The organism is Streptomyces coffeae (genome assembly GCF_016741875.1).
GTDB classification, from domain to species: Bacteria; Actinomycetota; Actinomycetes; order Streptomycetales; family Streptomycetaceae; genus Streptomyces; species Streptomyces coffeae.
The window spans coordinates 286,609-344,279 of sequence record NZ_JAERRF010000008.1 but is presented as its reverse complement, the minus strand read 5'-3'; the positions used below and the strand labels follow the sequence as shown (position 1 = coordinate 344,279).

At 71.9% G+C, this 57,671-nt stretch carries 46 protein-coding genes and 1 pseudogene (2 of these 47 only partly in view); 11 read left to right on the top strand and 36 right to left on the bottom strand.

What is annotated here, in order from left to right:
* The 4 genes from JK363_RS16435 to JK363_RS16420 all read right to left on the bottom strand — a co-directional run.
* A protein-coding gene (locus JK363_RS16435; RefSeq protein ID WP_201875638.1) for an NACHT domain-containing protein crosses the window boundary here: on the bottom strand, positions 1-2,908 show its 5' portion. Its footprint begins 38 nt before the window's first position; 2,908 of the gene's 2,946 nt are visible here — the first part of the coding sequence; it begins with the start codon at positions 2,906-2,908; the stop codon falls past the left edge of the window.
* Positions 2,909-3,004: 96 nt separating this feature from the next.
* On the bottom strand, positions 3,005-3,529 hold the full coding sequence (locus JK363_RS16430; RefSeq protein ID WP_201875637.1) for a GNAT family N-acetyltransferase: 525 nt from the start codon (positions 3,527-3,529) through the stop codon (positions 3,005-3,007).
* A gap of 137 nt (positions 3,530-3,666) precedes the next feature.
* The gene (locus JK363_RS16425) at positions 3,667-4,245 is read right to left on the bottom strand and encodes a Clp protease N-terminal domain-containing protein (protein ID WP_201875636.1); all 579 of its coding nucleotides are present in this window, start codon (positions 4,243-4,245) and stop codon (positions 3,667-3,669) included.
* Positions 4,245-4,454: a helix-turn-helix domain-containing protein gene (locus JK363_RS16420; protein ID WP_201875635.1), complete on the bottom strand. Its 210-nt coding sequence runs from the start codon at positions 4,452-4,454 to the stop codon at positions 4,245-4,247. Before JK363_RS16420 ends, JK363_RS16425 begins: the two co-directional genes overlap by 1 nt.
* 114 nt (positions 4,455-4,568) lie before the next feature.
* Between JK363_RS16420 and JK363_RS16415 the strand changes: the two genes are divergently transcribed.
* Both JK363_RS16415 and JK363_RS16410 read left to right on the top strand, forming a co-directional pair.
* Positions 4,569-5,225, top strand: a complete 657-nt coding sequence (locus JK363_RS16415; protein WP_201875634.1) for a GNAT family N-acetyltransferase — start codon at positions 4,569-4,571, stop codon at positions 5,223-5,225.
* Between the two features lie 251 nt (positions 5,226-5,476).
* Entirely contained in the window at positions 5,477-6,514 is a 1,038-nt protein-coding gene (locus JK363_RS16410; protein ID WP_443726302.1) for a glycoside hydrolase family 18 protein, read from the top strand.
* 51 nt (positions 6,515-6,565) lie between these two features.
* Here the strand turns inward: JK363_RS16410 and JK363_RS16405 are convergent, their stop codons facing one another.
* The 5 genes from JK363_RS16405 to leuA all read right to left on the bottom strand — a co-directional run bounded on the left by JK363_RS16405 (position 6,566) and on the right by leuA (position 13,813).
* Entirely contained in the window at positions 6,566-7,309 is a 744-nt protein-coding gene (locus JK363_RS16405) for a response regulator (protein WP_201875632.1), read from the bottom strand.
* Entirely contained in the window at positions 7,306-8,658 is a 1,353-nt protein-coding gene (locus JK363_RS16400) for a sensor histidine kinase (protein ID WP_307821742.1), read from the bottom strand. The genes JK363_RS16405 and JK363_RS16400 overlap by 4 nt, the downstream gene beginning before the upstream one ends.
* A 123-nt stretch (positions 8,659-8,781) precedes the next feature.
* Positions 8,782-10,923, bottom strand: coding sequence for an MMPL family transporter (locus JK363_RS16395; RefSeq protein ID WP_236075850.1), 2,142 nt, complete (start codon positions 10,921-10,923; stop codon positions 8,782-8,784).
* 139 nt (positions 10,924-11,062) lie between these two features.
* Positions 11,063-11,779 (bottom strand): TerB family tellurite resistance protein, encoded by a 717-nt coding sequence (locus JK363_RS16390; RefSeq protein ID WP_201875630.1) that lies wholly within the window; start codon positions 11,777-11,779, stop codon positions 11,063-11,065.
* 258 nt (positions 11,780-12,037) lie between these two features.
* Positions 12,038-13,813 carry a 2-isopropylmalate synthase gene (gene leuA / locus JK363_RS16385; RefSeq protein WP_201875629.1) on the bottom strand — a complete coding sequence of 592 codons (1,776 nt, stop codon included), beginning with the start codon at positions 13,811-13,813 and terminating at the stop codon, positions 12,038-12,040.
* A 324-nt stretch (positions 13,814-14,137) separates the two neighbouring features.
* On the opposite strand from leuA, the gene JK363_RS16380 reads away from it, so the two are divergent.
* The gene (locus JK363_RS16380) at positions 14,138-15,223 is read left to right on the top strand and encodes a M4 family metallopeptidase (RefSeq protein WP_201875628.1); all 1,086 of its coding nucleotides are present in this window, start codon (positions 14,138-14,140) and stop codon (positions 15,221-15,223) included.
* 27 nt (positions 15,224-15,250) lie between these two features.
* The gene (locus JK363_RS16375) at positions 15,251-15,517 is read left to right on the top strand and encodes a protealysin inhibitor emfourin (protein WP_201875627.1); all 267 of its coding nucleotides are present in this window, start codon (positions 15,251-15,253) and stop codon (positions 15,515-15,517) included.
* 29 nt (positions 15,518-15,546) lie between these two features.
* Here JK363_RS16375 and era read toward each other — a convergent pair whose 3' ends face one another.
* From era to JK363_RS16360, 3 genes are all read right to left on the bottom strand, one after another.
* Positions 15,547-16,542 carry a GTPase Era gene (gene era / locus JK363_RS16370; protein ID WP_201875626.1) on the bottom strand — a complete coding sequence of 332 codons (996 nt, stop codon included), beginning with the start codon at positions 16,540-16,542 and terminating at the stop codon, positions 15,547-15,549.
* 62 nt (positions 16,543-16,604) lie between these two features.
* Entirely contained in the window at positions 16,605-16,955 is a 351-nt protein-coding gene (locus JK363_RS16365; RefSeq protein WP_201875625.1) for a cytidine deaminase-like protein, read from the bottom strand.
* Between the two features lie 59 nt (positions 16,956-17,014).
* Positions 17,015-17,869 carry a helix-turn-helix transcriptional regulator gene (locus JK363_RS16360; protein ID WP_201875727.1) on the bottom strand — a complete coding sequence of 285 codons (855 nt, stop codon included), beginning with the start codon at positions 17,867-17,869 and terminating at the stop codon, positions 17,015-17,017.
* Between the two features lie 197 nt (positions 17,870-18,066).
* Between JK363_RS16360 and JK363_RS16355 the strand changes: the two genes are divergently transcribed.
* Entirely contained in the window at positions 18,067-19,557 is a 1,491-nt protein-coding gene (locus tag JK363_RS16355) for an MFS transporter (RefSeq protein WP_201875624.1), read from the top strand.
* Positions 19,558-19,646: 89 nt separating this feature from the next.
* On the opposite strand, the gene JK363_RS16350 is transcribed toward JK363_RS16355, so the two are convergent.
* The 12 genes from JK363_RS16350 to hrcA all read right to left on the bottom strand — a co-directional run bounded on the left by JK363_RS16350 (position 19,647) and on the right by hrcA (position 35,316).
* Positions 19,647-24,359, bottom strand: coding sequence for an Ig-like domain-containing protein (locus JK363_RS16350; RefSeq protein ID WP_201875623.1), 4,713 nt, complete (start codon positions 24,357-24,359; stop codon positions 19,647-19,649).
* Between the two features lie 409 nt (positions 24,360-24,768).
* On the bottom strand, positions 24,769-26,082 hold the full coding sequence (locus tag JK363_RS16345; RefSeq protein ID WP_201875622.1) for a hemolysin family protein: 1,314 nt from the start codon (positions 26,080-26,082) through the stop codon (positions 24,769-24,771).
* Positions 26,079-26,576 (bottom strand): rRNA maturation RNase YbeY, encoded by a 498-nt coding sequence (gene ybeY, locus JK363_RS16340; RefSeq protein WP_201875621.1) that lies wholly within the window; start codon positions 26,574-26,576, stop codon positions 26,079-26,081. The genes JK363_RS16345 and ybeY overlap by 4 nt, the downstream gene beginning before the upstream one ends.
* 12 nt (positions 26,577-26,588) lie before the next feature.
* The gene (locus JK363_RS16335) at positions 26,589-27,593 is read right to left on the bottom strand and encodes a PhoH family protein (protein ID WP_201875620.1); all 1,005 of its coding nucleotides are present in this window, start codon (positions 27,591-27,593) and stop codon (positions 26,589-26,591) included.
* A 170-nt stretch (positions 27,594-27,763) separates the two neighbouring features.
* Positions 27,764-28,867 carry a PfkB family carbohydrate kinase gene (locus tag JK363_RS16330; protein ID WP_201875619.1) on the bottom strand — a complete coding sequence of 368 codons (1,104 nt, stop codon included), beginning with the start codon at positions 28,865-28,867 and terminating at the stop codon, positions 27,764-27,766.
* A gap of 165 nt (positions 28,868-29,032) precedes the next feature.
* Positions 29,033-29,953 (bottom strand): ribonuclease Z, encoded by a 921-nt coding sequence (locus JK363_RS16325; protein ID WP_201875618.1) that lies wholly within the window; start codon positions 29,951-29,953, stop codon positions 29,033-29,035.
* A gap of 4 nt (positions 29,954-29,957) precedes the next feature.
* Positions 29,958-30,317 carry a histidine triad nucleotide-binding protein gene (locus JK363_RS16320; RefSeq protein ID WP_201875617.1) on the bottom strand — a complete coding sequence of 120 codons (360 nt, stop codon included), beginning with the start codon at positions 30,315-30,317 and terminating at the stop codon, positions 29,958-29,960.
* A gap of 132 nt (positions 30,318-30,449) precedes the next feature.
* Positions 30,450-31,052, bottom strand: coding sequence for a hypothetical protein (locus JK363_RS16315; protein ID WP_201875616.1), 603 nt, complete (start codon positions 31,050-31,052; stop codon positions 30,450-30,452).
* Between the two features lie 100 nt (positions 31,053-31,152).
* Positions 31,153-31,896, bottom strand: coding sequence for a 16S rRNA (uracil(1498)-N(3))-methyltransferase (locus JK363_RS16310; RefSeq protein WP_201875615.1), 744 nt, complete (start codon positions 31,894-31,896; stop codon positions 31,153-31,155).
* Positions 31,893-32,984 carry a nitronate monooxygenase gene (locus tag JK363_RS16305; RefSeq protein WP_201875614.1) on the bottom strand — a complete coding sequence of 364 codons (1,092 nt, stop codon included), beginning with the start codon at positions 32,982-32,984 and terminating at the stop codon, positions 31,893-31,895. Before JK363_RS16305 ends, JK363_RS16310 begins: the two co-directional genes overlap by 4 nt.
* Positions 32,985-33,162: 178 nt before the next feature.
* The gene (gene dnaJ, locus JK363_RS16300; protein WP_201875613.1) at positions 33,163-34,299 is read right to left on the bottom strand and encodes a molecular chaperone DnaJ; all 1,137 of its coding nucleotides are present in this window, start codon (positions 34,297-34,299) and stop codon (positions 33,163-33,165) included.
* Complete coding sequence (gene hrcA, locus JK363_RS16295) at positions 34,300-35,316, bottom strand: heat-inducible transcriptional repressor HrcA (protein WP_201875612.1); 1,017 nt, start codon at positions 35,314-35,316, stop codon at positions 34,300-34,302.
* Positions 35,317-35,492: 176 nt separating this feature from the next.
* Here hrcA and JK363_RS16290 point away from each other — a divergent pair, with 176 nt between their 5' ends.
* Complete coding sequence (locus JK363_RS16290) at positions 35,493-36,230, top strand: MBL fold metallo-hydrolase (RefSeq protein ID WP_201875611.1); 738 nt, start codon at positions 35,493-35,495, stop codon at positions 36,228-36,230.
* Between the two features lie 22 nt (positions 36,231-36,252).
* On the top strand, positions 36,253-37,080 hold the full coding sequence (locus tag JK363_RS16285; protein WP_201875610.1) for a DUF3097 domain-containing protein: 828 nt from the start codon (positions 36,253-36,255) through the stop codon (positions 37,078-37,080).
* Here the strand turns inward: JK363_RS16285 and JK363_RS16280 are convergent.
* From JK363_RS16280 to lepA, 5 genes are all read right to left on the bottom strand, one after another.
* Positions 37,073-37,657, bottom strand: coding sequence for a Uma2 family endonuclease (locus JK363_RS16280; RefSeq protein WP_201875609.1), 585 nt, complete (start codon positions 37,655-37,657; stop codon positions 37,073-37,075). The genes JK363_RS16285 and JK363_RS16280 overlap by 8 nt on opposite strands.
* Before the next feature lie 82 nt (positions 37,658-37,739).
* Positions 37,740-38,972: a radical SAM family heme chaperone HemW gene (gene hemW, locus JK363_RS16275; RefSeq protein WP_201875608.1), complete on the bottom strand. Its 1,233-nt coding sequence runs from the start codon at positions 38,970-38,972 to the stop codon at positions 37,740-37,742.
* A 656-nt stretch (positions 38,973-39,628) separates the two neighbouring features.
* Positions 39,629-41,596: a SpoIIE family protein phosphatase gene (locus JK363_RS16270; protein WP_236075826.1), complete on the bottom strand. Its 1,968-nt coding sequence runs from the start codon at positions 41,594-41,596 to the stop codon at positions 39,629-39,631.
* Positions 41,597-41,825: 229 nt separating this feature from the next.
* Complete coding sequence (locus tag JK363_RS16265; RefSeq protein WP_201875606.1) at positions 41,826-43,715, bottom strand: AMP-dependent synthetase/ligase; 1,890 nt, start codon at positions 43,713-43,715, stop codon at positions 41,826-41,828.
* A gap of 228 nt (positions 43,716-43,943) precedes the next feature.
* The gene (gene lepA, locus JK363_RS16260; RefSeq protein WP_201875605.1) at positions 43,944-45,824 is read right to left on the bottom strand and encodes a translation elongation factor 4; all 1,881 of its coding nucleotides are present in this window, start codon (positions 45,822-45,824) and stop codon (positions 43,944-43,946) included.
* 205 nt (positions 45,825-46,029) lie between these two features.
* Between lepA and rpsT the strand changes: the two genes are divergently transcribed.
* A complete protein-coding gene (gene rpsT, locus JK363_RS16255) occupies positions 46,030-46,296 on the top strand; it encodes a 30S ribosomal protein S20 (RefSeq protein WP_201875604.1) in 267 nt (88 codons plus the stop codon).
* 252 nt (positions 46,297-46,548) lie between these two features.
* Complete coding sequence (locus JK363_RS16250) at positions 46,549-47,439, top strand: hypothetical protein (RefSeq protein ID WP_236075825.1); 891 nt, start codon at positions 46,549-46,551, stop codon at positions 47,437-47,439.
* A gap of 122 nt (positions 47,440-47,561) precedes the next feature.
* Here JK363_RS16250 and holA read toward each other — a convergent pair whose 3' ends face one another.
* The 3 genes from holA to JK363_RS16235 form a co-directional block, all read right to left on the bottom strand.
* Entirely contained in the window at positions 47,562-48,551 is a 990-nt protein-coding gene (gene holA / locus JK363_RS16245) for a DNA polymerase III subunit delta (protein ID WP_201875603.1), read from the bottom strand.
* A gap of 83 nt (positions 48,552-48,634) precedes the next feature.
* Entirely contained in the window at positions 48,635-48,913 is a 279-nt protein-coding gene (locus tag JK363_RS16240) for a hypothetical protein (RefSeq protein WP_201875602.1), read from the bottom strand.
* 32 nt (positions 48,914-48,945) lie between these two features.
* Positions 48,946-49,614 (bottom strand): O-methyltransferase, encoded by a 669-nt coding sequence (locus tag JK363_RS16235; RefSeq protein ID WP_201875601.1) that lies wholly within the window; start codon positions 49,612-49,614, stop codon positions 48,946-48,948.
* A gap of 58 nt (positions 49,615-49,672) precedes the next feature.
* Here JK363_RS16235 and JK363_RS16230 point away from each other — a divergent pair, with 58 nt between their 5' ends.
* Positions 49,673-50,566: a winged helix-turn-helix transcriptional regulator gene (locus JK363_RS16230; RefSeq protein WP_201875600.1), complete on the top strand. Its 894-nt coding sequence runs from the start codon at positions 49,673-49,675 to the stop codon at positions 50,564-50,566.
* A 9-nt stretch (positions 50,567-50,575) separates the two neighbouring features.
* On the opposite strand, the gene JK363_RS16225 is transcribed toward JK363_RS16230, so the two are convergent.
* Positions 50,576-51,304, bottom strand: coding sequence for a TetR/AcrR family transcriptional regulator C-terminal domain-containing protein (locus JK363_RS16225; RefSeq protein ID WP_201875599.1), 729 nt, complete (start codon positions 51,302-51,304; stop codon positions 50,576-50,578).
* A gap of 145 nt (positions 51,305-51,449) precedes the next feature.
* Here JK363_RS16225 and JK363_RS16220 point away from each other — a divergent pair, with 145 nt between their 5' ends.
* Positions 51,450-52,913, top strand: coding sequence for an MFS transporter (locus JK363_RS16220; RefSeq protein ID WP_236075824.1), 1,464 nt, complete (start codon positions 51,450-51,452; stop codon positions 52,911-52,913).
* Between the two features lie 632 nt (positions 52,914-53,545).
* On the opposite strand, the pseudogene JK363_RS16215 reads toward JK363_RS16220, so the two are convergent.
* The 3 genes and pseudogenes from JK363_RS16215 to JK363_RS16205 form a co-directional block, all read right to left on the bottom strand.
* Positions 53,546-56,302 (bottom strand): annotated as a pseudogene (locus JK363_RS16215) (ComEC/Rec2 family competence protein); the annotation flags it as partial.
* Positions 56,299-57,438: a ComEA family DNA-binding protein gene (locus tag JK363_RS16210; RefSeq protein WP_372444789.1), complete on the bottom strand. Its 1,140-nt coding sequence runs from the start codon at positions 57,436-57,438 to the stop codon at positions 56,299-56,301. The pseudogene JK363_RS16215 and the gene JK363_RS16210, both read right to left, overlap by 4 nt.
* 120 nt (positions 57,439-57,558) lie before the next feature.
* Positions 57,559-57,671 carry the 3' portion of a DegV family protein gene (locus JK363_RS16205; RefSeq protein WP_201875596.1) on the bottom strand. The gene runs 733 nt beyond the window's last position, so only the last 113 of its 846 coding nucleotides appear in the window; the start codon falls outside the window, past its right edge; its stop codon occupies positions 57,559-57,561.

Below are 57,671 nucleotides of genomic sequence, written 5' to 3'. Positions count from 1 at the left end.
CAAGACCCTCGGCGCGGCGTTGCAGCATCAGGAAGCGGGCGGCGATGCCCCGGTACGCGTAGGCCGCCTCGGCGCCGCCCATCAGCCGCTCGGCGAAGGCCGCCACGGTGAGTGCCGCGAGCCGGAGGCCGGAGCCCTCCACGGGGTGCAGCACACGCGGTGATGTCGTCAGCCTCCGGGAGTGGTCGGCGAGGTAATCGACGAGCGTGTGCAGGACCGGCGGGACCCACTTCGGCACGTCGGGTGAGAACTGGCCGCACAGGTGCCCGATGTACCCGGTGGCCAGGGTGGCGAGATCGTCCCCGTACCCCACGAAGTAGTCGTGATGCCGGAGACCGCGCAGGACCGGACCGATGCGCTCCGCGAAGGAGGGAGACCGCAGGCTGAGGAGGGAACCTCCCCCGGGTTCGGCGAAAAGGTGCAGCAGCGCCACCATGCGCGCGGCCGTACCGGCCGGTTCGGGAAGTCCGATATCGGCCAGTCCGTCGGTGCGCAGGCGCATACGGACCTCAGGGCTGCTGAGGTCGGTACGGCCTCCGGACCGGATGAAGGCCAGGGCCCTGTCGTACTCGACATCGCGTGCCCGGTGGCGTGTGCTGTCCCGCCCCTGGCCGATGATGGGCACAAGGCCCACATCGGCCATCCGGCCGGAGCCACGGTCAAAGTCGACAGGGAGATCGAGGGCGCGGGCGAGTGCGAGGTTTCCCACGCTCAGGGCCTCCTCATCCGCCGCGCAGTGGCCGAGCCATGGCCCGGCCGTCGCTTCCGCCGGAACCGCCCATGGGTGCTCCATGCCCTCCGGCACCCACAGCGACAGCAACGGGGACAACCTCCTCGCACACCACACCGTGCGCCGGTCCGGCCCGGTCACCGGACCGAACGCCCCGTCCACCGCCTCCTCCACCAGGGGCAGGCGATACGCGTCTCCTTCCGGCGCAACGGAGTTGACCCACTCCACGAACTCCTTCGCCTCCGTCTGGGTCATCCCCACGGCGATGTCGTCCGCCCCGCCGTCCGTGAGGCCGGGCGCACCCGGCCTGCCGCGTTCCTCCGTGAAGAGCTGGTAGATCCCCTGGGTCACCGCACAGGCCACGGCGGTCTCCCCGAGGCGTACGGTCTGGCGCAGTGCGCGCACCACCGTGATCGACGTCATCAGACGGCGCCGGGGGGAGCCGACCGGCTCCTCGAGCGACTCCTCGCGCAGCGCCTCCAGCCGCCGCGCCACCTGGGGGGCGAACTCCGTCGCATCCGCCTCGCAGTCGAAGGCCAGCGCGAGCGCCCGGACGGTTCCGGAGGCGAGGCAGGCCTCGACCACCGGGGCCGGGTCCTCCAGGGCCGCGTACAGCAGGGTGGTCTCCCGCCACCAGTCCTCGTCCACCTGGCCGACCAGGACGTCGACGCGACGGCGGTGCTGGATGTGGAGGGCGGCCAGATGTTCCTGGAGGGTGAGATGGGCGAAGGCGTACAGCCCGCGTTCGCGCTCGATCAGCAGTCCGCTGACCACGATGGTGTCCAGGAACTCCTGGGAGGACATGGTCGAGGCGCCGACCCGAAAGAGGATCGGCCGCAGGACGTCGGACGCGTACTCGCCCCGGATGTCCCGCATCCGGTCGTTCATCATCACAAAGGCCAGCTCACGGAGGAGGACCTCCTTCTTCGCCCCGTTCAGCTCCTCCGGTGGCGCCGCCGTCCCGCCCTTGGCTTCCTGCCGCCGCCACAGCAGCACCTCGCAGATTTCGCGGTAGAGCTCCGCGCGGCTGCCGGGCAGGGCGCCCCGGTAGCGGTGGACGTTGGCGATCATCGTCAGCAGCAGCGGGTTGGCGGCGAGGTCGTACAGGACCGTATGGGCGCGCAGCCGGTTCAGCAGATCCTCGGCGCCCTCGCGGGCGTGGTCGGCGACCGCCGCGTCGTCCGCGCCGGTGCTCAGCCGCTCGATCGCGTGGTACCAGCCGTGGACGAAGCGCCCGATCTGCTCGCCGGTGAAGCGGCGGATCTGGAGCACCCGGGCGCGGTTCACCGGTGCGCCCTGGTAGCCCTGCGGCCGGGAGGTCAGCACGAAGTCATTGGCCTCGTACTGCTCGATCTGCCGCTCGACCCAGCGGGACACCTTCCGCCGCTGCTCCTCGCGCGCCACCTCGTCCAGCCCGTCCAGCAGCACCGTGCAACGCCCCTGCTGGAGGCGGGCGTTGAACCACTCGGGCGGTTCATCGCCGCTCAACCGCCCCAGCGAGGCTCCGATGACCTCGGGGAGCGTGATCGCGGGTTTCGCGGTGATCGCCTCGGCGTGGTCGCGAAGGAACAGCAGCACCGGCAGATCGCGCACACCGCGCCCGCGGCACTCCTTGGCCAGCCCCAGCGCCAGATGTTTGAGCATGGTGGTCTTGCCGGTGCCGGGAAAGCCGATGACGGCGAGGGCCGCGCCCTCCGGCCCGCCGAGGAAGTCCCGCACCGACTGCCGTACGGGGACGGCGCCGCCGTCGGTGCCCGCCAGCGATTCGCGCGACACCTGGTGTGCCGAGCGCGGCATCAGGCTGACGTCGACGAAGACCTCCTCGAGCCCGGGGGTGTAGTCCCCGCGCGTCGCGAGCCCTTTGAGGTCGATGAAGCGATGGTGGCTCAGCACATAGGCGCGGTAGTCGCGTTCGAAGCGGGAGACACGCCACTGGAGCCGCCGGTCGACCGCGTCGGCGACCCGCTCCACCCACCGGTCGGCCACTTTCCCGTACACCTTGACCAGGAACGCGACACCTGCCAGCAGGGCCGCGTACGCCAGGAACACCAGCAGTGAAACGCCCGGATGGCGGCTCACGGAGGGCCAGAATCTGGCCCCCAGAACCGCGGGCGGCACCAGGCTCGCCGCCGCCAGCGCACCGCGTGTCAGGAATTCCGCACCCTTGCCGTCCGCCACCGTTCTCCCCCCGAGAAGCCCGTGACGTTCCGTTATAGCGCAAACACGGCCCGTTGGGACCGTGATCGCGCCAGACGGCTGCGGTCCCCGCGCACCTCAGACGCGGGAGAACGGCTCGGCGTAGGTGAACGCGCCCTTGAGGGTGGGCTGATACGTGGTCAGGGTGCGGACCTGGAAGTACTCACCCCAGGCGGGGTCGGGCGCGGTGATGCCGAATTCGGTGGAGGGGCGGAAGCCGAAACGGCCGTAGTAGTCGGGGCTGCCGAGCAGGGCGACCAGCGGCTCGCCGAACGCGTCGGCGGCGCCGAGCACGGCATGGACGAGCGCCTTGCCCACACCGCGGCGCTGTTGGCCGGGGAGGACGCTGAGCGGGCCGAGACCGAGTGCGAGCGCCTGGTCGGGGCCGATATGGGCGCGGGTGCACACCACATGGCCGATCACCTCGCCGTCGTCGCCGATGGCGACGAAGGAGAGCGCGGGCAACCAGGCGTCATCGGTACGGAGTTGCTCGAGGAGGGTGACCTCGACCGGGACCGGAGTCTCGGCCCTGCTGGCGAACGCCGCCGCGGTGACGTCGGCCACGGCAGCGATATCTGCGCGGGTTTCTCGTCGGATCAGCACCGGCACAGTGTGGGCGGCGTAACCGGAGACCGGCAACCGATTTGTGCTGCGGGGAGTACGGGGTCACCGGGTCGCAGCGCGCACCCTGGTGCACCGGACGGCGCCGCCCAGCAGATTCCGCACCCGGATCACCTTCGTCAGCCCGCCCCCGGCCGTACGTCCAGGGCGCGTTCGACCCGGACGTAGGTCACCTCGTGGTCGGCGAGGACGCTCGCGGCGACTCCCGGCCGGGCGAGGAGGGCGAGCAGCAGATGCTCGTCGCCGATGTGCCGGTCGCCGCGGCCGAGGGCGATCCGCAGCGACCGCTCCAGCACCGACTTGGCCTCCGGCGCGAAGGGACGCCGCACCCTGCGTCCGCCGCGCCGCGGGCCGGTCCGGCCGCCGGGGCCCCGGGGAGCGGCGAGGGCGCCCGCGCCGTGGGCCTCCTCGACCCGGGCGACGATCTCCTCGACGTCGATACCGAGTCCGGCCAGCGCCTCCGCGTCCGCGTCCGAGATACCGCCGCGGCGGCGCGCCTCGGCCAGGGAACGCTCGATGGACGCCCGCCGTCCGTGCGCGCCGAGGCCGGACAGCACGGTGGCGGCGGGGCTGCCGGTGCGGTCCAGGAGCGCGAGCAGCAGCTCCGGTTCGCCGACCTTGGCGCTACCCGTCTCCTCCGCGTGGCGTAGGGCACCGTGGACGACCTCGCGGGCACTGCTGGTGAACCTCTCGAACATCAACGCCTCCCGTGCTTCTTGTGGACCGCCTGCCTGCTGACGCCCAGTTCGGCGGCGATCTCCTGCCACGACCAGCCCTTCGCGCGGGCGCTGCGCACCTGTACGGCCTCCAGTTGCTCCAGTAGCCGACGCAGCGCGGCGACGGCGCGCAGTCCGACCCGGGGGTCGCGGTCACCCGCGCGGTCGGCGAGATCCGTTGCTTCGGTCATGGTGTCAATGTAGGTTGACGCGCGCTCTGGCGTCAACCCTGATTGACAACCGGGCGGCTCGCCGGGGAGTAAATGAGGTCGACGTGGCCACGGGCCGTCCGGCAACCTCCCGCCATGGACCCTCATTTCTGGCCCCTGTACGGGCTCCGCGTCCGCACCCCACGTCTTGAACTGCTCCTTCCCGACCTCCCCCGGCTCGATGAGCTGGCCGCGGTCGCGGCGGAGGGGGTGCACGACCCGGACGAGATGCCGTTCAGCGTTCCGTGGACCGACGCGTCCCCGGAGGAGCGCGGGCGCGCCACGTTCCAGCATGTGCTGCGGACCGTCGCGGAGTGGCGCCCGGAGGACTGGACGCTGAGCCTGGCGGTGCTGTACGAGGGGGTGGTGATCGGGCGGCAGGACCTGATGGCACGCGATTTCGCGGTGACCCGGGAGGCAGCGACCGGCTCCTGGCTGGGCCTGGTCCATCAGGGGCGGGGCTTCGGCACGGAGATGCGGGCCGCGGCGGCGCACCTGGCCTTCGAGGGCCTGGGGGCGCGCCGGCTGACCTCGGGCGCGATGGTGGAGAACGGGCGCTCGCTCGGGGTGTCGCGGCGGCTCGGCTACCGCCCCGACGGGTTGGAGACCATCGCCGTACGGGGCACGGCCCGGACCGTCCAGCGGCTGCGGCTGGACCGCGCCGCCTGGGAGGAACACCGCGCCACCCGGGTCGAGGTGCGGGGACTGGAGCCGTGCCGCGCGCTCTTCGGCACCCCGCCCCCGGCCCCCTGACCACCGGAGTGCGAGGGTCACCCGCCCGCTCTACGGTGGGTCGAGGGGCCGAGGTCAAGGAAATCCCGAGCGACACGATGTGACACCGGTGCCGACGGGGCGGGCGTAGGCGCGGTGCGGCACACCACCGGACACCACCGGACACACAACCGGATGCGACTCCTCGCATACCGCTCGCTAGCCTCCCCTTCGTGAAGAAGCCACGCATAGTCCAGGCCGCGGCCGACCGGTTCCGACGGGCGCTGCGCGGCGTGCGACGCGTCTGGAAGCATCCACGGCTGAAGTGGCCCAAGCGCGTCACGGCGGCTCTGGCGGGCAGTCTGGCCCTCGCCGTTCTCGCCGCCGCGGTCTCACTGCGGCTGCTGTACGCGGGGGACCTCGAACCCGGCACCCAGACCCGGGGCCGGGACGCGGTCTGGCTCGGCCACGCCTGGGTGGACGGGCGCAACGGCGAACGGGAACTGGCGGCGCTGGCCCGGCGGGTACGCGACAGCGGCATCCGCGATCTGTATGTCCACGCGGGCCCGCTCGAGCACAACGGCTCCCTGCCCGCGGCCCGTTACCCCAAGGCCACCTGGCTGCTGAAGGCCGTCCACCGCGAACTGCCCAGCGTCCGGGTGCAGGCGTGGCTGGGCGATGTGCTGGCCACCGAGGGCCCGACCGGGCTCCGGCTGGAGGACCGCGGCAACCGGGCCCGTGTGGTGCGGTCCGCGCGGCAGGTGCTGGACGCGGGCTTCGACGGAGTGCACTTCGACCTGGAGCCGCTGCACTCCGGTGACCGCGCCTACCTCGCGCTCCTCGACGCACTGCACACCCTCACCCGCGCCCGCCGCGTTCCGCTGTCGGTGGCGGCCCATCAGATCGACCCGCTGCCGGGGCTGCACTCGGCGGCGGACTTCCTCACGGGCCACCCCAAGTGGTGGTCGCAGAAGTACTTCGGCCAGGTGGCGCGGCGGGTCGACCAGATCGCGGTGATGTCCTACGACACCACGATGCCGCTGGAGAGCCTGTACGGCGGCTATGTGGCCCAGCAGACCGAGCTCGCGCTCGAGATCACCCCGCCCACGACGGATCTGCTGATGGGCCTGCCCGGCTACCACACCAACAACATCGGCCGTCACGCCTGGGCCGAGACGGTCACGGCGGCGGTACGCGGCACCCGGCTCGGCCTCGGCCGACAGGACCGCCACCGGGAGCGGTTCGGGGTGGCGCTGTACGTGGACTTCGCCGCCACGGAGGAGGACTGGCGGGCCTACCGGAAGGACTGGGGCGCGCCGGGCAAGGGTTGAGCGGGTCACAGCGCACCGCGGGCGCCCTGAGCCCCGGCGCCCTGGACGCCCTCAGGCTCCCGAGGAGGGCTGAGGGCTGGAGCCGGACGGAGTGACCAGGCCCGACTCATAGGCGGTGATGACCAGTTGGGCCCGGTCCCGGGCGCCCAGCTTGCCCATGATCCGGCTGACATGCGTCTTGGTGGTGAGCGGTGAGAGTCCGAGCGCCCCCGCCGCCTCGGCGTTGTTCAGCCCGCGCGCGACGAGGGTGAGCACCTGGCGCTCCCGCTCCGACAGCGCCGCCAGCGCCCCGGGCCCCGGAACGCCGGGCGCCGGGGCGGACGGGGCGCGCAGCACCCGCGCGATCAGCCGAGCGGTCGGACCGGGCGACAGCAGGGACTCCCCCGCCGCCACGGTCCGTATGGCGTCCAGGAGTTCCGCGGGCCGGGTGTCCTTCACCAGAAACCCGGACGCGCCCGCGCGCAGCGCCTCCACGATGTGCTCATCGGTGTCGTACGTGGTCAGGACGAGGATCCTGACCCCGGCGAGGTCCTCGTCCGCGGCGATGCGCCGGGTGGCCTCGATACCGTCGAGGTCGGGCATCCGGACGTCCATCACCACGAGGTCGGCGCGGGCGGTACGGGCGAGTTCGACGGCCTGGCGGCCGGTGCCCGCCTGGCCGACCACCTCCATGTCCCGCGCGGAGTCGACGAGCATCGCGAAGGCGGAGCGGACGAGCGTCTGGTCGTCGGCGAGCAGCACCCGGATCGGCGGGGCGGCCGGTCCGGCCGGGGCACTGGCGTCGCTCGGGCTCATGGGGTGGTCTCCAGGGAGGTCACGGGGACGGAACCGGCCTTGCCGCAGGGCAATGCCGCGCGAACGGCGAAGCCGGGGGCGTCCTCGCGCGGCCCGGCGGTCAGGGTTCCGGCCACACTGCGGGCGCGTTCGCGCATACCGACGATGCCATGGCCCGGCTCGGACCCGTCATCCGGTGTCCCCCCGTCCGCCGGGCCGTCGTCCACGGCGGAGACGCTGAGCGCCGTCTCCTCCCGGACCAGGGTGATCCGCACTCGGGTGCGTGGGGCGTGCCGTACCGCGTTCGTCAGCGCCTCCTGCACGATCCGGTACGCCGCCGCGCCCACCGCGGGCGACAGATCCCCCGCGGCCACCCCGACAGCGAGTTCGACACGTACGCCCGCCGCCTCCGCCGCCGCGGCCAGATCGGCCAGGCCCGCGAGTCCCGGCGGCGGCGCGATGGCGTCGGTGTCCTCGCCGCTCCGGTCTCCCGTGCTGTCGCCCTCGTCCCCCCGCAACACCTGGAGGGTGGCGCGCAGTTCGGCGCGAGCGTCCCGGCAGGTGTCGGAGATCCCGTCGAGCGCGGTGGACAGCGCCTCGCGGTCGAGCCGCTCCGGGTCGGCGATCAGCACATGCGCGGCGACCGAGGTCTGGACACCGATGACGGTGATGCTGTGCGCGAGCAGATCGTGCAGATCGCGGGCGATCCGCAGCCGCTCCTCGGCGACCCGGCGGGCCGCCTCCTCCTCGCGGGTCCGCTCGGCGCGTTCGGCCCGCTCCAGGATCGCCGCGATGTACTTGCGGTGGATCCGCACCGCCTCGCCGATCACCACGACCGACAGCACCCAGCCGGAGCTGCGCAGCATCTCGATTCCGGCGTGCGCTTCGGCGCGCAGCGCCATGACCGTCACCATGATCGCGATGACCAGGGAGACGGTGAGGAAGGACCGCAGCGGCGGCCCGATCACGGCGAGGGTGTAGACGGCGAGCAGCCCGGCCGGGACAACGGCGATGTGCACGTTGTCCAGGGCGTGGTACGGGCCGACCATGAACACCACGGCCGCGGTCACCAGCATGGGGCTGTGCCGCCGCCCGACCAGCACCGCGGCGCTGCCGATGAGCAGCAACCAGCCCAGCGCGTCCGGACGGTGGCCGTTGTGGCCGAGGTTGACCAGGGCCAGGGCGCACTGCACGGCGAGTACGGCACCGGCGATCGCGGCGTCGACGCGCCGCCGCGACCGGGCCTCGGCACGGGTCTCGGCCGACCGCCTGCCGTGGTGCAGGGCGTGCAACGCCGTCCACATCGGGGGCCACCCGGGCAGCCGGCGCACCGGACGGTGCGGGTGGGAGGGCGTGGGGTGAGCGGACACGGCTCCATCCTCGGGGATCGGTCCGGGGCCGGACCAGGGCCGGTCCGGCCCGCGTTCACGGAGCGGGCCCGGGGCCCGGACCGGCCGCCCCCAGTGCGGTCGGTCCGAGCCCCGGGGCGGGCGCTAGCCCCGTACGGCCGGTTCGGCCGGTTCGGGCCGGGGCCCGGCAGCGGCGACCGGACCCGCGGGGGCCGACGCCCGGCGGAAGAGCGCCCCCGGCCACCACACCCACCGCTTCAGCAGCACGCCGGCCGAGGTCACCAGATAGGTCCGGACGAGGAAGGTGTCGAGCAGCACGCCGACCGCCACGATGAAGCCCATCTCGACGAGCATCACCAGCGGCAGGGTGGCCAGCACCGCGAAGGTCGCGGCCAGCACCACCCCCGCCGAGGCGATCACCCCGCCGGTGGTCCGCAGCGCGGTGACGGCGGCCTCCTCGACCCCGGCCCCGCGCAGTGCCTCCTCCCGCATCCGGTGCATCAGGAAGATGCCGTAGTCGACGCCGAGGGCGACCAGGAAGACGAACGACAGCAGCGGCAGCCCGGGATCGGTCCCCGCGAAGCCGAAGACCGGTTCGAAGACCAGCCCGCCGAGCCCCATGGCCGCGCCCCACACCGCCACCACGGCCACCACCAGCACCAGCGGTGCGACCAGGCTGCGCAGCAGGGCCGCCAGGATCAGCAGCACGGCGATGAGCACCAGCGGGATGACGAGCATCCGGTCGCGGGTGTTGGTGTCCTCCAGATCGAGCTGCTGGGCGCTGGGTCCGCCGACCAGCGCGCCCGCGCCCTCGACGCGGTCGAGACCGGAGCGCAGGGCGTGGAGGGTGGCGGTCTCCTCCGCCGACTGCGGGGCGCCCTTGGCGAAGACGTCGATCTCGGTCCAGCCTCCGCCGCTGCGGCCCCGGGTCGCGTTCGCGACGCCTTCGGTGCCGCGCGCCCGTTCCAGCACCTGATCCGCCCGCGCGGTGTGTGCCAGCACGCTGATGGGCTGGCTGCCGGCGCCCGGGTAGGCGCGGGCGAGCGTCTCCGTCGCGACCACGGACTCGGGCTTGTCGGTGAAGGTGTCGGTCTGCTTGAGGTTGCCGGGCAGCGCGAGGACGCCGAGCGCGAGCGCGCCCAGCAGCGCGGTGCCGCCGAGCAGCACCACACCGGGCCTGCGCCGCGCCGATGTGCCCATCGCCTCGAACAGACCGCGCCGGGCGCGCGGCTCGCTGCCGTACACCGGGATCAGCGGCCAGAACACCCGGCGGCCCAGCAGCACCAGCACCGCGGGCAGCAGCGTCATCATCGCGGCCAGCGCGCACACCACACCGACCGCACCGACCGGCCCGAGTCCGCTGCTGCTGTTGAGGTCGGCGGCGAGCAGACACAGCAGCCCGGCGGCGACGGTCCCGCTGGAGGCGAGCACCGCCGGGCCGCAGCCGCGCAGGGCCTGGCGCATCGCGTCGTACGGGGCCCGGTGGCGGCGCAGTTCCTCGCGGTAGCGGGACACGATCAGCAGGGCGTAGTCGGTGCCCGCGCCGAAGACCAGGACGGTCATGATCGAGGAACTCATACCGGTGACGACGAGGTCGAAGCCCTCGACGAGCCCGTAGACGACACCCATCGCGGCCATCGCGGCGACGCCGACCACCCCCAGCGGGATCAGCCACAGGAATGGGCTGCGGTAGGTGAGGATCAGCAGCACGGCGACCACGGCGGCGGTGGCGATCATCAGGGTGCCGTCGGTGGAGGCGAACACCTCCTGCGAGTCGGCCGCCAGCGCCCCGGGGCCGCCGACCCGCACGCTCAGTCCCTCCGGACGCTCCGCGATTCCGTCGCGGATCTCCCGGACGGCGTCCGCCCGCACCTTCGCGTCCTTCAGCCCGGTGAGCGCCACCGGATACATCACGGTCGTACCGTCCTTGGACGGAATCCCGCGCGGGGCCTTCCGGCCCACCAGCTCGTGCTCCCGCGCCACCTCGGCCACCTGCGCGCCCGCCGCCCCGCGGTCGGCCCGGGTCAGCCCGCCGTCGCGGTGGTAGACGAGCACGAGGTCGGTGGTGTCCCCGCCGGGCAGCTCCTCCTGGAGCTGTGCCACCTGGGTGGAGTCGGCCCCCGCCGGCAGATAGTCGACGACGGTGTTCCGTTTGACGTCCTCCAGCTTCCCGGCGAACGGCACGGCGACGAGAAGCAGCAGCACCCAGGCGCCGATCGCGGCCCAGGGCAGGGCCCGGCGGCTGCCGGAGGCGGGCCCCGGCGGTTCGTTCGGCGCGCTCTGCATGCGCGGCGATGTGGTCTTCATGCCCCCAGACTTCCGCCGCCACGGGCCCGAATCGTCGCGCGCGCGAGGGAGATACCGGCTACTGCGGCGGTGGCGGAGGAGCCCCGGTTACTCCCCGGGGAGTAACCGCCCTCGGCGGTCAGAAGGGCGCGCGGGTGGCGGCCAGCAGGCGGGCGGTGTCGTCGGGGCCGATCATCAGGGCGCGGCCCACGGTTTCCAGGACGGCGCGCTCGGCCGGGCGGTAGGGGCCGTCGGCGACCGCGATCCGGGCGCCCTGGAGGAGGATGGCCTCGCGGCCGGTGGGGGCCAGATGCGGGGCCAGGGGCTCCAGGGCCTCGTGCAGCTCGATGGCCAGAGCCGTGCCGCACGGGTCCAGACCGTCACGCTCCCCGGTCCCGCAGGCGCCGGGGAGGCGGCCGGTGTCGGCGGCGAGGGCCTCGATGAGCGAGAGGAGCTGGTCCTCGCTGCACTCGGCGAACCCGGCCGCGCGGACCGCGCCGACCGCGACCTGGCGGACCGCGGCCGCGTCGGTGCCGCCCGCGGCGAGGACCGCGAGGGCGACGGTGTGCACGGCGTCCCGCAGCATCGCGGAGAAGCGGGTGGTGGTGGGGTGGTCGAGCACCTCGGTGCCGAACCGGCCGCCGCAGGCGGCGCACTCGACGACGGGGGCGACCGGGCCGCGGGGCAGCAGCGGCAGACCGAGCAGCACGATGCGGCGGCGGCCGGTGCGGCGGCGGTAGTTGCGGTCGCCTCCGCAGTCGGGACAGAAGAACTCGCCGTCGCCGACGGTCCGCCACAGAGTGCGTACGCCTACCACACACAGGTCCCGGTCTCGTCGGGCACGCGCGTGCACCACGTCACACCTCCATAACGCTTCGGCCGCGTTGCCGCGTTGACGTGATGCTAGCCACATCAATGATGTGACGTCAGTACCCCGAACGGAGACAACAGGCCAAACCCGAGGCCCCGCCCACCTCAGGCGGCGGACGGGGCCCATGCGGGTGACGGGTCAACCGGCCCTTGCCGATGGGCCGATCGGCCCTGGCGGCGAGCCCTCAGCCACGACGCAGCCGCGGACGAACGACCGCACCTCGCGGCATTTCCCGCGGAGCGCTCAGCGGCGGGCCCGGTTGACCGCCGAGACAACCGCCTTGAGGGAGGCGCGCACGATGTTGGCGTCGATCCCCACGCCCCACAGCACCTTGCCGTCGATCGCGCATTCGATGTACGCGGCGGCCTGCGCCGCGGCACCCTCGCTCAGCGTGTGCTCGGTGTAGTCCAGCAGCCTGACGTCCACGTCGATCGAGGCCAGGGCGTCGAAGAAGGCGGCCAGCGGACCATTGCCGGAGCCGGTCAGCACCACCTCGGCGCCGTCCACGACGGCCTCGACGGTGAGCGCGTCGGTGCCCTCGGTGGTGGTGGAGGTCTGCGCCGAGCGCAGTGAGATCCCGCCCCACTGGTTGTCGTCCGTCGGCAGGTACTCGTCCTGGAAGACCGACCAGATCTGGGCCGGGGTGACCTCGCCGCCCTCGGCATCCGTCTTGGCCTGAATCGTCCTGGAGAACTCGATCTGCATCCGCCGCGGCAGATCCAGGTTGTGGCCGTTCTTCAGGACATAGGCGATGCCGCCCTTGCCGGACTGGGAGTTCACCCGGATGACGGCCTCGTAGGAGCGGCCGACGTCCTTGGGGTCGATGGGCAGGTAGGGGACCTCCCACTCGATGTCGTCCACGCTCTTGCCCTGCTCGGCCGCGCGGGCGTCCATCGCCTCGAACCCCTTCTTGATGGCGTCCTGGTGGGAGCCGGAGAAGGAGGTGTAGACCAGATCGCCCGCGTAGGGGTGGCGCGGGTGGATCTCCATCTGGTTGCAGTACTCGGCGGTGCGACGGATCTCGTCGATCTGCGAGAAGTCGATCTGCGGGTCGACGCCCTGGGAGAACAGGTTCATGCCCAGCGTCACCAGGTCGACATTGCCGGTGCGCTCGCCCTGCCCGAACAGACAGCCCTCGATCCGGTCGGCCCCCGCCATGATCGCCAGCTCGGCGGCGGCGACGGCGGTGCCGCGGTCGTTGTGCGGGTGCACCGACAGACAGATGTGCTCGCGCCGGGACAGATGGCGCGACATCCACTCGAAGCGGTCGGCGTGGGTGGAGGGGGTGGAGCGCTCGACGGTGGCGGGCAGATTCAGGATGATCTCGCGCCCCTCCTCGGGCTGCCAGACGTCCATCACGCCCTCGCAGACCTCCAGCGCGAAGTCCAGCTCGGTGTCGGTGAAGATCTCCGGGCTGTACTGGTAGCCGAAGGCCGTCCGGTCGTCCAGGATCTTCTCGGCGTACTCCATCACCAGCCGGGTGCCGTCCACCGCGATCTGCTTGACCTGGTCACGGCTGCCGCGGAAGACCACCCGGCGGAAGACCGGGGCGGTCGCGTTGTACAGGTGCACGGTGGCCCGGTGGGCGCCGCGCAGCGACTCCACGGTGCGCTCGATCAGCTCCTCGCGCGCCTGGGTCAGGACGGAGATCGTCACGTCCTCGGGGATCGCGCCCTCTTCGATGATCGACCGTACGAAGTCGAAGTCGGTCTGCCCGGAGGAGGGGAAGCCGACCTCGATCTCCTTGTAGCCCATGCGGACCAGCAGGTCGAACATCTCGCGCTTGCGGGCCGGGGACATCGGGTCGATCAGCGCCTGGTTGCCGTCCCGCAGATCGGTGGACAGCCAGCGCGGCGCGACGGTGATGCGGTTGTCCGGCCAGGTGCGGTCGGGGATGTCCACGGCCTCGTAGCGGCCGTAGCGGTGGACCGGCATCCCGGAGGGGCGCTGGGTGACGGTCGCGGCGATGATCGGCGTGCGGCGGCCGACGGAACGGCCGGGCGTATCGGAGTGGGTCATGACGCGTAGGGCTCCTCGTGAGTCCGCTGGACGAAGGTCCACTGGGCGGCCGACGGGGCGTAATCACCGCAACACCGAACTCCGCGGGGAGGGGGTCGGCCTACGACTACAGGCCCTCGCCGCGGCAGCTAAGAAGAAGCAGCCCGAAACGCATGATGGAGAGCAGCCTAACCGAGACGCCCGGTTCCGGCGGGCCCGTATCACTATGCGGGACGGGGCATCCCTCGCGCGCCTCCCGCCGGGATATGCCCATCAACCACTCGATTTCATCAATCATGACCGCAAGGAGTGACAACTCGACAGCGCAGTGCCACATTGCCAGGCATGGACGCGAACCCGAACTCCCGCAGTGTCTTCTGCACGATCGTGCCGCCGCACGTCCTCGACAAGCTCTCGCACGCCGACGACCCCGCGGTGGCCGAGCCCGCCCGCCGCACCCTGGAGCGGGACGCCCTGGAGCGCACCCGCCGCCGGATCACCACCGTCCGCGGGGTCACCACCACCGTGGAGCGGGCCCCCTCCAACAAGCCCGAGCGCACCATCTACGACGCCAAGCACGAGACACGGCTGCCGGGGAAGAAGGTGCGCGACGAGGGCGGCCAGGCCGGCCGGGACCAGTCGGTCAACCGCGCCTACGACGGTCTGGGCGCCACCTTCGAGCTGTTCCTCAAGGCGTACGGCAGGCGTTCCATCGATGACTCCGGCCTCCCGCTGAACGCCAGCGTCCACTACAGCGAGGACTACAACAACGCCTTCTGGGACGGCGAGCAGATGGTCTTCGGCGACGGGGACGGCGAGGTCTTCCTCGACTTCACCATCCCGGTCGATGTGATGGCCCACGAGCTCACCCACGGCGTCACGCAGTACACCGCCAATCTGGAGTACTTCGGCCAGTCCGGCGCGCTCAACGAGTCCATGTCCGATGTCTTCGGCTCGCTGGTCAAGCAGCACGTCCTCGGCCAGACCGCCGCGGAGGCCGACTGGCTGATCGGCAAGGGGCTGCTCGCGGAGCGGGTCACCGGGGTGGCGCTGCGCTCGATGAAGGCCCCCGGCACGGCCTACGACGACGACGTCCTCGGCAAGGACCCGCAGCCCGGCACGATGGACGACTATGTCCACACCTCACGGGACAACGGCGGCGTCCACATCAACTCCGGCATCCCCAACCACGCCTTCTATCTCGTCGCCAAGGCCCTCGGCGGCAACGCCTGGGAGCGCGCCGGACAGATCTGGTACGACGTGCTCACCGGCGGCGATCTGGCCTCCGACGCCGAGTTCAGCGACTTCGCCCAGCTCACGGTGGCCGCGGCGCACTCCCGCTACGGCGAGGGCGAGGAGCAGTCGGCGGTGCTGGAGGGATGGGCCGCGGTCGGCATCACGGATCTGCGGACGCAGGTGGGCGCGCGCTAGAGCCCGCCCTCGGGTAGTGATGGACCCATGCGTATTTCCGTCACCCGCACCGGCGGATTCGCCGGAATCGAGCGCCGGGCCGAGCTGGACACCTCCGGCCGGCCCGACGCCACCCATCTGGCCGCCCTGGCCCACCAGGCCGTCGAGAAGGGCGCCGCCGCTGCCACGCGCGGCGTCCCGGACGGCTTCCACTACGAGATCACCATCGACGGCCGTACGGTCCATGTCGCCGACCCGCATCTGAGCGAGGCCCAGCGGGAGCTGATCCGCACGGTGCTCAAGGAGGGGGCGTAGACCGTACCGCCCGCTGAGCAGCCGCGCGCTCAGAAACCCAGCCTCCGCAGCTGTTTCGGATCACGCTGCCAATCCTTGGCGACCTTCACATGAAGGTCGAGGAAAACCGGCGTACCGAGCAGCGCCTCGATGTGCTTGCGGGACTTCGTTCCGACGTCCTTCAGCCGCCGGCCCTTGGGGCCGATGACGATCCCCTTCTGGCTGGGGCGCTCGATGTAGAGGTTGGCGTGGATGTCGAGGAGGGGCTTGTCCGCGGGACGGTCCTCGCGCGGCAGCATCTCCTCGACCACCACCGCGATGGAGTGCGGCAGCTCGTCCCGTACGCCCTCCAGCGCCGCCTCGCGGATCAGCTCGGCGACCATGACCTGCTCGGGCTCGTCGGTGAGGTCACCCTCGGGGTAGAGCGCCGGGCCCTCGGGCAGCAGCGGGACCAGCAGATCGGCCAGCAGACTCACCTGACCGGCCCCCCGCCCGCGGTCGGCCTCCTTCTCCGCGTCCACCGCCGAGACCGGGATGATCTCCGCCCACTCGATGCCCAGCTCCGTGCCCAGCCGGTCGACGGCCAGCAGCTGCTGGGCCAGCTGCTCGGGCTCGGCCAGGTCGGTCTTGGTGACGATCGCGACCTTGGGGGTCTTCTTGATCCCGGCCAGCTCGGTGGCGATGTAGCGGTCGCCGGGGCCCAGCTTCTGGTCGGCGGGCAGACAGAAGCCGATCACATCGACCTCGGCCCAGGTGGTCCGTACGACGTCGTTGAGGCGCTCGCCGAGCAGAGTGCGCGGCTTGTGCAGACCGGGAGTGTCGACGAGCACCAGCTGTGCGTCGGGGCGGTGCACGATGCCGCGCACGGTGTGCCGGGTGGTCTGCGGACGGTTGGAGGTGATCGCGACCTTCGTCCCCACCAGCGCGTTGGTGAGGGTCGACTTGCCCGCGTTGGGGCGGCCGACGAAGCAGGCGAAGCCCGAGCGGTGCGGGGTCTCCCCCGGCTCGGACGGGGACGGAGAGGTACGGACACTCATGGCGCCCATTCTCCCCGATGCCCCGACCCGCTCGGACCAGTCCTGCGGACCGGCTGCCGGCGGGGATGCCGTCAGGCCGGGAGGGTGGCGCGCACGGTGCCGTCCGGGTCCGCCACCAGCACCGGCGTACCGGCGCCGCCCAGGTCCCGTACGGCCGCGCGGTCCTCGTCGGGGGCGGTCCCGGCCTCGGTCACGACGGCCGCGGCCTCCAGGGACTTCGCACCGCTGGCGACGGCCATGGCGACGGCGGTCCGCAGCGCGCTCAGCCGGAGCGAGTCCAGGGCGACGGTACCGGCCACATAGGTGCGGCCCGTCTCGTCGCGCACGGCGGCGCCCTCGGCCACGCCGTTGCGGGCCCGCGCCGAGCGGGCCAGCGTGACGATCTTGCGGTCTTCCGGGTCCAGCTGCGCTGCTTCGCTCATGCGGATGAGCATATGCGGGGCCACCGACCGGCGCTGGTGCCGGTGGGGTGGCCCGCGGGTCAGCCCGCGACCGAGTACATCCCGCCGCGCCGTCCCTCCGGGGAGAGCAGCCACTCCAGCTTCGCCGTGGTCTCCTCGACGGTCTGCCCGCCCGTCCCCGTCCCGGTGCCCTCGATCGGCATCGGATGGTGCATCACGATCGTCAGGTCGGGACGGGCCGGAACCCGCAGCTGCGTGGACTCGAAGCGCAGCGCGCCCACCAGCGGATGGTGCAGCTCCTTGTACATCTGACCGCCGACCTGGACATCCCGGCGCTCCCACAGCTCGGTGAACTCCGGGCTCAGCTCCGACAGTTCGCCGACGATCTCGCTGAAGCCCTCGTCGTCCGGGTGGTCGGAGAGGGAGGCGCGGTACTGGGCGACGACCCAGGGCGCGTTCTCCTCCCAGCTCTGGGCGCGGGCCCGGTAGACCGGGTCGGTGAAGAAGGTGATCAGGCAGTTCTGCGGCAACTCCGGACGGAAGCCCAGCACCAGCGCGGCACCGTCGTTGTAGGCGATGATGTTCCAGTAGCGGTCCATGATGTGTGCCGGGAACGGCATCCAGGCGTCGATCAGCCGCTGGAGCCCCTCGCACAGATGGTCCGTGCCGTACTCGGACGCGGGGACGGGCGGATTGAGCCCGGCCAGCACATAAAGGTGGCGGCGCTCGGGGTCGTTGAGCCGGAGCACTCGCGCGACCGCGTCCAGCACCTGCGGCGAAACGGTGATGTCCCGGCCCTGCTCCAGCCACTGGTACCAGGACGCGCCCACCCCGGCCAGGACCGCGACCTCCTCCCGGCGCAACCCCGGCGTACGGCGCCGGCCGCCGTCCGGCAGCCCCGCGTCCGCGGGGCTGACCCGGGCCCGGCGGCTCATCAGGAAGTCACGCAGCTCCTGTCGGCGGTGTGACTTGCCGGTGGTCTGTGTCCTCGCTGTCGTCTCCGCGGCTGCTGCCACGCCGTCCCCCTCCTCACCGGTGCGCTCACCGGCATGCTCTCGCGAAGCTGGTGGTGCGGCCAACAGGATAAGTGCCCGCTCCCCACGTCCTCCCGGATCATTCGAATCTGTTGTCCATGGCGATCGATTCCCCCTCCGTTCTCTCCGACCCCACCGCCGAGCGCGGTACCGCCGCTCGGCCCCCGGTCCCCGATCCGGCGCCCGCGCGGCTGACCGGCCGCGCCAGGCTGATCCTGATGGTGCTGTGCGCCGCCCAGTTCATGGTGGCGCTGGACTTCTCGATCCTGAACGTGGCCCTTCCCGTGCTCGGCCGGGACCTGGGCATGGGCCAGTCCGACCTCCAGTGGGCGGTCACCGCCTTCGCCCTGCCCTCCGGCGGCTTCCTGCTGTTCTTCGGCCGGGTGGCCGACCTGTACGGGCGGCGCAAGCTGTTTCTCACCGGGCTCGCCCTGTTCACGGCGGCCTCCCTGCTGGCCGCACTGGCCTGGAACCCGGTCGTCTTCCTCGCCGCACGGGCCGCCCAGGGGCTGGGCGCGGCGGTCATCGTGCCGACCGGTATGTCACTGCTCACCACCACCTTCGCCGAAGGCCCGCAGCGCGAACGCGCCCTGGGCATCAGCGGCACCCTGATGTCGCTGGGCTTCACCATCGGCATGGTCCTGGGCGGCGGAATGACCGACGCGCTCGGCTGGCGCTCCACCATGGGGCTGCTCGCGGTGGCGGGCACCCTGGTGCTGGCCGTCGCCCCCGCACTGCTGACGGAGTCGCGCCATCCGCGACGGCCACGGCTGGACGTACCGGGCGCGGTGACCGTCACCGGCGGACTGCTCGGTGTCATCTACGCCCTGTCGACGGCCGCCGAGCGCGGTTTCGGCGGTGCCGATGTGATCGTGGCGCTGGTCGGCGGCGCCCTGCTGCTGGTGGCGTTCGCCGTCGTGGAGTCCCGGGCCGCCGAGCCGCTGGTGTCCCTGCCGATGCTGCGCCGTCCCACCGTGGCCTGGGGCAACCTGGCCGGGCTGACCACCTTCGCGATGATGAGCTCGGTCATCTTCCTGCTGACGCTGTATCTCCAGGAGGTGTTGAAGCTGTCGTCGCTCATCACCGGTCTGGTCTTCGGTGTGCAGGGGGTGCTGTCCGCGGTCGCCGGTGTGGTCGCGCCCAAGGTGATCGGCCGCTTCGGCGCCCGTCGCACCCTGGTCGGGTCGATGCTGATCCAGGCGGTGCTGACGGCCGTGATGGTGGGTCTTGGCGAGAACGCCACCGCCGGTGCCTGGCTGGCCATGGCGGCGGTGAGCACCGCCAGTGTCGCCCACCTGTGGGTGATCATCTCGTACGGCGTCATCGCCACCTCCGGTCTGCCGGACCATGAACAGGGCCTGGCCACCGGGCTGGTGACCAGCTCCCAGCAGATCGGTATGACCGTGGGCATCCCGCTGCTGAGCGCCCTCGCCTCGGCCCATATCGCCTCGCTGCGCGACGGCGGCGCGGACTTCGCGGCCGCGACGCTGGGCGGCGTCCGGCTGGGCATCGGTGTGGACGCGGCGGTCGTCGCGCTGATCGCGGTGGCGGTCGGCCTGGGCCTGCGCGGACGCCGTGGCCGCGGCTGACACGTCCGCGGAACCACAGCTGCGCCGGACCGCTGGATGCGGTCCGGCGCAGCTGTGGATGGGTCAGGGCAGGCTCCCCCGTTGCGTCCTCAGGGGAGGATCGGTGTCGGCTGGAACGTCAGTGAGGCGTTGGCCGACGCCGGGCTCAGACCGGGCGCTCCCGCGAACGAGGCGGTGTAGGTCGAGGCCGTGAGCACGGTCGGCGGCACGGTCACGTTGGTGCGCGTCGCCGTACCACTGGCGTTGGTCACGGCGCTGCCCAGACTGATCGGCCCCAGCAAGGAGTTGGCCACGAAGGTGATGGTCCGCCCCGGCAGGGGGTTGTTGAACTGGTCCCTGAGCGTGGCGCTCAAGGTCGGGATGATCAGCGTTCCGTTGAACCGCAGCCGGATCGTCGCCGGGGTCGCCGTCAGCGTGGTGTTCACGGTGGACACGTTCTGGACGAGCGTGCCGGACGACGAGCTGTAGCAGGTGTCGCCGCTGTAGGTGGCGGTGACCGTGTGCGGGCCGCTGGTGAGGGTGTTGGTGCTCACGGTGGCCTGTCCGGAGGCGTTGAGCGTGCCGATGAGGGTGGGGCCACCGCTGATCACGAACGTCACGGTGCCGGTCGGCGTTCCCGTCCCCGGAGCCACCGGGGCCACGGTCGCGGTGAAGGTCACCGTCTGGCCGGGCGACGACGGGTTGGGCGAGGAGGTGACCGTGGTCGTGGTCGGCGTCGAGTTGACGGTGGCCGTGCCGGTGGCCGACGAAGCCGCCACCCCGGTGTTGCCGCTGTACGTCGCCGTCACCGTGTGCGGGCCCACGCCCAGTCCGGTGACCGTGACACACGCCCTACCCTTGATGTTGACCGTGTCGGTCAGGGTCGGACCGCCGGCGACCACGAAGGTCACCGTTCCGGTCGGGGTGCAGGTCCCGGGCGGCACGGTGGTCACCTGGGCGCAGAGCTCGACCGACTGGCTGCACACCGACGGGTTGGGGGTGATGGTCAGCGCCGTGGTGGAAGCGGCCTGGTTGCCGGTGACCGAGCCGGTGGCCGACGAGCCCGCCACACCTCCGCCGCCCGCGTAGGTGGCAGTGACGGTGTGCGTGCCGACGGGGATGGCGCTGGTGGTCACACACGCCTGGCCACTGGCATTGAGCGTGCCGGTCAGCGTCGGACCACCGCTGATCGCGAAGGTCACCGTTCCGGTCGGGACGCAGGTCCCCGGCGGCACGGTGGTCACCTGGGCGCACAGGGTCACCGCCTCGCCGCACGTCGGCGAAACGGGCGTCACCGTCAGCGTGGTGGTGGAAGCCGCCGGGTTCACATTGATCGTCGCCGTACCGGAGGAGCCCGTGACGCCCGTGGAACCGGCGTACGTCGCCGTCACCGTGTGGCTGCCGACGGGGATGGCGCTGGTCGTGACACACGCCTGGCCACTGGCGTCGAGCGTGCCGGTCAGCGTCGGACCACCACTGATCACGAAGGTCACCGTTCCGGTCGGGACACAGGTGCTCGGCCCCGCGACCGTCACCTGGGCGCAGATCGTCACCGCCTCACCGCACACCGAGGGGTCGGGCGCGACCGACACCGAGGTGGTCGAGACGCCCTGGTTCACCAGGACCGTTCCGGTGGTCGAGGAGCCCGCGACTCCCGTGTCACCGGCGTAGGTGGCGGTGACGACGTGGCTGCCGACGGGGATGGCACTGGTGGTCACACACGCCTGGCCACTGGCGTCGAGCGTGCCGGTCAGCGTCGGACCCCCACTGATCGCGAAGGTCACCGTTCCGGTCGGGACGCAGGTCCCCGGCGGCACGGTGGTCACCTGGGCGCACAGGGTCACCGCCGCACCGCACCCCGACGGGTTGGGGGTGATGGTCAGTGCCGTGGTGGAAGCGGCCTGGTTGACCGTCAGCCCCGCGGTGCCGGTGGAGCCCTGGACATCGTCGTTGCCCGGGTAGGTGGCGGTCACGGTGTGCGGGCCGACAGGAATGGCGCTGGTCGTCACACACGCCTGGCCACTGGCGTCGAGCGTGCCGGTCAGGGTGGGACCGCCGGAGATGGTGAAGGTCACGTCCCCGGTCGGGACGCAGGTGCTCGGGGCCGCGACCGTCACCTGGGCGCAGATCGTCACCGCCTCACCGCACACCGAGGGGTTGGGCGTGACCGTCACCGCGGTGGACGAGATGCCCTGGTCGACAGTGATGATCCCGGTCCCGGTCGAGGCCGCGACGTCACCGTTGCCCTCGTAGGTGGCGGTCACCGTGTAACTGCCCGCCCCCAGCGCGCCGGTGGTCACACACGCCTGACCGCTCGCGTCGAGCGTGCCCGTCAGCGTCGGACCACCACTGATCACGAAGGTCACCGTTCCGGTCGGGACGCAGGTCCCCGGCGGCACGGTGGTCACCTGGGCGCACAGGGTCACCACCGCACCGCACCCCGACGGGTTGGGGGTGATGGTCAGCGCCGTGGTGGAAGCGGCCTGGCCGACGGTGACCGAGCCGGTGGCCGACGAGCCCGCCACGCCTCCGCCGCCCGCGTAGGTGGCAGTGACAGTGTGCGTGCCCACGGGGATGGCGCTGGTGGTCACACACGCCTGACCGCTCGCGTCGAGCGTGCCCGTCAGCGTCGGACCACCACTGATCGCGAAGATCACATCCCCGGTCGGCACACAGGTCCCCGGCGGCACGGTGGTCACCTGGACGCACAGGGTCACCGCCTCGCCGCACACCGACGGGTTGGGGGTGATGGTCAGCGTGGTGGTGGACGCCGCCGGGTTCACATTGATCGTCGCCGTACCGGAGGAGCCCGCGATGTCCGTGGAACCGGCGTACGTGGCCGTCACCGTGTGGCTGCCGACGGGGACGGCGGTGGTGGTCACACACGCCTGACCGCTCGCGTCGAGCGTGCCCGTCAGCGTCGGACCACCACTGATCGCAAAGGTCACCGTTCCGGTCGGGACACAGGTGCTCGGCCCCGCGACCGTCACCTGGGCGCAGATCGTCACCGCCTCACCGCACACCGAGGGGTCGGGCGCGACCGACACCGAGGTGGTCGAGACGCCCTGGTTCACCAGGACCGTTCCGGTGGTCGAGGAGCCCGCGACTCCCGTGTCACCGGCGTAGGTGGCGGTGACGACGTGGCTGCCGACGGGGATGGCGGTAGTGGTCACACACGCCTGACCGCTCGCGTCGAGCGTGCCCGTCAGCGTCGGCCCCCCACTGATCGCGAAGATCACATCCCCGGTCGGCACACAGGTCCCCGGCGGCACCACTGCCACCTGGGCGCACAGGGTCACCGCCTCACCGCACACCGACGGGTTGGGGCTCACAGTCAGCGCGGTGGTGGAAGCGGCCTGGTTGACCGTCAGCCCCGCGGTGCCGGTGGAGCCCTGGACATCGTCGTTGCCCGGGTAGGTGGCGGTCACGGTGTGCGGGCCGACAGGAATGGCGCTGGCGGTCACACACGCCTGACCGCTCGCGTCGAGCGTGCCGGTCAGGGTGGGACCACCGGAGATGGTGAAGGTCACGTCCCCGGTCGGGACACAGGTGCTCGGGGCCGCGACCGTCACCTGGGCGCAGATCGTCACCACCTCACCGCACACCGAGGGGTTGGGCGTGACCGACACCACGGTGGACGAGATGCCCTGGTCGACAGTGATGGTCCCAGTCCCGGTCGAGGCCGCGACGTCACCGTTGCCCTCGTAGGTGGCGGTCACCGTGTAGCTGCCCGCCCCCAGCGCGCCGGTGGTCACACACGCCTGACCGCTCGCGTCGAGCGTGCCCGTCAGCGTCGGACCACCGGAGATGGTGAAGGTCACGTCCCCGGTCGGCACACAGGTGCTCGGGGCCGCGACCGTCACCTGGGCGCAGATCGTCACTTCCGCATCGCAGGGCACCGGGTCCGGGGTCACCGTCACCAAGGTCGTCGATGTGCCCTGGTTCACCACGACGGTCCCGGTGGTGCTGGAACCCGCGACACCGGTGTCACCGGAGTACGTGACCGTCACCGGGTCGGTGCCGACCGGGAGTTGGTCCGTCGTCACACACGCCTGGCCGGTCGCGTCGACCTCCGCGGTGAGCGTCGGCCCGCCGGTCACCGAGAAGATCACCGTGCCCGTCGGGGTACAGGTGCCGGGCTCCTCGACCGTCACCTGGGCGCACAGCGTCACCGACTCGCCGCAGACCGAGGTACTCGGAGTCGCGGTGAAGGTGACCGTGGAGGTCGCCTGGTTGACCGTGAGCGGCACCAGGGCGGAGTTGGAGGGGCTGAAGCCCGGATCGCCGCTGTAGAAGGCGGCGACGAGATGCGCGCCCGTCTCCACATCGCCGCCGTCCACGGTGACCGATGCCTGCCCGGTGGCGTCCAGATTCGCGACCAGGGCCGGGCCGTCGTCGCTGATGATGAAGGTGACCGTACCGGTGGGAACGGCACCCGCGGGCACAGTCTCCACGGCGGCGGTCAGCGTGACGCTCTGCCCGCACACCGCGGGATTCGGCGAGACGGTGAGGGTGGTGCTGGTCGTCGCCGCGTTGACCTGCTGGATGGTGGAGCCCGTCGAGGGGTCGAGATTGGCGTCACCGCTGTAGGTGGCGGTCACCGTGTGGGGACCCACGGTCAGGGAGCTGGTGGTGATTGACGCCTGCCCGCTGGCATCGAGGCCGACGGTGACGGCTGAGCCGCCGTCCACGGTGAAGAGGACCGTACCGGTCGGGGTGAAGTCCCCAGGTGGTACCGAGGCGACGGTCGCGGTAAAGGTGACGGTCTGTCCGAAGACCGAGGGGTTCGGCGCGGACGTCACCACAGTGGTCGAGGCAGCCATAAGAGTGGCCCCTTCCCGGGTCGCGGTAGGAAGTGGGCCGTCACGGCCCCCGCGAGGTGTCCTGCGGGGGCCGTGCCCATCTGTACGGGGGTGCCCATACGGCCGACCGTCTACGTCAAGCAGACAGGCCGACTGTCCCCCGACAGAGGTATGGGCGACCCACCAGTCGGTATCTGCAAGTAAGCAGGGGCCTACGCCAGATGGGCCAGAGTGCGGGTGTCCTTTCCACCCGTATGGCGCAGCGCGGCCCCGCGCGCCCGGCTGCGCGGGCGTGACGGGGCGCATCGGGGCGGGCCTCGGCCACGCCGACGCGCCCGTGGGGGCGTGCGGAGAGGGGGCACAGCGCCCGGTGGGGGCGTGCGGAGAGGGGGCGGTGAACGCCGACTGACGCCGTCAGACGGTGGCCCGGCTATGACTCCGATTCGGCGGCGGCGGTCTCCCGGACCGGCTCGACCAGCACCGTGACGATGCGGTTGCGGCGGCCGGCCGGGGACTCGGCCGTCAGCCGCAGGGCCTTGAGAGCCGGGTCCGCACCACCCTCGGGGACATCGACCTCGGCCGTGGCACCCGCGATCGGCACCCGGCCCAGAGCCTTGGCGAGCAGTCCGCCGACCGTCTCGACGTCCTCGTCCTCCAGATCCGTCCCGTACAGCTCGCCCAGATCGCCGAGGTCGAGCCGGGCGGTGACCCGGTGGGTGCCGTCGCCCAGATTCTCGACGGGCGGCAGCTCCCGGTCGTACTCGTCGGTGATCTCACCGACGATCTCCTCGAGGATGTCCTCGATGGTCACGATCCCGGCCGTACCGCCGTACTCATCGATGGCGACGGCCACATGGTTGCGGTCCTGCTGCATCTCGCGCAGCAGATCGCCCGCGTTCTTGGTGTCCGGGACGAAGGCGGCGGGCCGCATCGCGGTGGAGACCAGCTCGGATTCGGCCTCGCGGTTGATATGTGTCTTGCGGACCAGGTCCTTGAGGTAGACGATCCCGACGATGTCGTCCTCGTTCTCCCCGGTGACCGGGATCCGGGAGAAGCCGGAGCGCAGCGCGAGGGTGAGCGCCTGCCGGATGGTCTTGTAGCGCTCGATGACGACGAGGTCGGTGCGCGGCACCATCACCTCGCGCACCAGGGTGTCGCCGAGCTCGAACACGGAGTGGACCATGCGCCGCTCCTCGTCCTCGATCAGCGACTCCTGCTCGGCGAGGTCGACCAGGGCGCGCAGCTCGGCCTCGGAGGCGAACGGGCCCTTGCGGAAGCCCTTTCCGGGCGTGAGCGCGTTACCGAGGAGGATCAGCAGCGGCGGGATCGGGCCCATGACCCGGGCCAGCGGGATCAGCACATAGGCGGCCGCGGTCGAGGTGTTCAGTGGGTGCTGGGCGCCGATGGTGCGCGGTGAGACGCCGACGGCGACATACGACACCAGGACCATGACGCCGATGGCGACGGTCAGCGCCTTCCAGGTCTCGGGGAACTCGCTCAGACAGGCGTAGGTGACCACCGCGCCCGCCGCCACTTCGCAGGCCACCCGGACCAGCAGCGCGACATTGAGATAGCGGGTGGGGTCCTCGGCGACGTGCATCAGCTTGGCGCTGCCGCGCCGCCCGGTGCGCACGGCCTCCTCGGCCCGGAACCGGGTGGTGCGGGCGAGCCCCGCCTCGGCGCACGCCGCCAGCCAGGCGACGACCACCAGCAGGACGGCCGCCGTGACGAGCTGCCCGCTCATCGGGTGGTGGGGGCCGGGGAGGGGCCGGTCAGACCGTACTCGGCGCGCCAGCCGTCGATGATCGCGGCCTGGAGGCCGAACATCTCGGCGCGCTCGTCCGGCTCCTCGTGGTCGTAGCCGAGGAGGTGGAGGACGCCGTGGACGGTGAGCAGCTGGAGCTCCTCGTCCATGGAGTGGCCGGTCGGCGCCTCCTCGCCCTGCTTCTTGGCCACGTCGGGGCAGAGCACGATGTCCCCGAGGAGGCCCTGCGGGGGCTCCTCATCGTCCTTGGCGGGCGGCCGCAGCTCGTCCATCGGGAAGGACATCACATCGGTCGGCCCCGGCAGGTCCATCCACTGGATGTGGAGCTGCTCCATGGCGTCGGCGTCAACGACGATCACCGAGAGCTCGGAGAGCGGGTGGATACGCATCCGGGCCAGGGCGTAGCGGGCGACGTCCAGCACCGCCCGCTCGTCGATGTCCGTGCCGGATTCGTTGTTGACGTCGATCGCCATGGGGCTTCGTGATTACTTTCCGTTGCGGCTGTCGTACTGGTCGTACGCGTCGACGATGCGGCCGACCAGCTTGTGCCGGACCACGTCGGTACTGGTGAGCATGGAGAAGTGGACATCGTCCACGCCCTCCAGGATCTCCCGGACCTGGCGCAGACCGCTCTTGGTCCCGCCGGGCAGGTCGATCTGGGTGATGTCACCCGTGATCACGACCTTGGAGTCGAAGCCGAGCCGGGTGAGGAACATCTTCATCTGCTCGGGGTTCGTGTTCTGCGCCTCGTCGAGGATGATGAACGCGTCGTTGAGCGTACGGCCACGCATGTACGCCAGCGGCGCGACCTCGATCGTGCCCGCGGCCATCAGACGCGGGATGGAGTCGGGGTCGAGCATGTCGTGCAGAGCGTCGTAGAGCGGCCGCAGATACGGATCGATCTTCTCGTAAAGGGTGCCGGGCAGGAAGCCGAGCCGCTCCCCCGCCTCGACCGCCGGACGGGTCAGGATGATCCGGTTGACCTGCTTGGACTGGAGCGCCTGGACCGCCTTGGCCATGGCCAGATAGGTCTTGCCGGTGCCGGCGGGGCCGATGCCGAAGACAACCGTGTGCTTGTCGATGGCATCGACATAGCGCTTCTGATTGAGCGTCTTGGGACGGATGGTGCGGCCGCGGTTGGAGAGGATGTTCTGCGTGAGCACCTCGGCGGGCGTCTCGTCCACCGTGCCCTCCCCGTTCTCCGCCGCGCGCAGCATGGAGATCGAGCGCTCCACCGCATCCTCCGTCATCGGTTGACCGGTGCGGAGCACCAGCATCATCTCGTCGAACAGGCGCTGGATGAGGGCGACTTCCTTGGGATCCCCCGTCGCGCTGACTTCATTGCCCCGCACGTGGATATCCGTCGCCGGGAACGCATTCTCGATCACACGCAGCAACGAGTCCCCTGATCCCAGGACCATCACCATCGGATGCTTCGTCGGGACCGTGAACTGCGCATGCGCCTGCCGTGCTGTGGTTGGTTGCGTCATGGGCCGGCTCTCGGGCCTGCTCCTACCTCCTGTGACAACGGTTCTCGCCGCTCGACAACCTTGGGTTACCAGGGTACGACGGAGCACCGACAAGACCCGAGCCCTTTTACTCCGTACCCGCTCATCACACCATTCCCGGAATCCGGGGCCGCGGCCGGGCCCGGGGGTTGCTATGCCTGCCGGAAGCCGATGGTGGGGACGGCCCGGCGGAGTGGCCAGGGGCGGGCGGCGGCCGGAAGTATCCGGTCCAGGAAGGCGTAACGGCGCAGCGGCTGGTCGTCGTAGGCGCGGGCGTGCTGCCACCAGGCGGCGATCTCGACCCAGCCGGGCGCGGACAGCGAGCCGCCGAACTCCTGGACGGACAGCGCGGCGGTCAGCCCGGCGAAGGCGAGCCGGTCGGCCAGCGGCCAGTCGGCCAGGGTGCCGGTGACGAAGCCCGCGACGAACACGTCCCCGGCGCCGGTCGGATCAAGGGCCTCCACGGTGATCGCGGGCACCTCGGCGGTCTCGCCGGTGCGGCCGTCGACCGCGTACGCCCCCTCGGCACCCAGGGTGACGACCGCGAGCGGCACGCGGTCGGCGAGCGCGCGGGCGGCGGCGCGCGGGCAGTCGGTGCGGGTGTAGCTCATCGCCTCGGCCGCGTTCGGCAGGAACGCCTCGCAGTGCTCCAGATCGGCGAGATCGGCCGGGTCCCAGCGGCCGGTGTCGTCCCAGCCGACGTCCGCGAACACCCGGCTGCCCTTGCGGGCGGCCTCCGCGACCCACTCCTCGCGGCGGCCGGGCACCAGCGAGGCGATGGCGGCGCGAGCCGGGGGCGGGCAGCTGGGGGCGGGCTCCTCCGGGGGCGGCGCCTCGTGGCCGTGGGAGACCATGGTCCGCTCGCCCTCGTAGGCCATGGAGACGGTCACCGGGGAGTGCCAGCCCGGGATCGTCCGGGACAGCGACAGATCGATCCCCTCGCCGCGGTCGAGCGCGTCCCGGCAGTAGTCGCCGTAGTGGTCGTCGCCGAAGGCGGCGGCCAAGGAGGTGCGCAGCCCCAGCCGGGCCAGGGCGGTGGCCATATTGGCGACGCCACCGGGGCTGGAGCCCATCCCGCGCGCCCAGGACTCGGTGCCGCGGATGGGGGCGGAGTCCAGGCCGGTGAAGATGATGTCGAGGAAGACGGTGCCGGTCAGATAGACATCGCAGTCCGGATCGCCGGGCCCGCGAACGGCCGCGAGCGGATCGAGCAGGGGGCGGCCCGCCGCATGCTCGTCGCCGTCATGTGTCGTCACCGTGTGCTCCCAGGTCGAACAGGTCGTGATCGGCGCTCCCGCCGCCGTGCCGTCGCCGTCGAAACGGCCGTCGAAAAGCAGGTGCCGCCAGTGTGCCCGATCCCACCGTCACCAGGCGGCGCGCTCCGGCGTCCCGGGGGCGCGGCACGACCCCGGGACGCCGTCTCAGCGGCGCTTGGGCACGGCCACGGTCATCAGGTCCTGGGCCACCGTGAGCTCGCCTTCGAAGCCCGCGGCGCGGGCCTGGCGCTCGAAGTCGCAAGGGTCGCCGTAGCGCTGGGAGAAGTGGGTCAGGACGAGGTGGCGGACGCCCGCGTCGGTGGCGAGCCGGGCAGCCTGCCCGGCGGTGAGATGGCCGTACTCGACGGCCAGCGGCTCGTCCTCGTCGAGGAAGGTCGACTCGATGACCAGCAGATCGCACCCCTGCGCCAGGGCGTACGCGCCGTCGCACAGCCGGGTGTCCATGACGAAGGCGAAGCGCTGGCCGGGTCGGGCCTCGCTGACCTCCTCGAGTGCGATGGTGCGCCCGTCCCGCTCCAGGGTGCCGTCCCGCTGGAGGCGGCCGATGTCCGCCCCGCGGATGCCGAGCGCCGCCAGCCGCTCGGGCAGTATGCGGCGGCCGTCGGGCTCGATCAGGCGGTAGCCGTAGGACTCGACGGGGTGCGAGAGCCGGGCGGTCTCCAGGGTGTACGCGGGCGTCCGGGCGATCACCCCGCCCTCGCCCTCGATCGGCCGCTCGGTCAGCGGCACCGTCTCGCGGTACGCGGTGGCATACCGCAGCCGCTCGAAGAAGCGCTGTCCGCTCGCCGGGTAGTGCGCGGCCACCGGATGCGGCACCTTGTCCAGGTTGATCCGCTGGATCACCCCGGCCAGACCCAGCGAATGGTCGCCGTGGAAGTGCGTGACACAGATCCGGTCGATGTCATGCGCGGCGACACCGGCCCGCAGCATCTGGCGCTGGGTGCCCTCACCGGGGTCGAAGAGCAGCCCGTCGCCGTCCCACCGCAGCAGATAGCCGTTGTGGTTGCGATGGCGGGTGGGGACCTGGCTGGCGGTGCCGAGGACCACCAGTTCGCGTGCGGACACCGGACTATCCGGGGGGCCAGTTGAGGCCGCGGCCGCCCAGGACGTGGGCGTGTGCGTGGAAGACGGTCTGCCCGGCGCCGGAGCCGGTGTTGAACACCACGCGGAAGCCCGTGCCGTCGATCTTCTCCTCGGCCGCGACCACGCCCGCCTCGCGCAGTATATCGGCGGTGATCTGCGGCTCGGCCATGGCGAGGGAGGCCGCGTCCGGGTAGTGCACCTTGGGGATCACCAGAATATGGGTCGGCGCCTGGGGGTTGATGTCGCGGAAGGCGACCGTGGTGTCGGTCTCGCGGACGACGGTGGCCGGCACCTCCCCCGAGACAATCTTGCAGAACAGGCAGTCGGCCTGCGGTTCTCCCGCCACCGGTGGCTCCTCACGGATCGTCGGCTGGTACGGTCCGGATGGTACCGGGACGCTCCGCCGGCGGTGTGTGTGAATCCCCTTTGCCCTGCGCCTTTGCCTGTGCCCGCTTGTCCCCGCCTGTCCCGCTCGCCCCTACTTGCCCTGGGTGCTCTGTGCGGTCCGGTGGTCCAGGGGATAGCTCTGGTGCGGCTCGGGGCGCCGGCTCCCGCGGTCGTCGTTCCGGCCGTCGTTCCGGTCGTTGCCCCGGTCCTTGTCGCGCCCGGACCCCCGGTCGTCGTCCCGGCCGTCGTCGCACTCCCCGATCACCCGCGCCTCGAAGGCCCGGTGCCCGTCCACGGACGCCGTCAAGTGGCCTCGTACACACTGGTTCTTCCGTACGAAGGTGACCTTGCCGGAGACCTTGATGTCCTTGTCGCTCTCGGTCTCGCCACGGCAGTCGACCGACGCGTCGATCCCGATGCCCTCGTTCCGCTCGCGGTTGTGGTCGCCCGAGGACGAAGCACCGGCCGTGCGGCCGCCCTTCAGATCCGCGTTGCAGGTCATCCAGCGGACGTCGACACCACCCTTCTCCAGGGCGCGGGAGGCGACCTTGTCGGTGGTGACCGCGACCACGATGGAGCTGACCCCGTTGTCCTTCCGGTCGCATCCGGTCACCGCGACGACGGCCGCGACCGATACCGCGACGGCCAGGAGCGGCCGCCCGGGCCGCTGCCTTACATGGCTCAATGCCCCCATAGGGGACAGGTTCCCATTGCGCGCGGCCAACCGGAAGACCGTCGTCGGCCACGCTGCCCCGCCCGGATGCGGCTCCTGGAAGCGGCCCCGGAGGGGCCGTTCAGCCCCAGCGGCCGGTACGCCCCAGCAGCAGCGCGACCGCCGCCGTTCCGGCCGTCGAGGTGCGCAGCACGCTCGGGCCCAGCCGGTACGGTGCCGCGCCCGCCTCCTCGAAGGACGTCAACTCCTCGGGGGAGACTCCCCCTTCGGGACCCACGACGAGCACGATCTCACCGGCGGCGGGCAGTTGTGCCATGGCCAGCGGGGCGCTGCCCTCCTCGTGCAGTACGGCCGCGAAATCCGCGTCGGCCAGAAGTCGAGCAACCTGCTTGGTCGTCATCGCGTCCGTGACCTCGGGGAAGGTCAGACGGCGGGACTGTTTGCCCGCCTCGCGGGCGGTCGCCCGCCACTTGCCGAGCGCCTTCAGCCCGCGCTCGCCCTTCCACTGGGTGATGCACCGCGCGGCGGTCCACGGCACGACGGCGTCCACACCGGTCTCGGTCATGGTCTCCACGGCCAACTCACCGCGGTCGCCCTTGGGAAGGGCCTGTACCACGGTGATCCGCGGGCTCGGCGGCTCCTCGTGGCGTACCCCGGCCACCTCCACCAGCAGCCGGTCCTTGCCCTCGACGGCCGCCACGGCGCCGGAGACGCCCGTGCCGCGGCCGTCGGTGAGCACTACGGGTTCGCCGACGCGCAGCCGCCGTACGGAGACGGCATGCCGCCCCTCGGGCCCCTCCAGCGCGATCCGGCTCCCCGCGGCCGCTCCCTGAAGGGAGTCGGCCAGGAACACCGGGGCGGTCACCGGGCCTCGCCGCCGGACACCTCGGCGTGCAACGCCGCCCGGGCCGTGTCCAGTTCGGCCATCAGCGTCTCCACCAGCTGCCCGGCGGGCAGCTCACGGGCCAGCCGGTGGCCCTGTCCGGCCCACAGCGCCATGCCCTGCGGATCACCCTGCTGGGCCGCGGCCTTGCGCAGCCCGGAGGTGAGGTGGTGCAGCTGGGGGTAGGCGGCCGGGGCGTACGGGCCGTGCTCCCGGATGAATCGGTTGACCAGACCCCGGGCGGGGCGCCCGGAGAAGGCACGGGTCAGCTCGGTCCGGCCGAACATCGGGTCCGTCATGGCGCCCTTGTGCAGGGCGTTGGCCCCCGACTCGGGGGTGACCAGGAACGCGGTGCCCAGCTGGGCCGCGCTCGCGCCCGCGGCCAGCACTGCCGCGATCTGCGCACCGCGCATCAGCCCGCCCGCGGCGATCACCGGGATCCGCACGGTCGCGCGGACCAGCGCGATCAGCGACAGCAGCCCGAAAGCGGCGCCCATGCCGTCCTCGGCCGGGTCATTGCTGAAGCCGCCCTGGTGGCCGCCCGCCTCCACGCCCTGCACACAGAGCGCGTCGGCGCCCGCCCACTCGGCGGTCTGCGCCTCGACCGGCGAGGTCACCGTGACGACGGTGCGCGTACCGGCCCTGGCCAGGGCGTCCAGGACCTCACGGGTGGGGCAGCCGAAGGTGAACGAGACCACCGGCACCGGGTCGTCGAGCAGGATCGCCAGCTTCGCCTCGTACGCGTCGTCGACGCTCGCGCCGGAGTCGCCGAGCGGAGTCGCGTACCGGGTCACCTCGCCCGCGAGCCGCTCGCCGTAGACCTCGACGGCGAGCGGGTAGGGGGTGGGCGGCTGCGGCATGAACAGATTGACACCGAAGGGCCGGTCGGTCAGTCCCCGCAGCTGTCTGATCTCTTCGTACATCGCCTCCGGGGTCTTGTACCCGGCGGCGAGCGAACCGAGGCCACCGGCCGCGGAGACGGCGGCGGCCAGCGGGGGGCAGGAAGCGCCGCCCGCCATCGGCGCCTGCGCGATCGGATACCGGAAGAGGCCGGTCAGTGCGGAGGGCATGACCACATCGTGTCATGCGCTCCGCACCGGCCGACAACCGGATCACCGGCGTTGCGGCTGGTCCCGGGCCGGACGCCTACCGCCCGTTGAACGCGTCCTTCAGACGCGAGAACAGCCCCTGCTGCCCGGGCTTGGCCACGTCCCCCGGGGGACAACCCCCGGACCCCCGGCCGGACGCCTACCGCCCGTTGAACGCGTCCTTCAGACGCGAGAACAGCCCCTGCTGCCCGGGCTTGAACTCGCCGGTCGGCCGCTCCTCGCCCCGCAGCTTGGCCAGGCGCCGCAGCAGCTCCTCCTGCTCCGCGTCCAGCTTGGTCGGGGTGGTCACCTCGACATGGACGATCAGATCGCCCCGGCCACCGCCCCGCAGGTGGGTGACGCCGCGCTGGTGCAGCGGGATCGACTGGCCGGACTGGGTGCCGGGCCGGATGTCGACCTCCTCCAGGCCGTCCAGCGTCTCCAGCGGCACCTTGGTGCCGAGCGACGCCGCCGTCATGGGGATGGTCACCGTGCAGTGCAGATCGTCGCCGCGGCGCTGGAAGACCGGGTGCGGGACCTCGTGGATCTCCACATACAGATCGCCCGCCGGGCCGCCGCCCGGGCCGACCTCGCCCTCGCCCGCCAGCTGGATCCGGGTGCCGTTGTCCACACCGGCCGGGATCTTCACGGTCAGGGTGCGCCGCGAGCGGATCCGCCCGTCACCGGCACACTCCGGGCACGGGGTCGGCACCACGGTGCCGAAGCCCTGGCACTGCGGACACGGCCGCGAGGTCATGACCTGACCCAGGAAGGAGCGGGTGACCTGCGAGACCTCACCGCGGCCGCGGCACATGTCACAGGTCTGCGCCGAGGTGCCCGGCGCCGCGCCCTCACCGCTGCACGTGGTGCACACCACCGCGGTGTCGACCTGGATGTCCTTGGTGGTCCCGAACGCGGCCTCGCTGAGCTCCACATCGAGACGGATCATGGCGTCCTGGCCGCGCCGGGTGCGGGACCGGGGTCCGCGCTGCGAAGCGGTGCCGAAGAAGGCGTCCATGATGTCGGAGAAGTTGCCGAAGCCCGCGCCGAAGCCACCGGCGCCGCCGCCTCCGGCCGCGCCGGACATCGGGTCCCCGCCGAGGTCGTAGACCTGCTTCTTCTGCGGATCCGACAGCACCTCGTAGGCGGCGTTGATCTCCTTGAACCGCTCCTGGGTCTTCGGATCCGGATTCACATCCGGGTGCAGCTCACGCGCGAGCCGACGGAATGCCTTCTTGATCTCGTCCTGCGAGGCATCACGCCGCACGCCCAGGACTGCGTAGTAGTCCGTCGCCACTTACGACTCCGCCAGGATCTGTCCGACGTAACGTGCCACTGCGCGTACCGCTCCCATCGTTCCGGGGTAGTCCATGCGGGTCGGTCCGACCACGCCGAGTTTGGCGACGGCCTCGTCGCCCGAACCGTAGCCGACCGCGACCACCGAGGTGGAATTCAGTCCCTCGTGAGCATTCTCATGCCCGATGCGCACGGTCATACCCGAGTCTTTGGCCTCGCCGAGCAACTTGAGGAGGACGACCTGCTCCTCAAGTGCCTCCAGAACGGGCCGGATCGTCAGGGGGAAATCATGCACGAAACGTGTGAGGTTCGCGGTGCCGCCGATCATCAGCCGCTCCTCGGTCTCCTCCACCAGTGTCTCGAGCAAGGTCGCCAGCACGGTCGAGACCGTCCCCCGGTCCTCCTGCTCGAAGGACTCCGGAAGATCCTGCACCAACGGCGGCACATCCGCGAACCGCCGCCCCACGACACGGCTGTTGAGCCGGGCCCGCAGATCCGCGAGCGACTCCTCGCCCACCGGGGACGGGCAGTCCACCATGCGCTGCTCGACCCGGCCGGTGTCCGTGATCAGCACCAGCATCACCCGGGCCGGGGCCAGCGGCAGCAGCTCCACATGGCGCACCGTGGAACGGGTCAGCGACGGATACTGCACCACCGCGACCTGCCGGGTCAGCTGCGCCAGCAGCCGGACGGTGCGGCCCACCACGTCATCCAGGTCCACCGCGCCGTCCAGGAAGTTCTGGATGGCCCGGCGCTCCGGCGTGGACAGCGGCTTCACTCCGGCCAGCTTGTCCACGAAGAGGCGGTAGCCCTTGTCGGTGGGGATACGCCCGGCGCTGGTGTGCGGCTGCGCGATGAAGCCCTCGTCCTCCAGCGCGGCCATGTCATTGCGCACCGTGGCCGGGGAGACCCCCAGCCGGTGGCGCTCGGTGAGCGCCTTGGAGCCGACCGGCTCCTCGGTCCCCACATAGTCCTGGACAATGGCACGCAGCACTTCGAGTCTGCGTTCGCTGAGCACCCCGCGCACCTCCAGTCCAGCGGTCTCTTCAGGTCGTCCCCCTGGCACTCAACGGTCACGAGTGCCAGAACCCCTCCGCCAGTGTACGGCGGGGGGCGGTGGACAGGGCAAGAGCCGCCGTGTGGCGGAGCCCGCACGACCCGCCACGCTATCGCCCGGAGAGCTAGCGTCTCGGTATGGAGACGTGTTGGGAAGAGTCGCGGTGGCACGAGGCGGGCTGGGAGACCATCGCCCCCGGGGTCGCCAGGCTGCGGATGCCGGGCTGGGACGAGACCATCGGCGTGGTCGTCGGACGCACGGACGTACTCGTCGTGGACACCGGTGCCACGCTGCGTGACGGCGCCGCGCTGCGCACCCAGATCACCCGGCTCGCCGGGCGCCGCCCCACCCGGATCGCGCTCACCCATCCGCACTTCGACCATGTCCTGGGCACGGCCGCCTTCTCGGGCTGCGAGGTGTACGGCGCCGCGGGCCTGGACGAACTGCTGCGCGCGGAGCGGGAGGAGCTGCGCGAGTCGGCCATCCGGCAGGGTGTGGACCGGGGCGCCGCCACCGAGGCCGCCGACCATCTGGTCCTCCCCCACCACCTGGTCTCCGGGGAGCTCACCCTGGACCTGGGCGACCGGCCGGTGCTGCTGGCGAACGTGGGCCCCGGGCATACCGCCCACGACCTGGCGGTACTGGTCCCCGGGCAGCCCGAGGTGGTCTTCTGCGGCGATCTGGTGGAGGAGTCCGGTCCGCCGCAGGCGGGGCGCGACGCGATCCCCGCGCGGTGGCCGGCCGCCCTGGACCGGCTGCTGGAGCTCGGCGGCGAGGAGGCGCGGTACGTTCCGGGCCACGGGTCCGTGGTGGACGCGGAGTTCGTCCGCATCCAGCGCGCTGAACTGGCCGAGCGGTTCGGCGTGTCCCGCTAGTCACACGGCTATCGTCTGGCGGGTGCGCAGCCGATACGACAACCCGGACCTGACCCCGCCCTGGAAGCGGCAGCAGCCCGCCCCGGAGGTCCCCGCCGAACCGGACCTCGTCGTGGAGGAGGTCAGCACCGGGTTCTGCGGGGCGGTGATCCGCTGCGAGAAGACCGCGCAGGGGCCGACGGTCACTCTGGAGGACCGCTTCGGCAAACATCGCGTCTTCCCGATGGAGCCGCGCGGCTTTCTGCTCGAGGGCCGCGTTGTCACGCTGGTGCGCCCGCGCGCGGTGGCCCCCACCGCGCCCCGGCTCACGGCCTCCGGCTCCCTCGCCGTACCGGGCGCGCGGGCGAGAGTGGCCCGCGCGGGGCGCATCTATGTCGAGGGGCGCCATGACGCGGAGCTGGTCGAGCGCGTCTGGGGCGACGATCTGCGCATCGAGGGCGTGGTCGTCGAATACCTGGAGGGCGTCGACGATCTCCCCGCCATCGTCCAGGAGTTCGCGCCCGGCCCGGACGCCCGGCTCGGTGTCCTGGTCGACCATCTGGTGCCCGGCTCCAAGGAGTCCCGGATCGCCGCCGAGGTCACCGGTGACCATGTGCTGGTCGTCGGCCACCCCTACATCGACATCTGGGAGGCCGTGAAGCCGTCCTCGCTGGGCATCCCCGCCTGGCCGGAGGTACCGCGCGGCCAGGACTGGAAAACGGGCGTCTGCCGGGCCCTCGGCCGGCCGGAGAACACCGGCGCCGCCTGGCAAGCGATCCTCTCCTCGGTCCGCTCCTACAGGGACCTGCGGCCCGAACTCCTGGGCCGGGTGGAGGAGCTGATCGATTTCGTGACGGTGGGGGTCAGCTGAGTGTCTGGAACTCGTCAGTCTCCAGCGTGAGGTCCAGCGCCTCGATGGTGACCGGGTCACCGAACTTGCTGGCCCGCTCCGTCCAGTAGTCGGCCTCCTCACCGGCTCCCTTGGGCTCGGTAAGGAGGACGCACTTGGCGGCGATGGGGTCGATGATCAGGTAGGCGGGGACCTGTCCGGCCGCGTACACCGAGCGCTTGTCCTGGTAGTCACGGCGCACGCTGGTCTTGGAGACAACTTCCACGACCATGGTGACCGCCGAACCAGGAACGAGACGCCCCGGACCCTCGACCGCCCCTCGCTCGTAGACCACAAGATCCGGCTGCGGCTCACTGGACTCGCCCGGGATCGCGAGGTCCTGCGTCTGGGACCGATGCCATCGCTTTCGCGGAATCTGGTCCATCACCGACTCGACGATCCAGTTATGGACCCGGTCGGGCCCAGCCATCATCACAATTTCCCCCCGGATCAGCTCAGCCTTGAGCCCTTCAGGCACCGCGAGATCCTCGAATGCCTTTGCCATATGGTCCGCTCGGTCATCGGCCATGAGCTCCACCCGGTCGTCCACAGCGGTCATCGCGATGATCCCCCTTTTCCCAGCGCGCACTCAGCGTACTCATATCACTACCGCACCCCCTGCCACCGTCGCCCTTCGAAAATCAGTCCACCAGATCCCGCACCACAGCGTCCGCCAGCAGCCGCCCGCGCAGCGTGAGCACGGCCCGTCCCTGCCGGTACGGCTCGGGGGCCAGCAGGCCGTCCTCCAGGGCCCGGGCCGCGGCCGACGCGCCTGCCGGGCGGAGCAGGTCCAGGGGGCAGCCTTCGGAGAGCCGCAACTCCAGCAGGATGCGCTCGACGCGGCGCTGCTCGTCGGCCAGCACCTCGCGGCCCGCGCCGGGCGACCGGCCCTCGCCGAGGGCCTGGGCGTACGCGCCGGGGTGCTTCACGTTCCACCAGCGGACCCCGCCCACATGGCTGTGGGCGCCGGGGCCCGCGCCCCACCAGTCGGCGCCGCGCCAGTACAGCTCGTTGTGGCGGCAGCGGCCCTCGGGCGAGGTGGCCCAGTTCGAGACCTCGTACCAGTGGAATCCAGCGGCCGAGAGCATCTCCTCGGCGATGAGGTAGCGGTCGGCGTGGACGTCGTCGTCGGTCATCGGCACCTCGCCGCGGCGGATCCGGCGCGCCAGCTGGGTGCCCTCCTCGACGATCAGCGCATAGGCCGAGACATGGTCCGGTCCGGCGCCGAGGGCGGCCTCCAGGGTGGCCCGCCAGTCGTCGTCGCTCTCGCCCGGGGTGCCGTAGATCAGGTCCAGGTTCACATGGCCGAAGCCCGCCGCCCGCGCTTCGGCGACACAAGCCTCGGGGCGGCCGGGGGTGTGGGTACGGTCCAGCACCTTCAGCACATGCTGCCGGGCGCTCTGCATCCCGAACGAGATCCGGTTGAACCCGGCCTCGCGCAGCTCCGCCAGATAGCGCGGATCCACCGACTCCGGATTGGCCTCGGTGGTGATCTCGGCGCCCTCCGCCAGTCCGAATTCCTCGCGGATCGCCGCGAGCATCCGGCCCAGGTCGGCCGCGGCGAGCAGGGTCGGCGTACCGCCGCCCACGAACACGGTCTCGACCGGCCGCGGGTCGTCCCCCAGCACCTTCCGCGCCAGCCGCACCTCCTCGGTGACCTGCTCGGCGTAGTTGTCCCGCGAGGCCAGCACCCCGCCGGAGCCGCGCAGTTCGCTGGCGGTGTAGGTGTTGAAGTCGCAGTACCCGCAGCGCGTGGCGCAGTAGGGCACATGCAGATAGAAGCCCAGCGGCCGCCGCCCGGCCCCGGCAAGCGCGCCAGGGGGCAGCGCACCGTCCTCGGGCATGGGCTCACCATCGGGCAGTACGGAAGGCATGGGACCCATTGTCCGACATCCCCGCGGGTCCGGGACCCGCCCCGGTTCCGCCCACGGGGGGGCGCCGCCGAGCCCCCACCCCGGGACGGGGCTGGCCCCCAGGGCCGGGGGGACGACCACGCCGCCGCCGGGGCCCCGGGGCGCCCGAGTCCCAGGCCCGGGGCCCTGAGCTGACGGGAAACGCACCCCGGCACGGCACCCCAGGACCAGGACCAGGACCGAAGACGGCACGAGCCAAACGACCCGAGTGGGCTCCGACGGCTCCAAGGCACGGGGCCCACCGCCCCCGGGCACGGGCCCGCAGGGGCCCACCACCCGGTGACGAGGCTTGTCCCCCAGAGCCGGGCCTCAGAACGGGGGACGACCACGCCGACTCCCAGGGCCCACCCCCGCGGAGCGGCCCGGGCGACCGAAGACGGCGTAAGCCAAACCACCCGACTCGGCTCCAGCCGACGCGAACCACCGCCCCAGGAGCGAGGCCCACCCCCGCGGCGCCGGGGCCACCACGCCCGGCCCGGGGACATCAGGGCGTCGGGGCCCACCGCCCCCAGGGCCGGGGCACCCCGCCAAGAGCGAGGCCGACCAGCCCAGGGCCGGGGGCCACGCCGCCGCCGGGGCCCGGCGGCGCGGAGGGGCCGGGGTCCAGGGCCCGGGGCCTAGAGTGCCTTCAGTACCAGCATCGCGAGATCGTCGTCCGGCGGCTCCGCCGCGAACGCGTGGACCGCCTCCCGCACCCGCTCCGCGACCTCGCGCGCGCTCATCCCCGCGCAGGACGCGAGGACCGCCGCGAGTCCCTCCTCGTCGTCGAACTGGCGGCTGCCCGAGCGGTGCTCGGTCACCCCGTCCGTCACGCACAGGAGCGTTTCGCCGGGCGCCAGATCAAACGTTTCGCTCTCGTACGCGACATCGTCCACCACCCCGAGCAGTATCTGCGGGGCGGTGACGGTGCGCACCGAGCCGTCGGGGCGGAGCACCAGGGGCAGCGGATGGCCCGCGCTGGCGAGGGTGCAGCGGACCCCGCCCCCGGCGCCGTCACCGTTGCCCAGCGGCTCCAGCTCCCCGTACAGCAGGGAGAGGAAGCGGGCCGTCCCGCCGCCCGGGGGCAATCCCGCGCCGACGAGCCCGGCGTCGACCAGCTCCGCGACGCCGACGCCGACCCCGGCCGCCTCCACGCCCGCCACGACGGCCTCGGCGGCCCCCTCGACCGCCGCTTCGACCGCCTCCTCGCCGAGCAGCTGGTTGAGCCGGTCGAGGACCTCCCCGACGCCGTAGCCCTCGCGGGCCAGCAGCCGCAGCCAGGGGCGCACCAGGCCGGTCACCACGGCCGCCTCCGGGCCGTTGCCGCAGACGTCGCCCAGGACGAAGCCCCAGCGGCCGTCACGGGCCGGGAAGACGTCGTAGAAGTCGCCCCCGGCGGAGATCTCGCCGGTGGGCTCGTAGACGACCGCCGACTCCAGCCCGGGGATGCGCGGGATACCGGACGGCAGCAGTCCGCGCTGGAGCACCCGGCTGATGTCCGCCTGCCGGGTGTAGCGGCGGGCGGAGGCCAGCGCCAGGGCGACGCGGCGGGCGAAGTCCTCGATCAGACCGACGACCTCACCGGGCATCCGCACCAGCCCGGCCCGCCCCAGCAGCAGGGTGCCCACGGCCCGTCCGCCCGCGATCAGGCGGCAGGCCAGGGCGGCGCCGCCGGGTCCGTACGCGGCGGGGTCGGCGGGCCACGGCCAGTCCACGGCGCCGCCGCGCGCGGCGGCGGGCAGATGGGGCGGCTCCTTCTCCAGGACCCGCCACAGCTCCTCGAGGCGGCCCTCGCTGGCGTGCCAGACCCGCACCAGCCGCGGCGGGCCGCCGGCGGTGTCGAGCCACACCGCGCACCAGTCGGCCAGCCGCGGCACCAGCAGCTGGACGGCGAGTGAGGTCACCAGGTCCTCGTCGAACTGCCCGGCGAGCATGTCGGACGCCTCGGCGAGGAAGGACAGCGCGCCGTGCCGGGCCCACTCGGGGTCATGGCGGCGGGCGGGCGCCCGCCGGGGCGCGGGGGCGACCAGCTCGACGGCGTGTGCCTCGCGCGGCAGCGCGCGCTCGGCGAGCCGGGTGCCGTCCCGGCCGAACCCGTCGAACCCCACGGCCGCCGGGCCGTCCTCCGCGTCCGCGGCGACGGCCAGCTGGAACCACACGGTCTTGCTGGTCCGCCGGTAGGTGGTGCCCCAGGACTCGGCGATCCCGGCCACCAGCCGCAGCCCGTGGCCCCCGGCGTACTCCGGCTCCTCCCCGTACGGGGATTCGCCGCGCAGCACCCGGGTGGGGTGGTGGTCGGTCACCTCGACGACCAGCGAGGGCGGTTCGCCCTCATGGCCGGGGACGTCCAGCGCACAGCTGAGCTCGACGGCGGTACCGGCGTGCACCACCGCGTTGGTGACCAGCTCGCTCACCAGCAGGACGGCCTCGTCCCCGACCCGTTCGGTGATCCGGTCGGCGGCGGGGACGTCCAGGGCGGCCCAGTCGGAGAGGGCGGCCCGGACGAACCGCCGCGCGGCGGAGGCCGCGAGGGGTGTGCCGGGCAGGCTGGCGCGGGCCGACGCGCTGGTCCGGACGGGGCCCACGCCCCCGACCGGTACAGCCATCCCGCCGGCCTCGGCCGACCCGCCAGACATGGCAGAAGATGACGTCCCCACTGTGCGGCTCCTGAGAAGCTCCGTCATAGTGCCGTATCCGCATCCGCTTCCGGCGCGGACAGCACCGGCAGGGACAGCGTGACAGACGGACCGACCTCATATGCGCCGAGTTGCGCAAGTGAGCCGCGATGAGCGGAAAATTCCTGTGCCCGTTGCCCCGGGCACAGTCGACTCCCCGTCAGGCCTCCCGGGATCCCGCGTACATGTCGTCGATCAGGTCCTTGTACTCGCGCTCGACCACGGGTCGCTTGAGCTTCAGGCTGGGCGTCAACTCACCGTGCTCCACGTCCAGATCGCGCGGCAGCAGCCGGAACTTCTTGATGGTCTGCCAGCGCTGCAACCCCTCGTTGAGCCGCTGCACATAGCCGTCGATCAGCTGCCGCACCTCGTCGGTGGCGACGACCTCGGCGTAGGACTTCCCGTCCATGCCGTGCTCCTTGGCCCAGCCCATGATCGTCGGCTCGTCGAGCGCGATGAGGGCGGTGCAGTAGTTGCGGTCGGAGCCGTGCACCAGGATGTTGGAGACGAACGGGCAGACGCCCTTGAACTGGCCCTCGACCTCCGCTGGGGCCACGTACTTGCCGCCCGAGGTCTTGATCAGGTCCTTCTTGCGGTCGGTGATCCGCAGATAGCCGTCGGGCGACAGCTCCCCGATGTCACCGGTGTGGAACCAGCCGTCGGACTCCAGCACCTGCGCGGTCAGCTCCGGCAGCCCGTGGTAGCCCTGCATGACGCCGGGGCCGCGCAGCAGGATCTCGCCGTCCTCGCCGAAGCGCACCTCGGTACCGGGGAACGCCTTGCCGACGGTGCCGGTGCGGTAGTCCACCGGGTTGAGGAAGCTGGCGGCGCTGGACTCGGTGAGGCCGTAGCCCTCCAGGATGTTGATCCCGGCGCCGGCGAAGAAGTAGCCGATCTCGGGCGCGAGCGCGGCCGAGCCGGACACCGCGGCGCGCAGCTGTCCGCCGAACGCCTCGCGCAGCTTGGTGTAGACGAGCTTGTCGGCGATGGCGTGCTGGGCCTTCAGACCGAACGGGACCGAAGGGTTGCCGGTGCGGCGGAAGTTGTCCTGATAGGTCTTGGCGTATTCACGGGCGACCCCGGCCGCCCACTGGAAGATCTTGTACTTGGCCGCGCCGCCCTCGCGCGCCTTGCCGGCCACTCCGTTGTAGACCTTCTCGAAGATCCGCGGTACGGCGCACATATAGGTCGGACGGACCACCGGCAGATTTTCGATGATCTTGTCGACACGGCCGTCCACGGCGGTGGTGTGCCCGACGTAGATCTGCCCGGCGGTCAGCACCTTGCCGAAGACATGCGCCAGTGGCAGCCACAGGTACTGCACATCGTCGGCATAGAGCAGCCCGTCGAGACTGCCGATCGCGATGGCCATGTACGACCAGGAGTCATGCGCCAGCCGTACGCCCTTGGGGCGGCCGGTGGTGCCGGAGGTGTAGATGAGCGTGGCCAGCTGGTCGGCGCGCAGCGCGGAGATCCGCTCCCGTACGGCCTCGGGGTGCTGCTCCAGATAGGCCGTACCGCGCTTCTCCAACTCGGTGAGGGAGAGCACCCAGCCCTCCGGGTCGCCCGCGGCCGGGACCGCGTCATCGGCGTTGATCACCACCACATGGGCCAGCTCGGGCAGTTCCTCGCGCTTCTCGCGCACCTTGGCGAGCTGGGCACCGTCCTCGGCGATCAGCACCCGGCTGCCGGAGTCGGACAGGATGAACGCGGTCTCCTCGGCGTTGGTGCTCGGATAGACCGTGGTGGTCGCGGCGCCCGCGCAGAGCACCCCGAGGTCGCCGAGGATCCACTCGACCCGGGTGGCGGAGGCGAGGGCGACCCGCTCCTCGGGCCGGATACCCAGACCCATCAGACCGGCGGCGATGGCGAAGACCCGATCCGCGCTTTCGCGCCAGGTCAGGGGGCGCCATTCGTCGGGGCCCGAACCCGAGGCGGCCGGTACCGGATAGCGATACGCCTCCTTGTCAGGCGTCGTCTCGACGCGCTGGAGGAAGTGCGTCGCCAGGGACGGCGGCCGGTTCTCGAGCAAAGTCTGTGTGTCGGTCACGGCATCCTCCGGGGCCAGCCTCATTGCTTGGTGACTCGCGAGTAACCTTCGAGCAGTGATCAGCGTAAGGGCCGAATCCTTACCGCGTAAGGGGTTACAGGTCACGTTGTTCAAACGACGACGGATGGTGTGCCGCATCCTTCACACCCTGACGGGCCGCACCTCTGCCACCACGGCAACGGGCCCGGCGCATCCTTCGCACCAGGCCCGCTGATCACTCGTTTCGCGTCACTTCTTGCTCTTGCTGTCCCCGCCCTCGGAGTCGGAGGACAGCACCGCGATGAACGCCTCCTGGGGGACCTCCACGCTGCCGACCATCTTCATCCGCTTCTTGCCTTCCTTCTGCTTCTCCAGCAGCTTCCGCTTACGCGAGATGTCACCGCCGTAGCACTTGGCGAGGACGTCCTTGCGGATGGCGCGGACCGTCTCACGGGCGATGACCCGGGAGCCGATGGCGGCCTGGATGGGCACCTCGAAGTTCTGCCGCGGGATGAGCTCGCGCAGCTTGGCGACCAGCCGGACGCCGTAGGCGTACGCCTTGTCCTTGTGGGTGATCGCGGAGAAGGCGTCGACCTTGTCGCCGTGCAGCAGGATGTCGACCTTGACCAGGTCGGAGGTCTGCTCACCGGTGGGCTCGTAGTCCAGCGAGGCATAGCCGCGGGTCTTGGACTTCAGCTGGTCGAAGAAGTCGAAGACGACCTCGGCGAGGGGCAGGGTGTAGCGGATCTCGACCCGCTCCTCGGAGAGGTAGTCCATCCCGAGCAGCACACCGCGGCGGTTCTGGCACAGCTCCATGATCGCGCCGATGAACTCGCTCGGGGCGAGGATGGTGCCCCGGACCACCGGCTCGTGCACCGTGGCGATCTTGCCCACCGGGAACTCACTGGGGTTGGTCACCGTGTGCTCGGAACCGTCCTCCATGTCCACGCGGTAAACCACATTGGGCGCGGTGGCGATCAGGTCGAGACCGAATTCGCGCTCCAGGCGCTCACGGATGACCTCCAGGTGCAGCAGCCCCAGGAAGCCGACGCGGAAGCCGAAGCCGAGCGCGGCCGAGGTCTCCGGTTCGTAGACCAGCGCGGCGTCGTTCAGCTGGAGCTTGTCCAAGGCCTCGCGCAGCTCCGGGTAGTCCGAGCCGTCCAGCGGATACAGCCCGGAGAACACCATCGGCTTGGGGTCCTTGTAGCCGCCCAGCGGCTCCTCGGCACCCTTGCTGAACTGGGTGATCGTATCGCCGACCTTGGACTGGCGGACGTCCTTCACACCCGTGATCAGATAGCCCACCTCGCCGACGGACAGCCCGTCGGAGGGGGTCATCTCGGGTGAGTTGGTGCCGATCTCCAGCAGCTCGTGCGCGGCGCCGGTGGACATCATCTTGATCCGCTCACGCTTGTTGAGCGTGCCGTCCACGACCTTCACATACGTCACGACGCCCCGGTACGGGTCATAGACCGAGTCGAAGATCATCGCGCGGGCGGGGGTGTCCTTGACGCCGACCGGGGCCGGAACCAGCTCCACGACCCGGTTCAGCAGCTCCGCGACGCCCTCACCGGTCTTGGCCGAGACCTTGAGCACATCGGCCGGGTCGCAGCCGATGAGGTGGGCCAGCTCGGCGGCGTACTTCTCGGGCTGGGCGGCCGGGAGGTCGATCTTGTTGAGGACCGGGATGATCGTGAGGTCGTTCTCCATCGCCAGATAAAGGTTGGCGAGGGTCTGGGCCTCGATCCCCTGTGCCGCGTCGACCAGCAGGATGCAGCCTTCGCAGGCCGCGAGCGAGCGCGAGACCTCGTAGGTGAAGTCCACGTGGCCGGGGGTGTCGATCATGTTCAGGATGTGGGTGGCCGACTCGGGCCCGCCCTCGTCCTTCATGGGCGCCCAGGGCAGCCGGACCGCCTGGGACTTGATCGTGATGCCGCGCTCGCGCTCGATGTCCATGCGGTCGAGGTACTGCGCACGCATCTGTCGCTGGTCGACCACACCGGTCAGCTGGAGCATACGGTCGGCGAGCGTCGACTTGCCGTGGTCGATGTGCGCGATGATGCAGAAGTTACGGATGAGAGCCGGGTCGGTACGGCTCGGCTCCGGCACATTGGTAGGGGTCGCGGGCACGCAGGGTCCTGTGTCTAGGCGGGACTCGGTGTAATCGGGGTTGTGTCAGTCCGTCCATGGTCCCATGACTGGCGACCGCTTCCGGGTTTGGGACGCTACAGACCCTGCTGGTAACCTGGCCGACTGTGTCTCGTGCCGCCCTCGCGCGACCGCGGGCACCGCAACACCACCAGCGAAAACCAACGAACCTGCGAAGGCTCTTTACGTGGCGAACATCAAGTCCCAGATCAAGCGCAACAAGACGAACGAGAAGGCCCGTCAGCGCAACAAGGCCGTCAAGTCCGAGCTGAAGACCGCCATCCGCCGCACCCGTGAGGCCGTGGCCGCCGGTGACGCCGAGAAGGCCACCGCCGCCGCCCGCGCCGCCGCGCGCAAGCTGGACAAGGCCGTCAGCAAGGGCGTGCTCCACAAGAACAACGCCGCCAACAAGAAGTCGGCGCTCGCGCAGCAGGTCGCCACCCTCAAGGGCTGACGTCCGGGCTGAGCCTTTCGGGGCGTACACCGTCCCTTGCGGGGCGTATACCGTCCCCCTCCGCCGGTCCGGGCCAAGCGGTCCCTCTCACCCGCTCCGACCGGCAGCCGACAGCTTGACTGCGGCACCGCGCCGCACGCGGCCTGCGTTCGCCACGCGGGTGCGGCGCACAGCAATCCACCGGAAGCCCCCCGCCGTCCTTTCCCCAGGACAGCGAGGGGCTTTCCCGGTTTTCTCGGGTATGTTCACGTCATGTCGATACCGGGGGAGACACCCAATCCTTACGGGCAGCCTCAGCCGCCCCAGCAGCCTCAGCACAGCGCCTACGGCGTACCGCAGCAGCCCCAGCCGCAGGGCGCCAACCCCTACGCCCAGCCCACGATGCCCGCCATGCCGATGGCCGGATACGGGCAGCTGGGCGCGCCCACGGGCATACCGCCCGTGATGCCTCCGAACGGCTCGGGCGGCGGCCCCGCGGGCGCCAAGGTCTGGCTGTGGGGACTCGGCGGGGCCCTCGTCGCCTCGGCGGTCTGGGCCGGTGCCCTGCTGGCCACCGGAGGGTTCGGCGGCGACGACGAGCCGAAGGCCGATCTCGCCGGGTACACCTACACGGACGACCTGTGCGACCCGACCGACACCAAGACCTTCGAGGACGAGGGGTACAAGGCGGACGGCGAGGACAGCCGCTCGAGCTCCAACCCGGCGCACAGCAGCTCCCAGGACCCGGCGCTGGACTCGATGGACTGCAACATCACCTTCAAGCCCGACGGCGCGTCCAGCGGCGACTACTCCGAGCTGCGCTTCTACACATCGGCGCTGCTGCACAAGAAGACCGACCCGCAGCCCGAGTTCGAGGCCAACTACCGGGCCTACGAGGACCGGAAGTCCTCCAGCTACGGCTATGACGTCAAGGCGGTCGGCGGCCTCGGCGACGAGGCGTACGTGGTGACGCAGACCAACGAATCCAGCTCCAGCAGCGGGACGTATGTGATCCTCGGGATCCGCGACGGGTGGATGACCTACCAGTCGACGTGGTCGGAGTATGTATCCAGCTCGTCGGACGCCAAGGGCAAGACGAACGACGAGGCCATCGACCTGCTGAAGAAGAGCGCCAAGGCGACGCTCCAGAAGATGAAGGGGTAGGCGGGGCCCGCCTCGCGGGGGCGTTCCGACTCAGGGGGGCGTTCGCTTCCCCAGGCGCGTTCCGCCTCGCGGGCGCGTTCCCCCGCACGGGGGCGCTCGCCTCGCGGGCGCATTCGCCTTCGCTAGGAGCGACCTGAGCGGGCGGCGCGGGCGATGGTCACGACGGCCTTCTCGAGGGCGTACTCCGGATCGTCCCCGCCGCCCTTGACCCCCGCGTCCGCCTCGGCGACCGCGCGCAGCGCGACCGCCACACCGTCCGCCGACCAGCCGCGCATCTGCTGCCGGACCCGGTCGATCTTCCACGGGGGCATCCCGAGCTCCCGGGCCAGATCGCCGGGGCGGGCCCCGCGCGGGGCCGAGGCCAGCTTGCCGATGGCACGTACGCCCTGGGCCAGGGCGCTGGTGATCAGCACCGGGGCCACTCCGGTGGCCACGGCCCAGCGCAGCGCCTCCAGCGCCTCGGCCGCCCGCCCTTCCACGGCCCGGTCGGCGACGGTGAAGCTGGACGCCTCGGCGCGGCCCGTGTAGTAGCGGGCGACGACGGCCTCGTCGATGGTGCCCTCGACGTCGGCGGCGAGCTGCGACACCGCACTGGCCAGCTCGCGCAGATCACTGCCGATGGCGTCGACCAGCGCCTGGCACGCCTCCGGGGTGGCCGACCGCCCCGTGCCGCGGAACTCCGACCGGACGAACGCCAGCCGGTCGGCGGGCTTGGTCATCTTGGGGCACGCGACCTCGCGCGCCCCGGCCTTGCGGGCCGCGTCGAGCAGGCCCTTGCCCTTGGCTCCGCCCGCGTGCAGCAACACGAGGGTGATCTCCTCGGCGGGGGCGCCGAGATAGCCCTTCACGTCCTTGATGGTGTCGGCCGAGAGATCCTGTGCGTTCCGCACCACGACCACCTTGCGCTCGGCGAAGAGCGAGGGGCTGGTGAGCTCGGCGAGGGTGCCGGGCTGGAGCGCGTCGGGGGTGAGGTCGCGCACATCGGTGTCGGCGTCGGCCGCGCGGGCGGCCGCCACGACCTGCTGCACGGCGCGGTCGAGCAGCAGCTCCTCCTGACCCACGGCGAGGGTCACGGGGGCGAGCGGATCGTCGGTCGTCGTCTTCCTGGCCATCGCGGTCCAGCATCCCACGGACCGCCGACATCGCCCGCCGGGTGTCCGGGCGCCGGGCGGCGTGGGCTTGTGGGCCCGGGGCGTTACTCAGCCTCGAGCCAGCCCTCGTACTCCTCCGCGAACGCGGCCAGCGCCGCCGGGTCCAGCTCCCCGGCCGGGTCCTCGACCACGACCAGCCACTGGGCGTCCTCGGCGTCGTCCTCGCCCGCCAGCGCGTCCCGGACCAACTGGGGTGCGTGGGCGGCGCGGAACCGCTCGGGCAGCGCCTCGGCGACCTCCTCCGCCGCGTCGCGGTCGGGCAGCACCAGGATGTGCCGGGCGCCGTTCAGTCCTTCATCGATCACCGGGTCATTGTCCGGCATCGGGCGTCCGGCGCGGGCGCCGGGCCGCCCGGTCAGCCGGTGACCAGGGCCAGCGCGAAACCGTCGTAGCCCTTCTCGCCGACCGTCTGCACCGCGGTGGCCGTCAGCCGCGGCTCCCGGGCCATCAGCTCGGTGAAACGCCGTACGCCCTGGACGTTCGGATCGGTGCTGGAGGGGTCGGCCACCGCTCCGTCCCGCACCACGTTGTCGCCGATGATCAGGCTGCCGGGACGGGTCAGCCGGAGCGCCCAGTCGAGATAGCCGGGGTTGTTCGGCTTGTCGGCGTCGATGAACACCACGTCGAAGGGGCCCTCGCCCTCCTCGGCCAGCCGCGGGAGGGAGTCCAGCGCCGGTCCGGTGCGGATGTCGACCACCCCGGCCAGCCCCGCCCGCGCCACATTGGCGCGAGCCACCTCGGCGCACCCCGGATCGGCCTCCAGGGAGATCAGCCGTCCGTCCGCGGGCAGGGCCGTGGCCAGCCAGATGGTGCTGTAGCCGCCGAGGGTGCCGATCTCCAGCACCCTGCGTGCGCCCCGGATCCTCGTCAGCAGATGCAGCAGCTTGCCCTGGTTGGGCGCCACCTGGTGCGGCGCCAGACCGGCCGCCGCGCTGAGGTCCAGCGCCGCGTCCAGGGCCGGGTCGGAGGGGGTGAGCAGGGCGTTGAAGTAGGCGTCGACCTCGGTCCACCGGGTCAGCGACATCAGTGAGTTTCCTTTCGGAACGGACATGGTTTCGAAGAGGAACTTACTATGGACGGCCATGACAAGGAAGCGAGATCTCGACGACGTCTGCGGCATCGCCCAGGCCGCGGCCGTGCTCGGCGACTGGTGGAGCCTGCTCGTCCTGCGCGAGGTCGCGCGTGGGCATACCCGCTTCGACGAGCTGACCCGGGAACTGTCCATCTCCCGCAAGGTGCTGGCCGAACGCCTGAAGGAGCTGGTCGACCACGCGGTACTGGAGCGCCGCCCCTATCAGGACCGGCCGGTCCGGTACGCCTACGAACTGACCGAGCGCGGCCGGGCGTTCCTGCCCGTGCTGATCGGCATGCAGGACTGGGCCGACCGCTGGCTGCTCGGCGACGGCGCCCTGACCGCGACCGCCGAGGACGGCAGCGCGGAGACGGCCCGGGTCCGGGAGCTGGTGGGCACCGCCGTACCGCCCGGCCTCGCGCTCACCGGCTCCGACGGCGCCGGCCATGATGTGGTCGCGGAACACAGCGCCGTCACGGTGCTGTTCACCTATCCGGCGACCGGGGTTCCCTCCCCCCTCCCGGACAGCTGGGCGGACATTCCCGGCGCGGTGGGCTGCACCCTGGAGAACCGGCTGTTCCGCGACGCCTGGGAGTCCTTCCGCGCGGCGGGCGCGGCGGTGCGGGGTGTGAGCACCCAACGCACCGATGAACAGGCCGCCTTCGCGGCCGCCGAGAAGGTGCCCTTCCCCCTGCTGTCCGACGGTGAGCTGCGGTTCGCCGCCGCACTGCGGCTGCCCGCCTTCCGCGCGGCGCAGCAACTCCGCCTCAAGCGGCTGATCCTGGTGGTCTCGGGCGCGGATCGCGTCATCCGGCACGCCGTCTTCCCGGTGACCGACATCCCGGCAGCCGTGGACGAGGCCCTCGCCCTGGCCCGGAAGGTGGCCGGCGCCGCTACGGCGTGAGGTGGCCGCCTAGCCGCGATCCGGCCGGGCGCGGTCCAGTTGGGCCTGGAGGCCGTCGAGGAGATAGCGCAGACCGGTGGTGAAGCTGCCGTCCCAGTCGTCGTCGTAGAGATAGCCGTTGGCGGCCAGCGACGGGTACCGGTCGCTGTTCGCCCGCAGTTGTTCCTGGCCGACGCGGCGTTCCTCCTCGGTGATGTGCAGGGCGGTTTCGGTCGAGGCGGATCCCATGACGTGGTTGTAGAGCGCCCAGGTGGCCGCGGAGAGGCTCTTTCCGGTGAACCCGGCGCGGATGAGGGTCGCCTGGAGGAGTTCCATCCAGGCCAGGAAGTTGGGGCCGATGGTCGGGCGCCGCCGCGCGGGAACGGCGGCCGCCCAGGGGTGACGCAGCAGCGCGGCGCGCCAGGTGGTGAGCACGGTGGTGATGTCGTCATGCCAGTCGGCCGTCTGCCCGGCCGGGGGCGGGACCTCGCTGAAAATGGCGTCGACGGCGAGGTCGATCACATCGTCCTTGGTCTCGACGTGCCAGTACAGCGACGGGGCCACCACACCGAGCCGGTCGGCCAGGCGGCGCATGGTCAGCCGGTCGATCCCCTCCTCGTCGAGGAGGGCGACGGCCTCCTCGACGATGCGCGGGAGCGTCAGCGGCGGCTCCCCGCGCGTGGCGCGCCGGGATCGCAGCCAGATGCTCCGCACACCGTCGTCCTGCCGCTGACCGCGCTTGCCACCCGCCGCAACCACCGCGCCTCACCCGTCACTTGATGTCGTCTGTGTCCTCGACCGCTCGGGCCAGTGTAGTACGTTGTTCGCCGTCCCTAACAGCGTTAGGGGATCCCATACGTTGATAGACGCACGGTGGCGGACGGTGAGGGAAATGAGGGACAACATGACGGATTCCACTCCTGATCGACGGCGGTGGTGGGCTCTGCTGGTGGTCAGCGCGGCGCAGTTACTGGTGGTCCTGGACGGGACGATCGTGAACATCGCGCTGCCGTCCGCGCAGAGTGCTCTGGGGATGTCCGACGCGAGCCGGCAATGGGCCATCACCGCCTATGCGCTGGCCTTCGGTGGACTGCTGCTGATCGGCGGCAGGGTGAGCGGTGCGGTCGGACACCGGCGCACCTTCACGGCCGGGCTGATCGGTTTCTCGGCCGCGTCCGCGCTGGGCGGGGCGGCGGTCAACCCCGAGATGCTCTTCGGGGCGCGGGCGTTGCAAGGCGTGTTCGCCGCGGGGCTGGCGCCCGCCGGGATGTCTCTGCTGGCCACGACCTTCACCGAACCACGGGAACGTGGCCGGGCCTTCGGGGTCTTCGCCGCGGTCGGCGCGGCCGGATCCGCCGTCGGTCTGATCGCGGGCGGACTGCTGACCGAGTACACCAGCTGGCGCTGGTGTCTCTACATCAACGTCCCGATCGGCCTGCTCGCCGTACTCGGCGCCACGCTGGTGCCCGCGGACCGGCCGATCCGGGACGGCGGGCGGCTCGACATCCCCGGTGCCCTGCTCGGCACCGGGGGTCTGGCGGCGGTGGTGTACGCGTTCAACCAGGCCGAACCGCACGGGTGGGGCTCGATCCAGGTGCTCGGGCTGCTGGCCGCCGGTCTACTGCTCCTGGTCCTCTTCACGGCCGTCGAGCGCCGCGCCGCTGATCCCCTGCTGCCGATGCGGGTACTGCTGCACCGCACCCGCGCGGGCGCGTTCCTGGCCATCACGCTGATGTTCATCGCGATGTTCGGCTTCTACCTGTTCATGAGCTACTACACACAGACGGTTCTGGGCTATTCACCGGTCCAGGCGGGCTGGACGCTGATCATCAACGCCGCGGCCGCCCTGGTGGGTTCGACCGTCGTCGCCGGACGCCTCCATGGTCGGGTGGGGCCCGTGGCGGTCATCGTGCCGGGCCTGCTCGCCGCGGCCGGCGGCATGCTCGTCCTGACCCGGCTGACCGCGGACAGCGCACATGTCCTCCCGCTGTATCTGGTCCCGGCGCTTGTCCTCACCGGGGTCGGCCTGGGCTGCGTCATCGCCTCGACCGCGAGCCTGGCCATCGCGGGACTGCGCCACCATGACATCGGCGCCGCCTCTGCGGCCTACAACGCCGCACAGCAACTGGGCGCGGCCCTGGGCACGGCACTGCTCAACACCCTCGCCGCGAGCGCCGCCACGTCCTACCTGGCGGACCACACCGAGGCCACCCGAGCGGCGGCCTCGGTACACGGCTACACCACAGCGCTCACCGTGGCCTTCGCCATCCTGCTCGCCGCGGCCTGTCTCACCGCGCCCCTGCTGACCCGCGGCCGCACGGCGGAGGCGTCCCCCGCACGGGAGGAGGAGAACGCCCCGGTCCACTGACGGCCCGGGGCCGTCCGGGGCGTACGGCACCGGTCCGGCGTATACCGCCGGTCCGTCCGGGCGTACGGCCCCGGCCCTACGCCGCATGCCCGAGGCACCGGGCGCCGCCGCGTGGATAGCGTGCGCTGAGGCAGACCGGTCGAGAGGGGAACGGGCGGACCATGGGGAACGATTCAAACGATTCAGTGGCGGTGCGCGATCAACGGCAGCGCAAACGCGATCTGTTGGAGCGGTTGGAGCGGGAGGCGGACATCTGGGTGGCGTCCGCCGACGGGCAGGGGGTGCCTGCCTGGTGCCGCTGTCGTTCCTGTGGGACGGCGAGGCGATCTGGCTCTCCACCCGCCGGACCAATCCCACCGGCCGCAATCTGCGGGAAGTCGGCTGGGCCCGGCTCTCCCTGGCCGACACCCGTGATGTGGTGCTGATCGGGGGAACCGTGGAGGAGTTCGCCCGGGACGAGGTGCCGGTCGCCACCGCCGACACCTTCGCGGCCAAGTCGCTGTGGGATCCCCGCAGATCGGAGAACGGCTCCTCCTACGCGTACTACAAGGTGGCACCCACCGAGGTACAGGTCTGGTACGAGGAGCCCGAGCTCCCGGAGCGCCATCTGATGCGGAACGGCGTGTGGGCCGTCTGAGCACCGCGCGCAGCGCGGGCCCCGTCACGGCGATCGGCCCGTCGGTGTCCGTCCGCAGCACGGCCGCCCCCTGGACACGCAGGGCCGCGATGGTGCGCGGGGACGGATGACCGTACGGATTGTCCGCACCGCAGGAGATCAGCGCGAGGCGCGGGCGGAGGCGGTGCATCAGCCGGGGGTCCTGATAGGCCGAGCCGTGGTGGGCGACCTTCACCACATCGACCCGGGGCAGCTCGGGGTGCGCCGCCAGCAGGGCCCGTTGGGCGGGTGGTTCGAGGTCACCGAGGAGCAGCAGGGTCAGCCCCGCGGTACGCACGAACAGGGTGACGCTCGCGTCGTTCGCCCCCTCCGTCGTCGGTACGGCGGGGGTGGCCGGGGGCGATGCCGGGGGTGGCGGCGCGGGCCACAGGACCTCCCAGGACAGCGGGCCGAACCGGCGCCGCTCCCCCGGCTCCGCCGCGACCACCGGAACATGCGCCGCCCGCGCACGGCGCCGCACGAACTCGGCCTGGCCCGGCGGATCCTCCAGGCTGGTCGTCTCGATGGCGCCCACCCCGCGCCCGCGCAACACACCGGTCAGCCCGGCCACATGGTCGGCGTGGAAGTGGGTGAGCACCAGCAGCGGGATCCGGACCACACCCAGGGAGCGCAGACAGCGGTCGACGGCGTGGGGCTCGGGGCCGGTGTCCACCACGACGGCCGTACCGGATCCAGCCGCCAGGACCAGTGCGTCGCCTTGGCCGACATCACACGCCACCAGCCGCCAACCGGACGGTGGCCAGCCGGTGATGACCCGGGCCAACGGCGCCGGGCGGACCACCGCGAGCAGCAGGCCCAGCGCGCACACCGCGCACAGCCACCGGTGGTGCAGCACGCGCCGGCCCACCAGAACGGCGGCCAGGGTGGCGAGGGCCAGTAGCAGCCCGCCCTGCCACCCGCCCGGCCAGTCCAGCTCCGCCCCGGGCAGGGCCGCGCCCCTCCGGGCCACCTCGGCGATCCACTCCGCGGGCCATCCGGCCGGCCAGGCGATCCACCCGGCGAGCGGCGGAGCGAACGGCGCCGCGGCGAGCGCGGCGAACCCGAGGACGGTGGCCGGGCCGACCGCCACCTCGGCCAGCAGATTGCAGGGAACCCCCACCAGACTCACCCGCTCGGCCAGCACCACGACGACCGGAGCACAGACCGCCTGGGCGGCCGCGGCCGCCGCCAGCACCTCCGCCCATCGGCCCGGCACACCACGGCGGCGCAGCGCGGCCGACCACACCGGCGCGAAGGTGAGCAGCGCGCCGGTGGCCAGGACCGAGAGCGCGAAACCGTAGTCCCGCGCCAGCCATGGGTCGTAGAGGACCAGCGCGAGAACGGCGGCGGCCAGGGCGGGCAGCAGGGATCTACGCCGTCCGGTACCGAGGGCGAGCAGGGTGATCAGCCCGCACACCGCCGCGCGCAGCACACTGGGCTCGGGACGGCACACGATGACAAAGCACAGGGTGAGCGCGCCGCCGAGCACCGCCGTCGCTCTGAGCCGCAGCCCGAGCGCGGCGGCCAGCCCCCGCCGCTCGGCCCGTGCGGCAAGGCGGGGCGGGCCGATCAGCAGGGCGAGAACGAGTGTCAGATTGCTGCCGGAGACCGCCATCAGATGAAGCAGGTCCGTGGCCCGGAACGCCTCGTCGAGGTCGGGCGGTACCCGGGAGGTGTCCCCCACGACCAGCCCCGGCAGCAGTGCCCGCGCGTCCGGGGAGAGCCCGTCCGTCGCGGTCCGCAGCCCCGCGCGCAGCCGTCCCGCCTGCTGCTGGAGGGCGCTGGGCTCACCGATGACCCGCGGCGGCCCACCGCCGTCGACCCGCACCACGGCCGCGACGCGGTCCCCCTCGCGCAGCGGCGGCGCCAGACGGCCGTGCAGCCGCAGCCGGGTCGAGGGCAGCAGCTCGAGCCAGCGCGCCCGCTCCCGCGCGGCCCCCGCCCGGACCGTCACCAGCACGGGGGCACGGGTGACGGTCGTTGTGCCGTCGGGTCCGGTGACCCGCCCGACCTCCGCCTCGATCACCACCGCCACGGGCGCGAGCGCGGCACCCCGCACCCGGGGGCGGGTGAGCCGGGGGTCACCGGTGACCTTGACCTCGGCGGTGATCCCGGCGTACTCCCGGGCCAGCGACGGAACCGGACCCTCCCGCACCTCGGCCGCATGCAGCGCGGCGACCGCCCCCGCTGCCGCACCGCAGAGCAGCGCCGCCGCTACCGCCCCCGCAACGCTCCGCCGCCGCCCGCCGCCGTGCGTGGGGGAGTTGGTGTCGCGCGCCACCCCTCTCCCGCCCGTCCGGGTCGCCGGATCGTGGGCCGGGAGCACGGCGCCGGGAGGGCGGGTACCGTCGGGGCCGTGGTGGGGACGGGGTGTGCCCGCGCGTGGCCGACCAGCCATGGCCGGGTCCGTTCGATGGCCGACCCCCAACAGGCCGCGGTCCCGGAACAGATGACGGGCCCGGAACAGGTCACGGGACCTGAGCAGATCGCGGGCCCGGAGCGGATGGCTGGTCCTGAACAGCAGGGCGGCTGCCGCGAGGCAGGCCAGCGCGCAGACCACGGCGACGGTCCGGCCCGGCGTGCCCAGGGCGACGGCCGCGGCGATCCAGGCCGTGACGGCGGGTGGCACCAGCCGGAGGTCGGGCGGGCCCTCCTGGCGGGGCTCGGACGCCCCGCGCGGAGAGGCGGCCGCGGCATGCACCGGTGCACGGGCCCGGGTGGGCTGTGCCGTCATGGGCGGACCAGCGGACGCAGATCGGCGAACCGGCGCTCGCCGATCCCATTCACTTCGCGGAGTTCATCGATGCTGCGGAAACCGCCGTGCTGGGTGCGGTAGTCGATGATGTGCCGCGCCAGCACCGGACCGACGCCTGGCAGGGTGTCCAACTGCTCGGGAGTCGCGGAGTTGAGGCTGACCGGACCACCCGGCGCACCCGGACCGCCCGGCGCACCCGGACCGCCCGGCGCACCCGGACCGCCCGGCGCACCGGGAGCACCGTTACCGGTGCCCGTGCCGGCTCCGGGGCCCGTACCGCCGCCCGTACCCGCGGCGTTGCCCCCTGCGGAGGGCGGGCCGCCGCCGGGGGCCTGGCCCGCCGGGGCGCCGACCACGAGCTGTTCGCCGTCGACCAGCGGACGGGCGCGGTTCAGCCCGCTGGTGTCCGCGCCCGGCCGTACCCCGCCCGCCGCCTCCAGAGCGTCGTCGACCCGCGCGCCGGACGGCAGCGTACGCAACCCCGGGCGGCGGACCTTGCCCGTCACATCGACCACGACCGAACGGCCCGCACCCACGCCGGACCGCCCACCAGGGGTGGGAACAGGCCCGGCGGGCGCGGCGCGCGGCGCTTCGGGCTCCGGCGCTCGCACGGTCTGCGGACGGCCGGTCCAGAAGTGGTACACCGCGAAGGCCACCGCCACGAGCAGAGTGACCGACAGCGCCGCGAGGGTTCTGAGCCGCATACCGCAGCGCACCTGGAGCCATGTCGGCAGCCGCTCCCGCAGCACCAGCCGGGTCCGCTCGCGGCGCCGCACCGCCCCACCACCACCGGTCCCGACGCCGGTCCCGGCTCCTGCCCCGGCTCTGGCTCTGGCTCTGGCTCCGGCCCCGGCCCCGGCCTCAACGTCCTCCTCGGACTCGACCGTGTCGGCCCACCGGGGTGCCGGACGCGCCGGAGCCTGCGCCTCCGGACCGTCCCGGCTACCGAGGGCGACGGTGGTGCCGCATCCGCTCTGCCGCCCAGCGTGGCGCGCGGGCAACAGGGCCGCGGCCCGAGCCGCGGACGACGGCTTTCCCGCCGGCGCGAACGCCCGACCCCCGCGATGACGACCGCGCTCCGTACCGATGATTACTGGCTGTGATCGTGACCTCATGCCTCCCGACCGTAGGCACATCCGGTCGATCCCGCTGAGCCGCCCCACATCCCGGGGAAAACCCAGCGGTTGTGGATATCCCGGTCACCCCGGCGAGTGACCGACCCCAGCCCCCGGCCCCTACCGCGGCGAAACGATCGCGCCCAGCAGTCCCGGCCCGGTGTGGGCGCCGATCACCGCGCCCACCTCCCCCACATACAGCTCCACCAGCCCCGGCACCCGCTCCCGCAGCC

Bases quoted from the DNA above. Each gene is read 5' to 3' on its own strand.
- JK363_RS16425 (WP_201875636.1), bottom strand. From the start codon at position 4,245: ATGTTCGAGAGGTTCACCAGCAGTGCCCGCGAGGTCGTCCACGGTGCC.
- JK363_RS16420 (WP_201875635.1), bottom strand. From the start codon at position 4,454: ATGACCGAAGCAACGGATCTCGCCGACCGCGCGGGTGACCGCGACCCC.
- JK363_RS16415 (WP_201875634.1), top strand. From the start codon at position 4,569: ATGGACCCTCATTTCTGGCCCCTGTACGGGCTCCGCGTCCGCACCCCA.
- JK363_RS16405 (WP_201875632.1), bottom strand. From the start codon at position 7,309: ATGAGCCCGAGCGACGCCAGTGCCCCGGCCGGACCGGCCGCCCCGCCG.
- JK363_RS16395 (WP_236075850.1), bottom strand. From the start codon at position 10,923: ATGCAGAGCGCGCCGAACGAACCGCCGGGGCCCGCCTCCGGCAGCCGC.
- leuA (WP_201875629.1), bottom strand. From the start codon at position 13,813: ATGACCCACTCCGATACGCCCGGCCGTTCCGTCGGCCGCCGCACGCCG.
- JK363_RS16380 (WP_201875628.1), top strand. From the start codon at position 14,138: ATGGACGCGAACCCGAACTCCCGCAGTGTCTTCTGCACGATCGTGCCG.
- JK363_RS16375 (WP_201875627.1), top strand. From the start codon at position 15,251: ATGCGTATTTCCGTCACCCGCACCGGCGGATTCGCCGGAATCGAGCGC.
- era (WP_201875626.1), bottom strand. From the start codon at position 16,542: ATGGGCGCCATGAGTGTCCGTACCTCTCCGTCCCCGTCCGAGCCGGGG.
- JK363_RS16365 (WP_201875625.1), bottom strand. From the start codon at position 16,955: ATGAGCGAAGCAGCGCAGCTGGACCCGGAAGACCGCAAGATCGTCACG.
- JK363_RS16360 (WP_201875727.1), bottom strand. From the start codon at position 17,869: ATGAGCCGCCGGGCCCGGGTCAGCCCCGCGGACGCGGGGCTGCCGGAC.
- JK363_RS16355 (WP_201875624.1), top strand. From the start codon at position 18,067: ATGGCGATCGATTCCCCCTCCGTTCTCTCCGACCCCACCGCCGAGCGC.
- JK363_RS16350 (WP_201875623.1), bottom strand. From the start codon at position 24,359: ATGGCTGCCTCGACCACTGTGGTGACGTCCGCGCCGAACCCCTCGGTC.
- JK363_RS16345 (WP_201875622.1), bottom strand. From the start codon at position 26,082: ATGAGCGGGCAGCTCGTCACGGCGGCCGTCCTGCTGGTGGTCGTCGCC.
- ybeY (WP_201875621.1), bottom strand. From the start codon at position 26,576: ATGGCGATCGACGTCAACAACGAATCCGGCACGGACATCGACGAGCGG.
- JK363_RS16335 (WP_201875620.1), bottom strand. From the start codon at position 27,593: ATGACGCAACCAACCACAGCACGGCAGGCGCATGCGCAGTTCACGGTC.
- JK363_RS16315 (WP_201875616.1), bottom strand. From the start codon at position 31,052: ATGGGGGCATTGAGCCATGTAAGGCAGCGGCCCGGGCGGCCGCTCCTG.
- JK363_RS16305 (WP_201875614.1), bottom strand. From the start codon at position 32,984: ATGCCCTCCGCACTGACCGGCCTCTTCCGGTATCCGATCGCGCAGGCG.
- JK363_RS16290 (WP_201875611.1), top strand. From the start codon at position 35,493: ATGGAGACGTGTTGGGAAGAGTCGCGGTGGCACGAGGCGGGCTGGGAG.
- JK363_RS16280 (WP_201875609.1), bottom strand. From the start codon at position 37,657: ATGACCGCTGTGGACGACCGGGTGGAGCTCATGGCCGATGACCGAGCG.
- hemW (WP_201875608.1), bottom strand. From the start codon at position 38,972: ATGCCTTCCGTACTGCCCGATGGTGAGCCCATGCCCGAGGACGGTGCG.
- JK363_RS16270 (WP_236075826.1), bottom strand. From the start codon at position 41,596: ATGGCTGTACCGGTCGGGGGCGTGGGCCCCGTCCGGACCAGCGCGTCG.
- JK363_RS16250 (WP_236075825.1), top strand. From the start codon at position 46,549: ATGTCGATACCGGGGGAGACACCCAATCCTTACGGGCAGCCTCAGCCG.
- holA (WP_201875603.1), bottom strand. From the start codon at position 48,551: ATGGCCAGGAAGACGACGACCGACGATCCGCTCGCCCCCGTGACCCTC.
- JK363_RS16240 (WP_201875602.1), bottom strand. From the start codon at position 48,913: ATGCCGGACAATGACCCGGTGATCGATGAAGGACTGAACGGCGCCCGG.
- JK363_RS16235 (WP_201875601.1), bottom strand. From the start codon at position 49,614: ATGTCGCTGACCCGGTGGACCGAGGTCGACGCCTACTTCAACGCCCTG.
- JK363_RS16230 (WP_201875600.1), top strand. From the start codon at position 49,673: ATGACAAGGAAGCGAGATCTCGACGACGTCTGCGGCATCGCCCAGGCC.
- JK363_RS16220 (WP_236075824.1), top strand. From the start codon at position 51,450: ATGACGGATTCCACTCCTGATCGACGGCGGTGGTGGGCTCTGCTGGTG.
- JK363_RS16210 (WP_372444789.1), bottom strand. From the start codon at position 57,438: ATGAGGTCACGATCACAGCCAGTAATCATCGGTACGGAGCGCGGTCGT.